The 57,671-nt window shown below is 38.3% G+C and carries 54 protein-coding genes (1 of these 54 running past the window's edge); 27 read left to right on the forward strand and 27 right to left on the reverse strand.

Annotated features, from left to right (window positions below; genetic code table 11):
- The first annotated feature begins 148 nt into the window (after positions 1-148).
- From ACFSR8_RS08250 to ACFSR8_RS08265, 4 genes are all read left to right on the forward strand, one after another.
- A complete protein-coding gene (locus ACFSR8_RS08250) occupies positions 149-1,027 on the forward strand; it encodes an alpha/beta hydrolase (RefSeq protein WP_380290916.1) in 879 nt (292 codons plus the stop codon).
- Positions 1,028-1,284: 257 nt separating this feature from the next.
- Positions 1,285-1,569, forward strand: coding sequence for a putative quinol monooxygenase (locus ACFSR8_RS08255; RefSeq protein WP_380290918.1), 285 nt, complete (start codon positions 1,285-1,287; stop codon positions 1,567-1,569).
- Positions 1,562-2,389: a helix-turn-helix domain-containing protein gene (locus ACFSR8_RS08260; protein WP_380290920.1), complete on the forward strand. Its 828-nt coding sequence runs from the start codon at positions 1,562-1,564 to the stop codon at positions 2,387-2,389. Before ACFSR8_RS08255 ends, ACFSR8_RS08260 begins: the two co-directional genes overlap by 8 nt.
- A gap of 590 nt (positions 2,390-2,979) precedes the next feature.
- Complete coding sequence (locus ACFSR8_RS08265) at positions 2,980-3,363, forward strand: hypothetical protein (protein ID WP_380290922.1); 384 nt, start codon at positions 2,980-2,982, stop codon at positions 3,361-3,363.
- A gap of 25 nt (positions 3,364-3,388) precedes the next feature.
- Here the strand turns inward: ACFSR8_RS08265 and ACFSR8_RS08270 are convergent, their stop codons facing one another.
- The 5 genes from ACFSR8_RS08270 to nirB form a co-directional block, all read right to left on the reverse strand.
- Positions 3,389-3,772: a RidA family protein gene (locus tag ACFSR8_RS08270; RefSeq protein ID WP_380290924.1), complete on the reverse strand. Its 384-nt coding sequence runs from the start codon at positions 3,770-3,772 to the stop codon at positions 3,389-3,391.
- 2 nt (positions 3,773-3,774) lie between these two features.
- Positions 3,775-5,595 carry a sensor histidine kinase gene (locus ACFSR8_RS08275; protein WP_380290926.1) on the reverse strand — a complete coding sequence of 607 codons (1,821 nt, stop codon included), beginning with the start codon at positions 5,593-5,595 and terminating at the stop codon, positions 3,775-3,777.
- Between the two features lie 13 nt (positions 5,596-5,608).
- Complete coding sequence (locus ACFSR8_RS08280; protein ID WP_380290928.1) at positions 5,609-6,193, reverse strand: DUF4202 domain-containing protein; 585 nt, start codon at positions 6,191-6,193, stop codon at positions 5,609-5,611.
- A gap of 282 nt (positions 6,194-6,475) precedes the next feature.
- Positions 6,476-6,853 carry a nitrite reductase small subunit NirD gene (gene nirD / locus ACFSR8_RS08285; RefSeq protein WP_380290930.1) on the reverse strand — a complete coding sequence of 126 codons (378 nt, stop codon included), beginning with the start codon at positions 6,851-6,853 and terminating at the stop codon, positions 6,476-6,478.
- Positions 6,854-7,195: 342 nt separating this feature from the next.
- Complete coding sequence (gene nirB / locus ACFSR8_RS08290) at positions 7,196-9,712, reverse strand: nitrite reductase large subunit NirB (protein WP_380290932.1); 2,517 nt, start codon at positions 9,710-9,712, stop codon at positions 7,196-7,198.
- 235 nt (positions 9,713-9,947) lie between these two features.
- Here nirB and ACFSR8_RS08295 point away from each other — a divergent pair, with 235 nt between their 5' ends.
- Positions 9,948-10,181, forward strand: coding sequence for an addiction module protein (locus tag ACFSR8_RS08295; RefSeq protein WP_380290934.1), 234 nt, complete (start codon positions 9,948-9,950; stop codon positions 10,179-10,181).
- A complete protein-coding gene (locus ACFSR8_RS08300) occupies positions 10,171-10,452 on the forward strand; it encodes a type II toxin-antitoxin system RelE/ParE family toxin (RefSeq protein ID WP_380290936.1) in 282 nt (93 codons plus the stop codon). Before ACFSR8_RS08295 ends, ACFSR8_RS08300 begins: the two co-directional genes overlap by 11 nt.
- 3 nt (positions 10,453-10,455) lie before the next feature.
- On the opposite strand, the gene ACFSR8_RS08305 is transcribed toward ACFSR8_RS08300, so the two are convergent.
- Genes ACFSR8_RS08305 through ACFSR8_RS08325 form a run of 5 tightly spaced genes read right to left on the reverse strand, consistent with a single transcriptional unit; the run spans position 10,456 to position 17,108 of the window.
- Positions 10,456-12,750 carry an FdhF/YdeP family oxidoreductase gene (locus ACFSR8_RS08305; RefSeq protein ID WP_380290938.1) on the reverse strand — a complete coding sequence of 765 codons (2,295 nt, stop codon included), beginning with the start codon at positions 12,748-12,750 and terminating at the stop codon, positions 10,456-10,458.
- 31 nt (positions 12,751-12,781) lie between these two features.
- Positions 12,782-13,393: a nucleotidyltransferase family protein gene (locus tag ACFSR8_RS08310; RefSeq protein WP_380290940.1), complete on the reverse strand. Its 612-nt coding sequence runs from the start codon at positions 13,391-13,393 to the stop codon at positions 12,782-12,784.
- A gap of 2 nt (positions 13,394-13,395) precedes the next feature.
- Complete coding sequence (locus tag ACFSR8_RS08315; protein WP_380290942.1) at positions 13,396-14,412, reverse strand: XdhC family protein; 1,017 nt, start codon at positions 14,410-14,412, stop codon at positions 13,396-13,398.
- Between the two features lie 30 nt (positions 14,413-14,442).
- Positions 14,443-16,641 (reverse strand): molybdopterin cofactor-binding domain-containing protein, encoded by a 2,199-nt coding sequence (locus ACFSR8_RS08320; RefSeq protein WP_380290944.1) that lies wholly within the window; start codon positions 16,639-16,641, stop codon positions 14,443-14,445.
- A gap of 11 nt (positions 16,642-16,652) precedes the next feature.
- The gene (locus tag ACFSR8_RS08325) at positions 16,653-17,108 is read right to left on the reverse strand and encodes a (2Fe-2S)-binding protein (RefSeq protein WP_380290946.1); all 456 of its coding nucleotides are present in this window, start codon (positions 17,106-17,108) and stop codon (positions 16,653-16,655) included.
- Between the two features lie 203 nt (positions 17,109-17,311).
- Here ACFSR8_RS08325 and ACFSR8_RS08330 point away from each other — a divergent pair, with 203 nt between their 5' ends.
- On the forward strand, positions 17,312-18,781 hold the full coding sequence (locus tag ACFSR8_RS08330; RefSeq protein WP_380290948.1) for an SLC13 family permease: 1,470 nt from the start codon (positions 17,312-17,314) through the stop codon (positions 18,779-18,781).
- Positions 18,782-18,970: 189 nt separating this feature from the next.
- Here ACFSR8_RS08330 and ade read toward each other — a convergent pair whose 3' ends face one another.
- Together ade and tilS are read right to left on the reverse strand one after the other, a co-directional pair.
- The gene (gene ade / locus ACFSR8_RS08335; protein ID WP_380290950.1) at positions 18,971-20,590 is read right to left on the reverse strand and encodes an adenine deaminase; all 1,620 of its coding nucleotides are present in this window, start codon (positions 20,588-20,590) and stop codon (positions 18,971-18,973) included.
- Positions 20,591-20,623: 33 nt separating this feature from the next.
- A complete protein-coding gene (gene tilS, locus ACFSR8_RS08340) occupies positions 20,624-21,937 on the reverse strand; it encodes a tRNA lysidine(34) synthetase TilS (RefSeq protein ID WP_380291450.1) in 1,314 nt (437 codons plus the stop codon).
- A gap of 123 nt (positions 21,938-22,060) precedes the next feature.
- On the opposite strand from tilS, the gene ACFSR8_RS08345 reads away from it, so the two are divergent.
- Positions 22,061-22,753 (forward strand): hypothetical protein, encoded by a 693-nt coding sequence (locus tag ACFSR8_RS08345; RefSeq protein ID WP_380290952.1) that lies wholly within the window; start codon positions 22,061-22,063, stop codon positions 22,751-22,753.
- On the opposite strand, the gene ACFSR8_RS08350 is transcribed toward ACFSR8_RS08345, so the two are convergent.
- Positions 22,750-24,051, reverse strand: coding sequence for an anthranilate synthase component I family protein (locus ACFSR8_RS08350; protein ID WP_380291452.1), 1,302 nt, complete (start codon positions 24,049-24,051; stop codon positions 22,750-22,752). The two genes, ACFSR8_RS08345 and ACFSR8_RS08350, sit on opposite strands and share 4 nt — an antisense overlap.
- A gap of 77 nt (positions 24,052-24,128) precedes the next feature.
- Between ACFSR8_RS08350 and ACFSR8_RS08355 the strand changes: the two genes are divergently transcribed.
- Together ACFSR8_RS08355 and ACFSR8_RS08360 are read left to right on the forward strand one after the other, a co-directional pair.
- The gene (locus ACFSR8_RS08355; protein ID WP_380290954.1) at positions 24,129-25,016 is read left to right on the forward strand and encodes an aldose 1-epimerase family protein; all 888 of its coding nucleotides are present in this window, start codon (positions 24,129-24,131) and stop codon (positions 25,014-25,016) included.
- Positions 25,017-25,057: 41 nt separating this feature from the next.
- Positions 25,058-26,410, forward strand: a complete 1,353-nt coding sequence (locus ACFSR8_RS08360; protein ID WP_380290956.1) for a DEAD/DEAH box helicase — start codon at positions 25,058-25,060, stop codon at positions 26,408-26,410.
- A gap of 108 nt (positions 26,411-26,518) precedes the next feature.
- On the opposite strand, the gene ACFSR8_RS08365 is transcribed toward ACFSR8_RS08360, so the two are convergent.
- On the reverse strand, positions 26,519-26,923 hold the full coding sequence (locus ACFSR8_RS08365; RefSeq protein WP_380290958.1) for a MotA/TolQ/ExbB proton channel family protein: 405 nt from the start codon (positions 26,921-26,923) through the stop codon (positions 26,519-26,521).
- A 10-nt stretch (positions 26,924-26,933) separates the two neighbouring features.
- On the reverse strand, positions 26,934-28,262 hold the full coding sequence (locus tag ACFSR8_RS08370) for a serine hydrolase domain-containing protein (protein WP_380290960.1): 1,329 nt from the start codon (positions 28,260-28,262) through the stop codon (positions 26,934-26,936).
- A gap of 190 nt (positions 28,263-28,452) precedes the next feature.
- Here ACFSR8_RS08370 and ACFSR8_RS08375 point away from each other — a divergent pair, with 190 nt between their 5' ends.
- Together ACFSR8_RS08375 and ACFSR8_RS08380 are read left to right on the forward strand one after the other, a co-directional pair.
- Positions 28,453-29,505, forward strand: a complete 1,053-nt coding sequence (locus ACFSR8_RS08375) for a sensor histidine kinase (RefSeq protein ID WP_380290962.1) — start codon at positions 28,453-28,455, stop codon at positions 29,503-29,505.
- 3 nt (positions 29,506-29,508) lie between these two features.
- Positions 29,509-30,225 (forward strand): LytR/AlgR family response regulator transcription factor, encoded by a 717-nt coding sequence (locus ACFSR8_RS08380; protein ID WP_380290964.1) that lies wholly within the window; start codon positions 29,509-29,511, stop codon positions 30,223-30,225.
- A gap of 87 nt (positions 30,226-30,312) precedes the next feature.
- Here the strand turns inward: ACFSR8_RS08380 and ACFSR8_RS08385 are convergent, their stop codons facing one another.
- The 4 genes from ACFSR8_RS08385 to ACFSR8_RS08400 form a co-directional block, all read right to left on the reverse strand.
- The gene (locus ACFSR8_RS08385; RefSeq protein ID WP_380290966.1) at positions 30,313-31,014 is read right to left on the reverse strand and encodes a hypothetical protein; all 702 of its coding nucleotides are present in this window, start codon (positions 31,012-31,014) and stop codon (positions 30,313-30,315) included.
- 134 nt (positions 31,015-31,148) lie between these two features.
- Positions 31,149-31,976: a mechanosensitive ion channel family protein gene (locus ACFSR8_RS08390; protein WP_380290968.1), complete on the reverse strand. Its 828-nt coding sequence runs from the start codon at positions 31,974-31,976 to the stop codon at positions 31,149-31,151.
- Positions 31,977-31,992: 16 nt separating this feature from the next.
- The gene (locus ACFSR8_RS08395) at positions 31,993-32,187 is read right to left on the reverse strand and encodes a hypothetical protein (RefSeq protein ID WP_380290970.1); all 195 of its coding nucleotides are present in this window, start codon (positions 32,185-32,187) and stop codon (positions 31,993-31,995) included.
- Complete coding sequence (locus ACFSR8_RS08400) at positions 32,187-32,759, reverse strand: RNA polymerase sigma factor (protein WP_380290972.1); 573 nt, start codon at positions 32,757-32,759, stop codon at positions 32,187-32,189. Before ACFSR8_RS08400 ends, ACFSR8_RS08395 begins: the two co-directional genes overlap by 1 nt.
- Before the next feature lie 227 nt (positions 32,760-32,986).
- Here ACFSR8_RS08400 and ACFSR8_RS08405 point away from each other — a divergent pair, with 227 nt between their 5' ends.
- The gene (locus tag ACFSR8_RS08405; protein ID WP_380290974.1) at positions 32,987-34,696 is read left to right on the forward strand and encodes a tetratricopeptide repeat protein; all 1,710 of its coding nucleotides are present in this window, start codon (positions 32,987-32,989) and stop codon (positions 34,694-34,696) included.
- A 5-nt stretch (positions 34,697-34,701) separates the two neighbouring features.
- On the opposite strand, the gene ACFSR8_RS08410 is transcribed toward ACFSR8_RS08405, so the two are convergent.
- From ACFSR8_RS08410 to lpdA, 5 genes are all read right to left on the reverse strand, one after another.
- The gene (locus ACFSR8_RS08410; protein ID WP_380290976.1) at positions 34,702-35,544 is read right to left on the reverse strand and encodes a DUF4249 domain-containing protein; all 843 of its coding nucleotides are present in this window, start codon (positions 35,542-35,544) and stop codon (positions 34,702-34,704) included.
- 3 nt (positions 35,545-35,547) lie between these two features.
- Positions 35,548-37,926, reverse strand: coding sequence for a TonB-dependent receptor (locus ACFSR8_RS08415; RefSeq protein WP_380290978.1), 2,379 nt, complete (start codon positions 37,924-37,926; stop codon positions 35,548-35,550).
- Positions 37,927-38,003: 77 nt separating this feature from the next.
- Positions 38,004-38,996, reverse strand: coding sequence for a hypothetical protein (locus ACFSR8_RS08420; protein ID WP_380290980.1), 993 nt, complete (start codon positions 38,994-38,996; stop codon positions 38,004-38,006).
- Between the two features lie 97 nt (positions 38,997-39,093).
- A complete protein-coding gene (locus ACFSR8_RS08425) occupies positions 39,094-40,353 on the reverse strand; it encodes a vWA domain-containing protein (protein ID WP_380290982.1) in 1,260 nt (419 codons plus the stop codon).
- A 200-nt stretch (positions 40,354-40,553) separates the two neighbouring features.
- A complete protein-coding gene (gene lpdA, locus ACFSR8_RS08430; protein WP_380290984.1) occupies positions 40,554-41,954 on the reverse strand; it encodes a dihydrolipoyl dehydrogenase in 1,401 nt (466 codons plus the stop codon).
- A 136-nt stretch (positions 41,955-42,090) separates the two neighbouring features.
- Here lpdA and ACFSR8_RS08435 point away from each other — a divergent pair, with 136 nt between their 5' ends.
- From ACFSR8_RS08435 to ACFSR8_RS08450, 4 genes are all read left to right on the forward strand, one after another.
- Entirely contained in the window at positions 42,091-42,297 is a 207-nt protein-coding gene (locus ACFSR8_RS08435) for a dodecin (protein ID WP_186563937.1), read from the forward strand.
- Positions 42,298-42,334: 37 nt separating this feature from the next.
- The gene (smpB, locus tag ACFSR8_RS08440) at positions 42,335-42,793 is read left to right on the forward strand and encodes an SsrA-binding protein SmpB (protein ID WP_380290987.1); all 459 of its coding nucleotides are present in this window, start codon (positions 42,335-42,337) and stop codon (positions 42,791-42,793) included.
- Positions 42,794-43,044: 251 nt separating this feature from the next.
- Entirely contained in the window at positions 43,045-43,602 is a 558-nt protein-coding gene (locus tag ACFSR8_RS08445) for a hypothetical protein (protein WP_380290989.1), read from the forward strand.
- A 7-nt stretch (positions 43,603-43,609) separates the two neighbouring features.
- On the forward strand, positions 43,610-44,158 hold the full coding sequence (locus ACFSR8_RS08450) for a pyridoxamine 5'-phosphate oxidase family protein (protein ID WP_380290991.1): 549 nt from the start codon (positions 43,610-43,612) through the stop codon (positions 44,156-44,158).
- 51 nt (positions 44,159-44,209) lie between these two features.
- Here ACFSR8_RS08450 and ACFSR8_RS08455 read toward each other — a convergent pair whose 3' ends face one another.
- A complete protein-coding gene (locus tag ACFSR8_RS08455; RefSeq protein WP_380290993.1) occupies positions 44,210-44,854 on the reverse strand; it encodes a protein-L-isoaspartate(D-aspartate) O-methyltransferase in 645 nt (214 codons plus the stop codon).
- 345 nt (positions 44,855-45,199) lie between these two features.
- On the opposite strand from ACFSR8_RS08455, the gene ACFSR8_RS08460 reads away from it, so the two are divergent.
- The 9 genes from ACFSR8_RS08460 to argE all read left to right on the forward strand — a co-directional run bounded on the left by ACFSR8_RS08460 (position 45,200) and on the right by argE (position 55,457).
- Complete coding sequence (locus ACFSR8_RS08460) at positions 45,200-46,159, forward strand: Gfo/Idh/MocA family protein (RefSeq protein ID WP_380290995.1); 960 nt, start codon at positions 45,200-45,202, stop codon at positions 46,157-46,159.
- A gap of 104 nt (positions 46,160-46,263) precedes the next feature.
- Positions 46,264-47,160, forward strand: a complete 897-nt coding sequence (locus ACFSR8_RS08465; protein ID WP_380290997.1) for a 3-hydroxyacyl-CoA dehydrogenase family protein — start codon at positions 46,264-46,266, stop codon at positions 47,158-47,160.
- Between the two features lie 38 nt (positions 47,161-47,198).
- Complete coding sequence (locus ACFSR8_RS08470) at positions 47,199-48,437, forward strand: DUF1015 domain-containing protein (protein WP_380290999.1); 1,239 nt, start codon at positions 47,199-47,201, stop codon at positions 48,435-48,437.
- Positions 48,438-48,445: 8 nt separating this feature from the next.
- Entirely contained in the window at positions 48,446-49,114 is a 669-nt protein-coding gene (locus tag ACFSR8_RS08475) for a YggS family pyridoxal phosphate-dependent enzyme (RefSeq protein ID WP_380291001.1), read from the forward strand.
- A gap of 56 nt (positions 49,115-49,170) precedes the next feature.
- Complete coding sequence (locus ACFSR8_RS08480; RefSeq protein WP_380291454.1) at positions 49,171-50,532, forward strand: exonuclease domain-containing protein; 1,362 nt, start codon at positions 49,171-49,173, stop codon at positions 50,530-50,532.
- Between the two features lie 5 nt (positions 50,533-50,537).
- A complete protein-coding gene (locus ACFSR8_RS08485) occupies positions 50,538-52,505 on the forward strand; it encodes a DUF3857 domain-containing protein (protein ID WP_380291003.1) in 1,968 nt (655 codons plus the stop codon).
- A 21-nt stretch (positions 52,506-52,526) separates the two neighbouring features.
- A complete protein-coding gene (locus tag ACFSR8_RS08490; RefSeq protein ID WP_380291005.1) occupies positions 52,527-53,381 on the forward strand; it encodes an ion transporter in 855 nt (284 codons plus the stop codon).
- A gap of 1 nt (position 53,382) precedes the next feature.
- Positions 53,383-54,288, forward strand: coding sequence for a tRNA (adenosine(37)-N6)-dimethylallyltransferase MiaA (miaA, locus tag ACFSR8_RS08495; RefSeq protein WP_380291007.1), 906 nt, complete (start codon positions 53,383-53,385; stop codon positions 54,286-54,288).
- Positions 54,285-55,457 (forward strand): acetylornithine deacetylase, encoded by a 1,173-nt coding sequence (gene argE, locus ACFSR8_RS08500; RefSeq protein ID WP_380291009.1) that lies wholly within the window; start codon positions 54,285-54,287, stop codon positions 55,455-55,457. Before miaA ends, argE begins: the two co-directional genes overlap by 4 nt.
- Before the next feature lie 26 nt (positions 55,458-55,483).
- Here argE and ACFSR8_RS08505 read toward each other — a convergent pair whose 3' ends face one another.
- On the reverse strand, positions 55,484-56,233 hold the full coding sequence (locus tag ACFSR8_RS08505) for an endonuclease/exonuclease/phosphatase family protein (RefSeq protein WP_380291011.1): 750 nt from the start codon (positions 56,231-56,233) through the stop codon (positions 55,484-55,486).
- A 37-nt stretch (positions 56,234-56,270) separates the two neighbouring features.
- Here ACFSR8_RS08505 and ACFSR8_RS08510 point away from each other — a divergent pair, with 37 nt between their 5' ends.
- Positions 56,271-56,483: a hypothetical protein gene (locus ACFSR8_RS08510; protein ID WP_380291013.1), complete on the forward strand. Its 213-nt coding sequence runs from the start codon at positions 56,271-56,273 to the stop codon at positions 56,481-56,483.
- A gap of 43 nt (positions 56,484-56,526) precedes the next feature.
- Here the strand turns inward: ACFSR8_RS08510 and ACFSR8_RS08515 are convergent, their stop codons facing one another.
- On the reverse strand, positions 56,527-57,671 hold the 3' end of the coding sequence (locus ACFSR8_RS08515) for a DNA gyrase/topoisomerase IV subunit A (protein WP_380291015.1). 1,519 nt of this gene lie beyond the right edge of the window; 1,145 of the gene's 2,664 nt are visible here — the last part of the coding sequence; the start codon falls outside the window, past its right edge; its stop codon occupies positions 56,527-56,529.

The raw sequence follows: 57,671 nt of genomic DNA on the forward strand, positions 1-57,671 counted from the left end.
TGTTCTTTATCAAAGAACGAATTCTTATATTGTATCCTTGAACAGCGCAGGACACACAACGAAAGCACAACAAGGTATATGAAATCATAGCCGCCTATCGGCAGGCTACGCTTCATATACTAAACGCTGTACATTATTAAATCTCGATATGAATCAAAAATACCTTTTGATAGTTTTCACCCTTTTTATAAATATCTCAATTTTTGGACAAAATGGAGAAGTTCTTGAAAATCAAATTCTTCAAAGTAAAGTTTTAAATAAAGAAGTTAAATACAATATATACTTACCTCCCAACTATGACACTATAAAAGCATATCCTACAATTTATTTCTTGCATGGATTTGGTGGAAATAATAATAGTCCTCGTACCAAAGCTATCATCAAACAAATTGATTCTTTAATTATAAATGGTAGTTTTCCAGAAACAATTATTATTTGCCCAAATGCAGGAAAATCTTGGTATATCGATGACTATGCAGGTAAAGAGAAATACGCAACAATGTTTATTTCCGAGTTTATGCCGGAATTGAAAAAGCGATACGCCTTGACAAAATCTTCACAAAAAACCGTTGTTATGGGGACGTCAATGGGAGGTTTTGGAGCATTACGATTTACCATGTTAAATCCTGAAGAGTTTGGAATTTGCGTAAGTTTCATGGGAGCAATAAGCACCAAAAAGCAAATGGTAGAAGACTTAGAAAAATATTATCAACGCTTTCATGCGCATTTATACGGAGAAAACTTAAGTCCAAAAGAAAGAACGAATGAAGTTTATGTCAATAATAACGCTCTGTATATTGCCGAAAAGGTAGATGTAGAAATTCTTAAAAGTAAAAAGTGGTATATCCAAACCTGTGATGACGATTTCCATTCGCTTCCGAATGCCGCATTGCATATATTATTTCATCAAAAGAATATTGAACATGAATTTAGAGTTACAAACGGAAAACACAACAAAACATGCGTTGATAGTTCAATTCCAGATGCATTAGAGTTCATAAAAAACAATTTAACAGAAGAAAAATAGTGGGTTTAAAAAAAACGAATACTCACCGGTGGCTTTAAGTAATTGCTGGTTCTTGCCTGCTTCTAAAAATATTCTTGGATTTCCGATTTAGTATTGATTTACCCGCTTGCTGAGCCGAGTACCAACTCACGAAACCTCCCCTATACTCACCGTTAACATCAAGCTGATAAAAACTGAACACCTAATTTGTTAAAGTCGTTTTTTTACAATTCTGGTAGATTCTTCTTTTTCATTTTTGCCGTATAAAACATATCGAAATGAAAATAGTAGTAGTAATTCAAGTAAGTATAAAAAAAGTGGAAACTGAAAATTTTTCGAAATTAGCAAAATCTATGGCTGATGAAAGTTTTTCTGAAAAAGGATGTTTAACTTATAAAATATCTAAAAGTTTGCTTGAGGAAAATGAATTCCTTTTCTATGAAAAATACGAAAACGCAGAAGCTCTAGAAAAACATAATTCCTCAGTACATTTTAAAAAATTTATAAATTCCATAACACCGATGTTAACCCAGGAACCCATTATAGAGAAATTTGATGCTTAAAAATAAGTCTTATAAGCCAACGCCCTTTCTGTCAAAGTACGTAGACAGGTTCTATACTTTTGAAAAACAAAGTTCTGCTTATTTTGAACTTCCTGCTGTTTTACCGGGAACAGGACTAGAACTCTTATTTCATCTGGATAAACCGCTTTCTATAAATAATGATAGACTTCCAAGGGCACATACTGTTTGTCCTAGGAAAATGTTCAAATTTGACAAAGATAAAAGCGTATCATTCTTGTCTGTGCGTTTTAAAAGTGGTGCTTTTAGACACTTCTGTTCAGTCCCGTTTTCCGAACTTAATGACACATATTATTCTGTTCAGAATTTATGGCAAGAAAAAGGCAGGGAATTATTAAATAAGCTTGATAAAAACCCAAATATTGAGCTTAAAATTAAGGAGGTTGATTTGTTTTTAAGAAGTACGTTTAAAGAACATCACGAAGAAGACAATGATAAATGGGATTCTATAATTGAAGAATTATATTATAATTTTAAGAGTAATACGATCCAAAAAATTTCCAAGAGTTCTTGTTTAAGTCTTCGACAGTTTGAAAGAGGATTTAAAAAACAATTTGGGATAACGGCCAAAGAATTTCAAAAAATAACTCGATTTCAAGAAGTAATTAAAAGTTTACTTCTCAACAAAAATCCAGACTATTTAGATACTGTTCTGGAAAATGGATATTTTGACCAAAGTCATTTCATAAGGGAATTTAAATCTTTGACTCAACAGACACCCCTGGAATACCTTACGAGTAACAATTTCACAAGTCATTTTTACCATAAATCAATTAATGCAAGTTACCAACAACGCACATAATTCATTGCTATTGCTTGCCTAATTGCACAAAATTCCTCAGGAATTTTCTATTTGTATTTGCTGACATGATTGCTGAAACAGGCAACTAGGCATAGTCTAACCGTTAGCATGAATTAATAAAGACTACATGATTTTTAATACTTTTTATCTCATATTCTTGGCGGTCCAATTGTAATTCGGGTAGTTTATAACTTCATTATATTTAGAATTATAGACTACAGAAATATTTTTATTTGAATTGCATTCGTTATTTACCTCAAAGTTGGTTGATTTGGCGGATTATCATAACGGGATATTGGCGTTCCCGCTATTGCCGACAACCATTTACTGAGCAAAATAAGCTTTAATGCTACCTTTAAAAACGGAAGCAGAAAGCATATGGGGAAACTACATTTTTTGAAGTAAACGATGGTAAAATTGTAAACGACTAGTTTTTTTATACCATAAGGCACAAAAAAATTGACTTTTAAAGACTTTAGTTCCATAAAATTAAGTCTTTTTTATGCTTTTCTAAAGCAGAAAAACATTATTTCTGATTTTGAATATTAAAAATCCTTATCTTTATAATAGCCAACCAAAACCATAATATCATGAGAAAACTGTTCATCATACTGTTTTACTCATTCTCCCTAACTACTTTTGGTCAAGAGGCACAGTGCTCCAACTTTAAAACTGGAAGTTTTAAGTATACGAGCCCTTTGTACGCAGATTGGAGTATCTCAAGAACTGATTCTACGCAAATCGAAACTAACAGCAGAACTGGATTGGTGATTCACAGTCGGGTCCGATGGCTTTCGGATTGCTCCTTTACGCTAACATGCCTCAAAGTATCACAAAAGCATTTACAGCATGCGGTTGGTAAAATATTTCAGATAAACATTACCGAAACTTCAGAACGCGCCTATACCTGTATCTCAAAACGCAATGAAGTTCAAAAGGAGGATCTGGAGTTGCAGGTTTTAAAAGTGGATTAAGCCTTTTTGTTTAATAACCTCTTTTCTATTTACCTTTTAGAGCCGTTACCTGAATCTCAATTTTCATCTTTTCATCTGCAAGTACCGCTGAAAACATGGTGGCCGCAGGTTTAATATCTCCAAAGTATTTTCTTAATATAGGCCAACACCTTTTAAATTTACTGGCATCTGGCAAAATATAGGTAACTCGAACAACATCGGATAGGCTTGCATTAGCTTTCTCCAATGTATTTTCAATGTTTATTAAGCATTGCTCGGTTTGTACTACAATATCATCACTAATCGTCATAGTATCGTAATCGTAACCTGTGGTTCCTGAAACGAATATCCAATCGCCTTGAACCACTGCTCTTGAATAACCAATTTCCTCTTCAAAGGATGAGCCTGTACTGATAAGTTCTCTCTTCATTGTTAATTATTATTTAAAGGAATATTCAAAGTCACCCGCGTACCCTTGCCCTCTTCCGAAGTCAAAAACATACGGCCGTCGATATACTTTATGCGCTCTTTCATAAAAGTCATCCCCATGCCTCCATCACCTGTTTTTACACGCTTTATTTTACTGGGGTCGAAACCTTTACCGTTATCGTCAATCACAATACTTAGCATTTTCTTGCTATGTGAAAGCGACACTAAAATATGCGTGGACTCTGCATACTTAATAGCATTATTGATAGCCTCCTGCGTGATGCGGTAAATATTGATTTCAGCCAATGAATCCATCCGTTGGTTAAAATCCGATTTATTGAATAGCACTATTTCCTTGCCTGTTAATCGTGCCAATTCTTGCGTCAATTTGGTCAGGGCAGGCACAATTCCATGGTCGGCAAGTTCAGGAGGGGTTAAATTGAACGTTGCCGTTCGTACCCCTTTAATAATGTTTGATGTGAGTTCTTTTAAGTGCTCTACTTTGGCCGAAGCCTTTTTGACATCTTTGGTATCTATACTTTCTAAATTGAACTTTAAACCAGTAAGCATCTGTCCGATACCATCGTGTACATCCTTGGCAATGCGGTTCTGCTCTTTTTCTTGATTCTCGATAATTTTGCTGGAAATGATTTTCTGCTGGCTCATTTTTTCCTCAAAGCTCCTGGTGGTCAACCTATCAATTTCCAACTGTGCTACCTTGCGTTCCGTAATTTCTGAAGCAATAATCAATAGCTCTGATTTTTCTTCATAGGGGCTAAAGGGAATTACAGCCATCTCTAGCCAAATATCAGTACCATCTTTGGAAGTGGCCTTTACCTCCCCTTGCCAGCCCTTCTTTTTATGATTGGTTATGATAGTTTCAATGGTTTCCTGTTCGCCTTCTATGGAAGACAACAAATTCCAAAACAGCACATTATCATTGAATTTTGAAAATTGAAATAATTTGGAAAACTTGCTTCCCATATGAACCAATTTGCCATTGGGCAAAATCCTTGCAAAAAGCAGGGTGCTATCCATGGCTCTTGTCAGGGCACTAAGCTCCTGGATATAGCTTTCTTTAGCTTTGCTCAATTCACCGGCATCCCGCGCCATTTTTTTTGCCTGCCGTTCAGCACTCAGCAATTCTGCCAAAGTCACTCTCACAGATTTGGCTGCCGGCCAAAATATATAAATAAACTCTCCCAAAAGTATCAGCAGCGTCAGGGCCATAAGCCACAATTCCAATTGTCCGAGCCATTCTACTTTTTCTTCTGCTTCAGCATCATATTGGTTTACAATAGCGTCCATTTGTGTCAAAAAATCACCTTCGTAGGCCTGAACTGTTTCAATATCCTTAGAATAAGTACTTAAGGGGAGTGACGGAATGTTCTCAATTTTGGAAATAATCGATTTTGAGGCCTCGGCAATAGTATCAAAAATGGGATTTAATTTTGAAAACTTAAGTACAATTTCCTTACTGTTTTTCTTGGGCAAACCTAGACTGTCGCTCCCATTTTGAAGCGAATGATGCGAAAACTCCCAAAGCGATAAGGTTTGTTTTAAATCGTTTTTGATAAATACCTTTTCCTCCTGGCTTGAAGTTGCAGAAAGCGACACAACATCCTTTGCCAGTTTCTGGCTCAACATACGCTGTCGTCCCGCAATATTAATCACGGTAGAATCGCTTTCCTGACCTCGCAAATGATTACGAATCAAAATCTGGCTAAGAATTACCGAAAGTGCAATGGTGCTAAACCCAATAATGTATAAACGGCGTAGTTTATCAAAAGTCCTTTGATCTAATGAATTACCGTTTGATACCATCGTACTGAAGTTTTTAAGCTATAGCCTGCTTTACAAGCGCTAAACCTTTTTCTGAAAAGGGCAACTTAAGTGCTGCTTCATGTCCTTTATTTGACATCTTTTTCCATGTTTTTTGAAGAATATCTATAATCTTTTCATCAGGGTGTTTTTCAGCAAATTCCTCAAAATAATAATCCAAAAACACTAAACAGATCGTATCTTCCAAGGTTTGGGATTCTTCGTTTTTCTTAATCAATTTTTTTGAAATAATGGCTTTCACTCTATCCGTAAACTGATCGTCGTAACCCACTTGTTTTAAAATATCGCCAGTTAAATCAGCATGCATTCTTTTCAGGGTTTCGCGCCATTTTAGGTATCCCACACGATCCATTGGGTATTCATCCCTTGGTATTTTCCAACGGCAAATATGTTGGGCTCTTGCCGCGATTTGAAGTGCTTTTGAAGCATTGGGCTCAAACTGCAACAACTTTCGCGTCATACGTTGCGCATACAGCAATTCCTTTGGGTATTCCATCCCCGCAACCTGATAGGTATTAATATCTTCGGAGTTGGCTTTATCAATTAATGCAATTGCGGTTTCAAATCTGGTTGGCTTCATATGGTTTTCAGAGATTACGTTCTTTAAGAGCCAAGATACAGAATTACTCTTTTTACTTTGATAATATATGCGAGAATTTTACCTGTCTAGCAAAAGTTTGTACCTCATCATATTAAAGGCCTCAATCACCAAAGCCTTTGCGGCAACTTATAGAACATTTACAATTGTCTAAGTAAATTTTAATAACCTTTTAAGTTCCAGTTCTTAAATTACCGCATGCTTTGGCTTTACCATTAACTATAGCCATCATATGCATCTATCCATGAACTAATCCAATAGCTTTCATTCCTGAAACCCTACATAAACAAAACCTTCCTCTATCTTTACGGGGTAGGTAGCAATAGCATCCAAATCCCCATTGAGATTTTCCCCGTTTTCCAGCGAAAACGTCTTTTTGTGCAATGGACAGGCCACCTTTGGTATGCCTTTATCATCCCCTATCATTCCCCGGCTTAATACCATTTCCATTTTGTGCGGACACAAGTTTTGGCAAGCATACCACTTATTGAGCCGTTCAAAATTAAACACAGCAATTTGCTTGTTTTTATATTTAACGCAGGCACCGCCATCCTTGGGAAAATCCGCAACTTTTGCCGCTTTAAACCAAACCTTCACATCTTCCAGTTTAGTACCACTGTATTTATCCAGAATTTCAATCATTTTTGATGTATTATAAAAAACCGAAACAAGTTCAGTTCAATTTATTAGTTTTCAATAATTTGGGCGTTACCCACACCCTTCGAGTTCCTCAGGGCAAGTGGGTCGGGCTTTCCGCTATATCTTTCTACGAAGCAGTCCCGAACTTGTTTCGGGATCACAACCTCCAAATACCAATCCCTTTTAGCCGAAAATTTTGTCATCAATGGCTTCGCTAAAAAGGATGCCGCTTCAATCCCTAACGCGGGTCTATCCGCTAACTTATATCCAAAACCAACATCGCAATATCTGTGCTTTAGATCGTTGGCTTCAAATCGAAATTCGTTACTCGTAACTCATAACTCGCTACACCCAAGGCTCAGGCATTTTTTGGTCCCGCATAGGCACAAAAACAATGTTATCATCTTCTTCCTCACTATTCACGAAGTGATTAAAACGCTTCATCATTTCGGGGTCGTTCACCGCTTGGGTCCATTCGCATTCAAACCTGTTCACCAAAGTCTGCATCTCTTTTTCCAAATCTTCAGCAATACCTAATTTATCGTCAATAATCACTTCTTTTAGATACTCCAATCCACCTTCCAGTTTTTCTTGCCATGCTGCAGTACGCTGTAAAGGCTTAGCTGTCCTCATGTAGAACATTAGATACCTATCCAAATATTTGATTACCGTTTCATTGTCAATTTGCTCGGCAAATAGCTCAGCATGACGGGGGTTTGCACCACCGTTACCACCAACATATAAATTCCATCCACCTTCCACAGCAATTAGACCAAAATCTTTACCGCGAGCTTCTGCGCATTCACGAATACATCCAGATACACCTCCTTTGATTTTATGGGGCGCACGAATACCACGGTAACGATTTTCCAATTCGATACCAAAGCTTACGCTTTCATCCATGCCGTAACGGCACCATGTGGAACCTACACAGGTTTTTACGGTTCTTAAAGATTTGCCATAGGCATGCCCGCTTTCAAAACCATGGCTTATCAACTCTTTCCAAATTAGTGGAAGCTGGTTTAGCGTGGCACCAAATAAATCAATACGGACACCACCGGTAATCTTCGTATAGAGATCGTATTTCTTCGCAATTTCACCAAGAGCAATTAATTTATCTGGAGTAATTTCCCCTCCGGGAACACGAGGCACTACTGAATAGGTTCCATTGCGTTGAATATTGGCCAAAAACCTGTCGTTAGAATCTTGAATGGCATATTCTTTATTCGCAGTATCCGCATGAATCGTTGCCATCAATGATGCAACTACGGGCTTACATATTTCACAGCCGTGTCCTCCATTACCGTGATTGTCCAACACTTCATTAAATTTGGTATAACCTTTTACTTGAATGATTTTATACAAATCTTGTCTATTAAAATCGAAGTGTTCACAAATTGAATCCTTAACTTCAATTCCTAAAGACTTTAGTGTAGCATTGGTCAAATCTGCCACCATTGGCTTACAACCACCGCAACCTGTACCTGCTTTTGTACAGCTTACAACGTCTCCCACATCAGTGGCCTCCCCACTTTCAATCACGCCACAAATTTGCCCTTTGGTCACGCTTTCGCAAGAACACACTTGTGCTTCATCCGGTAGGTCCATAACATCCCCAAGTATTGCACCACCCTCGCTGGCCGGCAATATCAACTGAGAAGGATCTTCTGGAATGGCCATCCCGTTTAAATAGATTTGATGCAACATACTATAGTCATTGGCATCTCCCACCAAGATACCTCCCAATAGTTTTTTACCGTCAAGACTTACATTAATCCTTTTATACAGATGTTGCGTTTTATTTTCAAAAATTATGGAATGTCCTTTTGAAGCAGGCATAAAGGGCTCCCCAAAACTAGCTACGTCCACACCAATCAATTTCAATTTTGTAGACATATCGATATCCTGAGGCATCATTGCATCGGTTTTACCTAAAATCTGCTCTACAGCAATAGCCGCCATGTCATAACCTGGGGCCACCAAACCGTAAATCATTTGGTTGTACAAGGCAATCTCACCGATGGCATAAATGCTATCATCCGAAGTTTTCATGGTATTGTCCACCACTACTCCACCGCGGACGCCGACCTCCAAACCGCAGGCTCTCGCTAATTCATCCCTTGGTCTAATTCCCGCAGAAACTACGAGCATATCTACATCCAGCATATCATCCTCGCCAAACTCCATACCTGTAATTGAACCATTTCCTAAAATTTGATTGGTCGCCTTGCTCAAATGTATATTAAGCCCCATGGACTCTAGTTTCAGTTTTAAAACCTGGCTACTTCTAGAATCCAACTGTCTTGGCATCAATTTAGGTGCGAACTCCACAATATGTGGTTCCAAGCCCATATCCATAACGGCTTTACCGGCTTCCAAACCTAACAATCCCCCACCCAGAACAGCTGCCCTGGCATTAGGTTTTTCCGCCTTAAGTTTAGCTGCATACTGCAGCATACCTTCTAAATCCTCTATGGTTCTGTAAACAAATACGCCTTCCTTTTCTACGCCCTTGATTGGTGGCACGAACGGAGAAGATCCCGTTGCCAATACCAAATAGTCATAGGAAAACTCCCGATCCTTTGCCGTTGTAATTGTTTTTGAAGTTCGGTTGATATCCGCAACACGCTCATCTACAACCAAGTCAATATCATGCTCTGCATACCATTCGGCAGGTGCCATTTCCAAAGCCTTGGCATCTTGATTTTCGAAAAATTCACTTAAATGCACTCGATCATAAGCTGGTCTGGGTTCCTCTCCAAACACAGTGATTTTATAATCTCCACTTTCGGCTTTCTCTACAAATTTCTCGCAAAACTTATAGCCAACCATACCATTTCCAACAACAATAATGCGCTTCATAATTACGTATTTGTATACAAAACTAAGTATTTATACGTATTTTTAAACATCACAATGCCTAAAATTTACGTAGAAAACACATTATTGTCAATTTCTCAAATTGGGATATGAATAATTGTTTAATGAGAAAATTAACGGATTGCTTTTTATTGAAATCTTAAAAACAAATACTACTTCGTTTTTACCAAAAACACCTATTAAATCCTAATTTCGCTATATTTGTTACACGATGGGTATGAAATCCAAAAAATACAAGATAATAGAGAAACTGATGAAAGTGTCGGACGAAGATACCTTATACAGAATTGAAGAAATTCTTGAATCGGAGGCATCCAATGATAATTTTGTTTTATCCCAAAACGAAAAAGATATTTTAGATAAACGTATGGATTCCCATAAATCTGCGCCTAAATCAGGGAAAAGTTGGGAGGATATCAAAATAGGTTTGTCTGATAAATATGCCTCATAAACTTATTATAAAACCTGAAGCCGAAATTGAATTAATAGAAGCTTTGGAATGGTACGAAAAGAAACAAACTGGATTGGGGCGTAAGCTTTATTTAGAGTTTGATACCATTTTTGAAGATATTGCTACACGACCTGAACATTTCCAAAAAAGATACCGAGACATAAGGGTTAGATTCACCCGAACATTTAATTTTGGCATTCACTACACCTTTGAAAACGACACCATGTTTGTTCATGCTATTTGGCACACAAGTAGAAAGCCTCTCAAATAATCTCTAGACCTTTTCAACCGTTACCCTCACACTTTTTGATGCGGGCGTTTTTGCAGTATGCGCGAAACTATCCAATGGCACCAATACGTTAGTTTCAGGGAAATACGTGGCACAACAATTTTTTGGAATGTCATAGCCAACTACTTTAAAATTATTGGCCTCTCGAATTACGCCATTATATTCGGATTTAAGGTTGACCACATCGTATTCTTTCAAACTACGTAGTTTCATATCCTCACGGTTCATAAAGATGACGCGTCGTTCATTAAAAACACCGCGATAGCGATCGTCCATTCCGTAAATGGTGGTATTAAACTGATCATGACTACGGATGGTCATCATGATTAATTCGGCCTCCTTCAATTTCCAATTCGGGAGTTTGTTAATTGTGAAATTTGCCTTTCCCGTTTTTGTTTTAAACTTGCGGATCCGAGCGCCATTCGGCAAATAAAACCCTGAGGGTTGTTGCAGTTTGGTATTATAGTTTTCAAAACCGTTAACCACCTCGGCAATATCATCACGAACCAAATTATAATCATCTTTATAAGCCAACCAATTTATTTTTGATTGCGCTTTTAAAGTGGCATTGGCGATTTCACAAACCACAGCTACCTCACTCATTAAAGCATCGGAACAGGGTTCTAAAACACCTGTTGTGGAGGACACCACTCCCATAGAATTCTCAACACTTTGGGTTTGCACTCCTGTTTTCTGAAAGTCTTTTTCAGCTCTACCCAAACAGGGCAAAATCAATGCTTCTTTTCCCGTGACCAAATGAGACCGGTTGAGTTTTGTACTTACGTGGACGGTTAAATTGCAGTTGGCCAAAGCCTGTGCAGAATAGGCGGTATCAGGAACCGCCGAAATAAAATTGCCTCCTAAACCAAAAAACACTTTTGCCTTCTTTTCATACATCGCTTTTATGGCATCGATAACGCTGTAACCGTGTTTAGTGGAAGGTTTAAAACCATATTTTGCCTCTATTTTATCCAAAAAAGCCTGTGGTGCGGACTCCCAAATACCAACCGTCCTATCACCTTGCACATTGGAATGGCCTCGCACTGGGCAGGTCCCAGCACCTTCTTTTCCGATACTTCCTTTTAAAAGCAACAAATTGACCAACTCTCGGATATTATCCACGGCATTCTCGTGTTGGGTCAACCCCATAGCCCAACAAATAATGATCTTTTTTTTGTTGAAAACCAGTTCAAACACTTTCTCAAAAATTTCTTTTGAAACTCCCGATACTTCCAAACAGTCTTGAAAATCAAAGGTTTTTAAATCTGCAATAAAATCATCATATCCGTTAGTATATTCTTTAATAAATGTTTTATCAAAAACACCTCCCTTTTCTTCTTCCCTCTCCAGTAATTTCAATAATAAAGCTTTAAAAAAGGCAACATCCCCATTGATGGTTATCGGCACAAACACATCCGATAATTTTGTACCACCAGTAAGCATTTTTACTGGGTTTTGAGGATCCGTAAACTTCATTAACCCAGCCTCGGGCAAAGGATTTATAGCCACAATCTTACCGCCGTTTTTCTTTGTTTTTTCCAGTGCAGAAAGCATCCTGGGGTGGTTGGTAGCTGGATTTTGCCCAATGACCATTACCAGTTCAGCTTTGTACAAATCCTCTAAAGTCACAGAGCCCTTACCGATCCCTAAAGTTTCGGACAAGGCACTTCCACTGGCTTCATGGCACATATTGGAGCAATCCGGTAAATTTGAGGTCCCGAATTCCCTAACAAATAGTTGGTATAAAAAAGCGGCCTCATTAGTGGTTCTGCCAGATGTGTAGAACACCGCTTCATCAGGGTGCGATAGGCTATTTAAATGATTCCCAACTTTAGCAAATGCACCTTCCCACGAAATGGGTTGATAGTGCGTTGCGCCCTTTGGCAAATACATGGGTTCTGCCAAGCGTCCGGATTTGCCGATTTCAAAATCAGACCATTCGGATAATTCGTCCACCGAGTTCTCTGCAAAAAATTCCCTGCCAATTACTGTTTTTTGCATTTCCTCCGCCATGGCTTTCAACCCATTTTCACAATACTCGCCGAGAGCCGAGCGGTCATCGTCTGGGTCAGGCCAAGCGCATCCGGGGCAATCAAAACCGCCTTTTTGGTTAATATTCTGTGTGATTTTTAGAATATTGCCGGGCTTGATGTACTTTACCGCATGGGATGTTGCCGCCTTTAAACCCCTAAACCCCGCAGTATTGGATGGCGGGGTTTTTACTTTTAAATTTTGAAATGCTTCAGGTGTTAAGGCTTTATCGATGGATGATTTGCTCATGCTCTAAATATAGCAAATAAAGAAAAGAAGATTAATTATCACTTGATTTATGAAGCATTTTATAGTCGGCTTGGGTGTCGATATCCATGTTCTTAAAATTTGGGGCAATTACCTTTACTGAATCTTTATGTTTGTTGATAATGGATTTTGCGCCATCGTCGCCAGATAGCAGCGATAATTCCGCAAAATATGCTTGGTCAAATAATGTAGGAACCCCAATTTTTTCTTTAGAATATGAAGTCGCAATGATTTCTTTTTTATTTGGATTGAATGTTTTGATGATATCATCCAAGTAATCCGAAGTTACAAAAGGCTGATCTGCTAAAACAAACAAAAGACCATCAACGTTTTCTTTTGAATTTAAAACGAAATGAGCCGCACTGGCAATTGACTTCCCAAGACCTTGTTGCCATTCATTATTTACAATAAGGGTAACTGCTTCATTATTGATTTCAGAAGTTATAGCCTCTGAATTTGCACCCAAAACCACAATGACTTCCATAGCCAGTGTATTTTTTGATGTATGAATTGCATGTTGAATCAATGATTTTTCGCACCATTTTAAAAGCTGTTTCGGGCTTCCCATTCTTGTTGAAGCACCCGCCGCCAAAATGGCAATGGCAATATGTGAAGATTGAGACAAGATTAATGCTTGGAATGAATGCTTCCAGTTGTTTTACTTAGCGATATTGGGTTTCGTTTTCTTGTTACAGCCAAAATCTCAGAAATTATTGAAATTGCAATTTCTTGAGGTGTTTCAGAACCGATATTCAAACCTGCTGGCCCATGAATAGCTTCTAAAAAGGCATCAGAAACTTCAGGGCAATACTCCATAAATTGGGATAATAAATCCTCGCGCCGTTTTGTGGGGCCCAAAAGCCCAATGTAATTTGGATTGGTGTTTTTTAATGCTACCAAATACCGTAAATCGTAAGCAAAATTATGTGTCATCAAAACCACCGTGGTTTGGTTATCGATGTTATTGACATCCAAATTCTCTGGTGTCGTAGTGATTAAAGCCTTTGATCCAGGAAAATTCTGCATCGTCTTTGCTTCTGAAACACCTGCAACAATGGTAACCTCCCACCCCGTTAAAGACGCATATTGGCATAATTGAACCGCATCATGTTCCGCACCGATAATCATCAATTTGAAACATGGCGGCATCTCTTGGCGAAATACCAATCCCTCCGAATATTTTTCACTTTTAGTTGAAAGGGGAAAATAATCCTTTTCGATTTTGACATCTGAACCAATGCCATCAAAAACCCCTGCTTCCTTTTTATATTGTGATATGACTTCAAATGCTTCTCTATCATTTAAACATCTGAAAAAAGCCTGCTCAAATCTAGTATCTGTTTGAATTTCCTCCAATAAAATATACAGAACGCCTTCACATCCCAAACGGTATCTGCCGTCATAAGTCATCATTTTGGATTGCCCCGTTTTAAAAACCGATTGTGCTTGCAACAAGACTTCCTTTTCAACACAACCGCCACTTACCGCACCAATCATAGTGTCGTCTTCCAGAATTAGCATTCGAACACCGGGCCTGCGATAGGAGGAACCGTCTAAATCTACCACCGAAGCCAAAACAGACTTTAATCCGTTTTTCTTTGCTTTAATGGCCTCCTCAATAATTTGTTTAAATTCGTGTGTCATTCAATTGTAAGTACCCCAATTATTTAGTTTTCAAGCCAAGAATTCTTGTTCATACGTGAAGGGCTGATGATAATACCTTTTACCAGTAGCCTTATATAGTGCATTGGCCAGAGCTCCCACTGCAGGAGGTAGACCCGGTTCTCCTAATCCCGTGGGTGCAATTTCATTTTCAACAAAAAACACTTCAATTGCTTCTGGTGCTTGAGAATGACGAATAAGTTGATAAAGATCGAAATTCATTTGGTTAGGTGCCCCACCACTAAAGGTGAGTCTGCCGTACATAGCATGACCGATGCCATCAATAACACCTCCTTGAATCATGTTTTTAGCCGCATCGGGGTTTACAACAATCCCACAATCGACTGCACACCATACTTTTTTAATCTTAGGTTCATTGTTTTCTAAAACAATATCAACAACTTCGGCTACATACGAAAAATGACAATAATAGGCGGCTACACCTCTATAAACTCCAGGTTCAGACTTTCCCCAGTTTGATTTTTCTTTGACCAATTTTAGTACTCCCGCATAACGTTGAGGGTCGTAATCATTCTTTTCTCCAACAGGGTTATTAATGGCACGATCAAATAATTCCAATCTAAAATCTATTGGATCCTTTCCAGCAACTTCTGCTACTTCATCTAAAAAAGCCTGTTCTGCAGCTGCTGTAAAATGTGAGCGTGGTGCTCTCCAAGCCCCAGTTGTAATATTCGTTTTACCAGAAATCTTCTTCGCTAAATAGTTATCTACAGTTCCAGCTGGAAAACGATTTGGGAAAACGGGACCCTCAGATAATCCAGCACCTTTAACCGAAAATGCAACTAAATTGTTATCTGCATCCAGTCCAGCTTTATAAGTTGACATATAGGCCGGCCTATAAGTTCCTTGACTCATATCGTCTTCCCTTGAATAAATGAGTTTTACCGGTTTACCTATTTTTTTTGAAATTGCGGCGGCTTCCATTCCATAATGAGTGTATAATCTTCTACCAAAACCACCTCCAATCCTTGTCATATTTACAGTAATATTTTCTATAGGCATTTTCAAAAGTTTTGAAACACAATTTTCCAATGCTTTTGGTGTTTGAGTCGGTCCTGTTAATTCTACAGAGTTTTCCTTTACATTAGCAAAGAAATTCATTGGCTCTAGTGTATTATGAGGTAAAAAAGGAGAGCTGTAAGTCCGCTCAATTACTTTTGTAGCATTTTTAAAAGCTACGTCCGGGTTTCCATCCTTTCTACTTTCTTTGGCTGTACCTGAAACCAATGCTTCATGTAGTTGACCTATATGCATTTTAGAATTTTCTGGAGGTGATACAACATCCCAATTGGCTCTTATGGCTTTTTTCGCCTTCATTAGCTGCCATGTTGAATTGCCTACAATAGCTATAAGATGATTAAATCCATTCTTCTTATAACCCCAGGCCGGCTCTTCTAGTGTTATATCTACTATAAATGCATCAGATACCCCATCCATGGCTTTTATTTCTTCGGCATTAAAATCTTTAACCTTCATACCAAAAGCAGGTGGATGTTGAATCATGGCCAATTGCATTCCTTCTGCTTTGAAATCCAAACCAAACAAGGGCTTTCCGGTAACAATGTTTTTACCCTCAACATTCTTTTTGCTTTTACCGATAATTTGAAAATCGTCAATAGATTTAAGTTCTACCTCTTCCGGAACTTCAATACCTACTGCCTTAGATGCGATCTCCCCGTAACCTATAGTTCTTTCTCCATTTTTCTCTGAAATTATCCCCTTGCTCACAGTTACCTCTGAAACCAAAATACCCCATTCTTTAGCGGCAGCTTCCAAAAGCATTCTTCTTGCGGTAGCACCAGCCATACGTAACGGATCCCAACCTCTCCGAATAGATTGACTTCCTCCAGCGTACTGATCTGTGTAAAACCCCGTGTTTAATGGGGCTTGCTCCACCACAACACTACTCCAATCCACATCCAATTCTTCAGCAACTATCATGGGCATAGAAGTTTTAACGTTTTGCCCAATTTCAGGATTTGGAGAATATATAGTAACTAAACCTGTGTCCCCAATTTTAATGTAACCATTTATGTCATACCACTCATTTGGAATAGCTATTTGTTCCTGGATTTTTTTATCGGAAGTACAGCCCGTAAACCAACTAAATCCAACAAGCATCCCTCCACCAGCTGCTGCAGATATCTTCAAAAATGAACGACGATTATATTGTGTTTTAATTTTTGTCATAATTCTACTTTTTAAAGTTTAGATGCTTTTTTTATAGCTTCTTTAATTCTAATATATGTACCACATCTGCAAATATTACCATACATTTCTGCACTAATTTCTTCATCTGTTGGGTTTGGGTTTCTCTCAAGCAAAGCCGCCGCCGTCATTATTTGCCCTGCTTGACAATAACCGCATTGTGCTACATCCAATTCTATCCATGCTTGCTGCACGGGATGGTCTCCATTTGCAGAAAGCCCTTCTATGGTTATAATATTCATTCCTTGTAAACTGGAAACCGGACGAGAACAGCTACGGGTAGCTATTCCGTTAACATGAACTGTACAAGCACCGCACTGAGCAATGCCACAGCCATATTTTGTTCCTACCAGGTTCAGTTTGTCCCTTAATACCCAAAGTAATGGCGTATCAGAATCGGCCTCGAAAGTATGCGATTCATTATTAATCTTTAAAGTGAATTTTGGCATAATGGTTTAATTTGGTAATAAGGTATTAAAAATTGCTATTAAAAAGGCCCTAAAATATCATTTTAACATAGGCTTATATTGTAAAAAATTACCTTACCGTTTTCTAATTTTACCCTTAACAGATTTTTAATACATTTTGTTATCCACATTTATGCTGTAAAAAAATAAACTATTTTTAAGCATTAAATTTTCAAAACGAATCCATGAAAACCTCAAAGCGTATCGGCTTGGTTTTAGGACCTCTTCTATTTATATTGATTCGGTTGTTTTTTGCTCCCGAAGGCCTATCGGACGAGGCCAATGGCGTTTTGGCTTCCACCGCTTGGATTGCCGTTTGGTGGATCACAGAAGCCATTCCAATTGCGGCTACCGCTCTGTTGCCTATTGCCCTGTTTCCTTTATCTGGTAGCTTAGACATTGGCACCACCACTGCTTCATTTGGACATAAATTTGTGTTTTTATATTTGGGCGGTTTTATTATTGCTATTGCTATTGAAAAGTGGAATTTGCACAAACGCATCGCCCTCAATATTATCAATATTATTGGCTCCAACGTTCAAAAAATCATTTTGGGGTTTATGGTAGCCACGGCATTTCTTTCGATGTGGATTTCAAATACGGCAACATCCGTGATGATGCTTCCCATTGGCATTGCCATCATTAAACAATTAAAGGACAATCCTAAAACAGACGAAGACGAAAATTTGATTTTTGGAAAAGCCCTGATGCTTGCCATTGCCTATAGTGCGTCCATTGGAGGAATTGCTACCTTAATTGGCACACCGCCCAATTTAGTTTTAGCCGGCGTGGTTTCCGAAACCTACGGTTATGAAATTACATTTTCGCAATGGTTTATTTTTGGATTTCCTATTTCGGTAATTCTTTTAGCAATTTGCTGGAAATATTTAACATCGTTTGCCTTCACTTTTAATCAAAATGAATTTCCCGGAGGCAAACAGGAAATAAAGCGACTATTGCAGTCATTAGGAAAAATGGCTTATGAGGAAAAAATAGTCGCCATAGTTTTTGCCACCACCGCCTTTTGTTGGATAACGCGTTCCTTTTTACTGAAAAAGATATTGCCCAATATGGATGACACGATCATTGCTATTGTATTTGCGCTGGTACTATTTTTAATTCCATCGAAAACGAAACACAAAAATATCATGTCCTGGAAAGATACCCGCGATTTACCTTGGGGCATTATCCTTTTATTCGGTGGCGGTATGGCATTGGCCAAGGGTTTTGAAACTAGTGGCCTCGCCCTTTGGATCGGTAATCAAATGACCACCTTGGTTGGCGTAAGCACTATTGTTTTGATTTTATTGTTGATTGCCTCGGTTAACTTTTTAACGGAAATCACCTCTAATTTAGCAACTACTGCCATGCTATTACCCGTATTAGCCCCAATGGCCTTAACTATTGATATGCATCCTTTCGTTTTAATGGTCGGTGCAGCAGTGGCAGCTTCCTGTGCATTTATGCTTCCCGTTGCCACACCGCCAAATGCCGTAGTTTTTGGTTCAGGTTATTTAAGAATTCCGGATATGGTAAGCAAGGGTATAGTGATGAATGTGATTTCGATTATCATTTTAACGCTTTTTGTTGTGTTTGTGCTTCCAGAATTATGGGGTATTGTGATTGAACAATTTCCTGAAGCGTTGAAAAAATAGAACAGAATAGCTATGAGTCAGGGAAATGTGATAGCTCTCACAATGCCTTGGGTTCAACATAACTAAAGCTTCAATAATTAATTGCAGTCATTTCGACTGAAAGGAGAAATCGCATCCCAATCTGGTTTGATGTAAGTTTTGGACTAAGCCCTCTGTGATGTCCCTCTTCAGTCGATATGACAAAAAGCATCAACATTCAACTGAGGTGAATTCAAATCTATTTCCATTGAAAAGGCCTTTATCGCTTAATTTTAATGCTGGTATTACCAACAGTGCCATAAAGGACAACGTCATGAATGGCGCGTTCAATTTGCTCCCTAATGCCTTTGCAAATGCATCCAACTCGGCATAAGCCTTCCCAATGGTTTCGGCATCCATATCGCTCATAATTCCTGCCACAGGAAGTGAAATCACTTTTTCTTCTGAATCTGAAATGGCGCAAATACCACCTTTGTTTTCGATAATGAGATTCACAGCTCTACAAATTGCTTCATCCGAAACGCCAACAGCAATAATGTTATGGGAATCGTGACCGACGGAGGAAGCAATAGCCCCTTCCTTTAGCCCAAAGTTTTTTATGAATGCTATTGCCAGTTTTTGATCCTGATAACGATTGACGACCACAATTTTCAGAACATCATTTTCAATATCGGAAATCAAATTTCCTTTGGAAATCAAAGCATCTTGATAAATTTCGTTAGTAACCAACTGCCCTTCCAACGCTTCGATGACACGGATTTTTTTGGTGGAAGATTCCAATCCAAAATCTGAAACCGTTTTCTTTTTACAGTTAAAATTGTTTAGGGTTTCAAAAGAAGCTTTAGGAATTAACGATATGCCCTTATCAAAAACCAAAGTTCCATTTATGTACGTTTGAAGTGTTTTGAATTCTTTTAAATCCTCAACAATTATAAAATCTGCCACATCCCCAACTTGCAACAATCCAACATCCAATTTATAATGTTTAACTGGATTGATGCACGCCACTTGCAACACTTTAAACACATCCATCCCTTTTGAAACCGCCCTTTCGCACAATTGATTGATATGCCCCTCTAGTAAATCGTCAGGATGCTTATCATCGCTACAAAACATCATGTTTTCAAAATGCTCTGGTAGCAAATCGATTAAGGCTTCAAAATTTTTGGCTGCACTCCCCTCCCGAATCAAAATCTTCATCCCCTTTTGAAGCTTTTCAAGCGCTTCATCATAAGCAAAGCATTCATGGTCAGTAGAAATCCCTGTATTGATATATTTTGTGATATCCTCGCCTTTCACACCGGGGGCATGGCCATCAATTGGCTTCCCAAAATGTTTGGCCCAGGCGATTTTTTTCATTACCTCATCATCATCAAATAAGACTCCGGGATAGTTCATCATTTCTGCCAAATACTTGATATCAGGGTCTTGAAGCAATTGTTTAATCCCTTCGGAATCAATACTGGCTCCCGCCGATTCATAATTAGTAGCAGGCACGCAGGACGGCGCACCAAAGTTAAATTTGAACGGCACTTGTTTTCCATTGTCTATCATAAACTGCACCCCTTTTATGCCGAGTACATTAGCAATTTCATGTGGGTCGGAAGCGGTGGCTACTGTGCCATGTTTCACCGCAATTCTCGCAAATTCCGATGGTACCAACATGGAGCTCTCAATGTGGATGTGGGCATCGATAAAACCAGGGAGAATATAATGGTTGGCATCGTGCTCTTTTTCAACAATAGAAACGATTATACCATCTTCAAAAGTGATTTCACCTTTGAAGATGCGATTGTTTTGGATGTCAACTATGTGGCCTTGTAATTTCATTTTTAAGATGCTTCGACTGCGCTCAGCATGACATTACTTCTTTAAAGTGATTTTAAGAATATGCTTTGTATTATTTGACACTTTAAACCGCTCGTCCGCTCGATAATTTACCACCCAAACGATCTCGTCTCCCGAGCACAATAACCAGGTGTTCTCCTTATCCAAAAGCGAAAATTTTTCATCCTTAAAATATTTGCTCAATTTTTTTTTGCCTTTCATTCCTATCGGATAAAATATATCGCCTTGCTGTTTTTTTCTGAGCTTTAACGGGTATTCCAGCTTGTCTTTATCAACATAAATAGTATTGGATTCATGCTTTAAAATAGCATCAGCTTCATCGAAAAATAAAATACCAATAGGTGTTTCTTTTTTTCTTTCTTCTTCTGAAATTATAATATCCTCATGATCTTCAGATTGGATCGCACTTAGCAATAAGTACTCGCGGTTTTTTATCAATCGATGGGTATTTGAAAACACTTGCTTTCCAGTTTCAGCATCTAATAAATTCAACACATCATTCCATTCAGTAAAACCAAATTCTTTTAGTGATTCAAATAAATACGGCTTAGGGTTTGCCAAATTTTTAAATTCAGCAATTTTAAATCTCACTTGGTTATCGCTTATGTTTTCGATGGCTTTATTTAAAAAAACATCTATGCTTTCTTTTATTATTGCTGAGGAATCATTTAAATTACCTAAAGTAGTTTGAAAACTCTGCAACAAACTTGGGTTGATCTCCTTTAAAATTGGTACCACTTCATGGCGCAATTTATTTCGAAGGTATTTTACTGAAGCGTTACTACAATCCTCTCGCCACTTGATGTTATTCTCTTTGGCATACTTTAAAATAGCTTCACTTGAAAAAGGTAACAACGGACGCACAAATTTGTTATTTACTTCAGGGATTCCTGTTAAGCCCTCAAGTCCCGTACCTCGGGTAAAATTGATTAAAAATGTTTCTAGGTTATCATCGGCATGATGAGCCGTCAAAATATAATCGAACTGCATTTGTTCGGCCAATTCCGTAAACCATTGATACCGCAACTCGCGCGCCGCCATTTGAATGGACCGTTTATTATCTTCAGCATATGCCTGAGTATCAAATCGCTGTACAAACACCTCTAAATCGAAATCTTCGCCCAACTCTAAAACAAAGTCTTCATCGGCATCGCTGTCCTTTCCACGTAAATTGAAATTGCAATGGGCCAAGGCAATATTTAAATTCGATTTGTGGCATAAATGAGTTAAAACTACGCTGTCCACACCTCCGGAAATAGCGACCAAAATCTTAGCTTCCTTTAGAAAATTCAATTGAGACTTTATGTGCTTCTTAAACCGTTCCAGCATAGCTTCAAATATACGACTTTGCATAGGATATAAGTATTATAAATCGATTTTCATATGACAAAAATCATACGCTCGTTTTGGTGCTTTCGTACCTTTAAACAGGCAATTAAAAACATTGAAATTATGTGCACAATAGACCAATTAAACGATAGATCCACTAAAATTGAATTCGACAAAAAAGTGGTTTCGGTTACCCATCATTTACAGGCTTATGTGAAACACCGGTTGTATGTTGCTGAATCGACCAAAATTGTTCCTAGGAACATGTACAGATCCAACGATATCATAGATGAAGGCATTGCAAAATTTTATGAAAAAGGCTATAATATTGATGCAGAAACACCTGAAATAAAAATTGAACTTTTTAAAATCGTAGATGCCGATTTGGATGAACTGTTTCAGAAGGAAGCTTTTCACCAAAATACGATGAGCACTACTGGTATTTTGGAAGACGAGTTGGACGGTTTGGATGAGCAATTTACTGTTGATGAGGATTTTGATTTCGTGATGCACGAAGAACTTAGTGATATTTCCTATCATCAGAACGACAGGGAAAAACATGTTTTTGTTTATGATGATAATAATGTACAAATTCAAAATGCGTTCGATATCTCTGATATTTCCACTAGGCGCACCAAACATCTTTTGGGAAAATTCTATACTTGGCTTCCATTGAGGGTGTCGGATATCGTAGATTTATTTGTATTCGGAAAATTGAGTTTTGAGGAGATCTCTAAAATCAAAAATATAGAAATAAAGCGGGTAGAACGTATTTTAGAACTGGCGATAGAAGACTTTAAGGAGCACCTAAATTAGTTTTCCAAAACCTCACGCATCGCTTTAGCTTTAATCAGGCACTCTTCGTATTCTTTCAATGGATCACTTTTCGCGGTAATGGCTCCTCCAACGGAATACGAAATGTATTCTTTTGATTCATTATAAAGAATGCTACGAATTACCACATTAAAATCAAAATTGCCTTCAGGATCAAAATAACCAATAGCCCCTGAATACAAGCCACGCTTGGTCTCCTCTAGGGATTCGATAATTTTCATGGCCGAAATTTTTGGTGCTCCAGTCATACTACCCATGGGGAAGGTACTTTTGATAACATCAACCGGATGCGTTTTGCTATGCACTTTCGAGGTTACCGTGGATATCATCTGGTGAACCTGGTCAAAAGTGTAAACCTTGCATAATTCTTCGACTTTTACTGTTCCCTTTAATGCTGTTTTTGAAAGGTCGTTGCGCACCAAATCGGTAATCATAATATTCTCGCTTTGCTCTTTTTCATCCATTTGCAAAGCGGTCCTTAATTGCAAATCTTCCTCTGGATTTTCGGCACGTTTTGCAGTACCTTTTATCGGTTGAGAAATGATGGTATCATTTTCTCTTTTAATATATCGTTCAGGCGAAGCGCATAATGCATATTTATCATAAACCTTAACGAAGGAAGCAAAGGGCGGATTAGAAATGGTATTCAAATGTTGATAGGTTTCTAAAGGATAGATGCAGGTATCTTCAGCATAAAATTCTTGACAAAAATTGACCTCGTAAATATCACCACGGTGGATGTGTTCGAGTATTCTATTCACTTTGTTGAAATACTCATCCTTGTGGATTTTGAGTTTGATTTTTATATCACTACAGAGATTGCCACGTCGTGCCTCCTCGCAATGACAAATGGCTTCGAAATCACCATTAAGCTCATCATCTACTCCTTTTAAATATTGAATTTCAAGCTGATTGCCTTTTAGAAGAAATAATTTTTTAGGTTGAAAAAAATACAAATCCGGGAAACCTAAACTATCGTCGTTTTTTGAAACTAAGTCCTCCACATCATTTTTTAAATCATAGGTAAGATACCCGAAAAGCCAATCCATAGTGGTGCTTTGATACTCCTTTAGCTTTTCAAAACCATCCGAAAAATCGGTTTGAATACTTGTAAAAGCATCCACCGCCAAAATAGCATCGTAGCTTCCATAGTTTTGGGCCATGTTCCTCCCGGAATTGGAATCCAGCCAAACCACATCATCAAATTGCTGTGCCCAGACCAGCAGTCGATTTTTAAAGTTTTCGATATCCTCAATATGATGAATACGGGTTGTTCTCAATTCCGAAAATAAAAAGGCAAAGGTACTTAGAATACTCAAATATTTAAGATTTTTGTATTTTGCTTCAAACGAAAAGGATGCACACTTTAAAGAACGACTTACTAACAATTGCCGTGAAGGAGTGCGGGGCAGAGCTTTGCGACATATCTTCTGCAAAACACAGTACCAAATTTATGTGGAATGCAGACCCCGCAGTTTGGGGAAGCTATGCGCCCAATCTGTTTCCTATTGTTGGTAGACTAAAGGACAATACCTATCTATTTGAGGGCAAAACGTATCAACTGCCACGACATGGTTTTTTTAGGCATAGCGAAGCGGTTAAACTATTGGAACAAACTGAAAATAGTTTGACCTTTGGATTGACCTATAACGACGATACCCTAAAAGTTTATCCGTTTAAGTTTGAATTTCAGATTACATTCACATTGAAGGACAATACCGTTAAGTTATTACATACCATCAAAAATTTAGATGACAAACCCCTTTACTTCTCCTTGGGCGGGCATCCCGCCTTTAAATGTCTCGTTTTTCAAAATGAAGATTATGAGGATTATTATTTAGAGTTTGAACATTCCGAAACCTCAAAAATACATCTTTTGAACAGTGCCGGACTGTTTTCATCGGAAACCAGACCGATGCTGGAAAACACCAAGAAATTACCTTTAACCCACAACTTGTTTAATGACGATGCCCTGATTTTTAAGGATTTGAAATCTAAAAAAGTGGCTTTAAAGAGTCAAAATCAAGGCGAAATATTATCGGTGAGCTATCACGATTTTGATTATTTGGGGATATGGGCAAAACCCAATGGGGATTATGTTTGCATTGAACCTTGGCTGGGCATTGCCGATTCAGAAAACACCGATCAAAACTTTACCACCAAGGAAGGCATCCTTCAATTGAACGCGGATGATACTTTTGGGGCTACGTACCATATCGAAATTAATGAAGCCCTTTTGGTCTAACCCGTTTATTACCCTTAACTTTGTTGGCTAAACAGTTTGATTTGAACTTTCAAGACCTCAATCTAAACACACCGCTTTACAACGCCTTGGATGATTTGGGCTTTGCCAAACCTACCCCTATTCAGGCAGAAGCCTTTAATGTTGTAGCCTCGGGCAGGGATGTCGTGGGCATTGCTCAAACGGGCACGGGTAAAACTTTCGCCTACATGTTGCCTATTTTGAGGCACCTAAAATATTCAACCCAGCATAATCCAAGGGTTTTGGTTTTGGTTCCGACACGGGAATTGGTGGTGCAAGTAGTTGAGGAAATTCAAAAACTTTCAAAATATATTAATAACCGTGTTTTAGGGGTGTACGGTGGCACAAATATCAATACCCAAAAACAGGCAGTTGCCCAAGGTTTGGATATTATTGTGGCTACTCCTGGACGATTGTATGACCTGGCCGTAAGTCGAGTTTTACAGTTGAAATCCATTCAAAAATTGGTGATTGACGAGGTGGATGTGATGCTGGATCTGGGGTTTCGGCATCAGTTGGTCAATATTTTTGACATCCTGCCCGAACGCAGACAAAACATCATGTTTTCGGCTACAATGACCCAAGACGTAGATACCTTAATTTCTGATTTTTTTAAAAGCCCTATTCGCATTTCCATTGCAGTTTCTGGAACACCCTTGGAAAATATTTCCCAACATCGCTACAAAGTGCCCAACTTTTATACTAAGATGAATTTGCTGGTTCATTTGTTAAATAATGAAGATGAATTCAACAAAGTGTTGATTTTTGTAGCTTATAAAAGGATGGCGGATCGCTTATTTGAAAAACTGGAGACACATTTTAAGAACGACATCTGTGTGATTCATTCCAATAAAACACAAAATTACCGCTTGCGAAGCATTGAAGCTTTTGGTTCAGGTGAGCATCGTATTTTAATTGCTACGGATGTGATGGCGAGAGGTTTGGATATCGGTAACATTTCGCATGTCATCAATTTTGACACACCGGAGTACCCTGAAAATTACATGCACCGTATTGGAAGAACCGGCCGAGCCGAACGTAAAGGTGAAGCATTGGTATTCTCTACTGAAAAAGAACAGGAAGCGATTGAGAAGATTGAGGGGTTGATGCAAATGGAAATTTCAGTTTTGGAAATACCAGAAGCCGTTGAAATTTCCACCGAATTAATCGACGAAGAACGTCCACAACTCAAAGAGCGCAACAACCCAACAAAACGACGGGACGAAGAAGCCCCCGGTCCTGCCTTCCATGAAAAGAAGGACAAAAACAAGAAGGTGAATCTTGGGGGTTCCTATCGTCGGGAAATAGCTAAAAAATATAAAAAGCCAAAAACCCGAGGAGATAAAAATGCTAATCGGAAACGGAAAAGGAAGTAGCCTTTGTTGAATTCCGAATGGAAAAGAGCTTCAAGTTAAGGCGCTTTCATTTTTTTGACTTCAATCGAAATTTGTTGTTATCCATCCTTGCACCAATAAATTAAAGCATCACCCCTTTTGCAAACTCTTTAATATGATAATCCCAATTCTTGGAAGAACAAAGGTAATGCAACCAAAGAGGGATGTTAAAAATGCTACCTTAAGTCCACCTGCCATCATCTGTTGACTTATATTGCCCAAAGCCTCTATAGCATCAAAAGCTTCAATCATGCCAATTATGGATCCCATAAATCCCAATACTAAGCCAAGTAAGCTAGCATCTGAAGCCAAAAGTGTCATTTTTTTAGACCTATTGATGTTCTTTTTTAAGTTTAGGAATCCCAAACACAGAAAGAACAGTGCCAGTAATAAGCTAATTAAAATCAGAAACATAAAGAAGGGACCGCCTTCTTGGAATCGTTTTGACAACTCTGAGGACAAACTTTGAACTAATGGTGAAATAGTATTAATCATACTTATACATTTATTGTTTTTTTGTGAAAACCTTGGGAGCCGAAGTTTGATCATTGAAGAGCACCGTATTATTTTCTAGATCAAACTTTAAAGTCACTCCCATTGATTCAAATGAAAATTCATCCTTCTTTGTTGCAACCAAGTTATTCAACTGTTCAGCATTCGGCCCTGCTCGTAAAGTTTTTCCTTTAGCCACAAAAAATAAATCGAAAGGAAATTCACTATTTTCATAAATACCTTCGTAGCGTTTTACCTCTTCTTCTGACAATTCAATTCTATTAAAATTGGGCATTTGAAAAGTCTTACCTTCGGAAGCATCTAAAGCATGAAAAACCATAGCTTGAGTAGCATATTTAGTGGCATTCGAGGTGACTGCTACCGCAGTCTTAGTCTCAGGAGCATAAAGTAAAAAGGCCTGAAAACCATCAATAGCCCCTCCATGTCCATAAATGGTCTGTTCTCCTTTTTTCATGAACATTATACCACTACAATAAGGATCTTTAGACAATCCTGTCATAGCCTCAAAACTATTTGGGCTTATTAATTCATCATTAAAAAGTGCATTTATAAAAATTACCATATCGGTTGTATTGGAAACAATGGCTCCTGCTCCTGCTGGATTACTTATATGTGTTTCCCTTGCCTGTTTTAGTTTTCCCTTTTTAATATAATAAGACTGACATTCTCCACTTTCAATATCTATCGCGCCTCCATAATAAGTGTTTTCTAAATTTAACTTATCCGCTATTTTATCTTTTAGAATATCCCCATATAATTTACCTTCAATGCTTTCAAGAATATATCCCAAAAGTATATAATTAGTATTGCTATAAGCATTTTTTTCACCTGATTCAAAATTCACTTTATGACTTTTTATTCTATCTAACATTTTTTCTTGTGATGATGGCCTAACCATCCATTCATGAAAATCAGGCTCTTCTGCTACATTAAACAACCCACTGCTATGATTTAGAAGATTCGCTATTGATATTTTAGAAGCATTTGGAATTTCAGGATAAAATTTAGACAACTTATCATTTAAAAATAATTTATTTTCATCAATCAATTGAAAAATCATGGTTGCCGTAAAAATTTTTGTAACAGACCCTATTCTATACTTTGATGTTTCGGTAGCTTCTTTTTGCCCATTTTCAGTTTTAAACTGAAAACCTATAGCATTTGTATACTCCATTTTTCCGTTTTCCATTACTGCAATACTTCCCATAGTCTTATTTTTAGATTCTAATATGCTAAAAAGAGAATCTAACTGGTTATACTTTTCTTGTTGAGAAAAGCATGCCGTACTCAAAACAAGCAAAAGGATTAAGAATTTTTTCATTTGTTTATATTTTATGTTAGATGTGAAACAAACTTAGCACACATGCTAACTTTAAAAACAGAAATGCGATAGATTACAGATTTAAGGCACTAAATAGCCTAATGCAGAAACCCGTTCTAAACCCGTTACTCGTCTACAAAAATGATAGTGACTTAACAAAATATGGTATTATTGTAGCTTCATATAAGTCATGAAACACGTTAAACTCGCTTTAAAAAAAATAGCTCAGATTGTTTTGCACATACTTTTTTGGTCTGGTGTGCTCCTGTTCTATACCTATTTTTTTGGGTTTGACAGTGAGGACTTCAGCTATATCCTCTCCTTTTCACTTTTTTTAATGCCCATAACTATTGCTACCACATACGTGTCGATATACAAATTAATTCCCGATTATCTTTTCACTAAACAATATATTCGCTTTGCATTTTACAGTTTCAGTACATTCATAATTTCTGCTTATCTCATTGTTATTTCAGTTATTTATGGGTTAGTATACCTATCAAATTTTGAGTCTTCAGAGATGGCTCCAATAAGCCGTAGTTTGCTTTTTGTGGCCATAGCAGTTTATATGGTCGTTATTATTGCCAGTGGCTATAAACTTCTGAAACTGAACATAAAGCACTCACAAACAACCAGTAAACTGGAAAAGAAGATTTTAGAGGCCCAACTAAAACTCAAAGAACAGGAATTGAACTATTTAAAGATGCAAATCCATCCTCATTTCCTGTTCAATACGTTGAACACCATGTATGGTTTCGCACTAAAAAAGGCCAACGAAACCCCAGAAATGATTCTGAAACTTTCTAACTTGTTAGATTATTTATTGTACAAAGTGGATAAACCTTTTGTATTGTTAACCGAAGACATAGAGCATATTAAGGACTACATTGAGCTGGAAAAAATGCGGTTCAATAAAACCTTGAATATTAATTTTACGACGAACAATATTTCTGAAGACATCAAAATAGCGCCTATGCTACTCCTCCCTTTTATTGAAAATAGTTTTAAGCACGGCGCCATTAAAAATGGAACCCTTGATATCACTTCTAATATTAATTGCAAAAATGGAGCTATTCATTTTTGCATCGAAAACACAACTTCTGAAGAGGAAATAGTAAAAAAAGGTATTGGATTGACCAACATTAAAAAACGCTTAGACTTGCTATATAAAGATAATTACGACCTAAAAATTGTTCACAAAAATGGTATTTTTAAGGTGAATCTCATACTTCAAAACATCTAATATTTGAGACAAAATAAAAACATATCGTGTTTAATTATTGATGACGAAGCCATTGCACAAGAAATCATTGCTTCGCACCTTTCTAAAATTCCCAACATAAAAACGGTTGAAAGTTGCAACAATGCTATTGAAGGTTTTAGCTACTTAAGGGACAACCCTGTGGATTTGGTTTTCTTGGACATCAATATGCCTGAAATATCAGGGATTTCCTTTGCCAAATCCATAAGTAAAGACATTAAAATAATTTTTACTACAGCCTATAGGGATTACGCTGTGGAGGGTTTTGAACTTCAGGCTGTTGATTATCTTTTAAAACCCATATCCTTTGAAAGGTTATTGAAAGCAGTGAACAATTATTTTGACATTTACAGTGAGTCCAATTCAGATGTTTCTCAGGAATCAAATATGAATGATTTTATGTTCGTAAGGGCGGACAGACGAATGATAAAGGTGGATTTTGATGATATTATTTATGTTGAAAGTTACAGTGATTATATCAAGATTCATTTGGCCAAAGAAACCATCGTTACCCGAGAGACCATAAGTACCATGGAAGCCAAATTACCAAATAAAGCTTTTTTGAGAATCCACCGTTCTTATATCATTGCCCTGAAACATATTTCGTCATTTACCCACGAAGAAATCACGATACACAAAACGGCATTAACCATTAGCCGAAGCTATAAAAAACATGTTCTGCAAGTTCTGGAAAAATTTTAAAATTAGTCATTAGAGGTCGGATAGGTTTAGGAAACCTATTTTGGTCTTCAAACTCGAATAACTCCTTGCGCATCAATACGATTAATCCTAGTTAAAAAATCCACTCTTTTCCTTTAAAACCTCAGGTGCCCAAACTTTAATATCATCAAATTTCCCTGTGTCATCAAAAGAGCCAAAACCTAAATAACCTGATTTAAAATGAGTGTCATTAGCTATCATGATGGGTACACTCATATCATCAAAATAAACTTCAATGATTCCCTGTTTTACTTTTCTAACTACTCTGGCCGTATGCCACGAATCTTGCGTTCCCCATGATGTACCCTCTGTGCGTTCAAGAGCAATGCTTTTTCTGGGTTCATCATTTACTATAAAAATAGAATTGGCATAGGCATCCGCCTTTGTAGCAATGTGCGTGTAATAAAAATTAGATGCATTATTTAGCCCAAAAAACAAACACATGTCCCGATGCCCATACTCTCGCCCATTTTGATTTAGTTTGATTTCAAAAATAAAATCACCAACCAATACTTTCTTTATAACAGCAATATTAAAGGGCGACCTCACTTCCGGTTGATAGCTACTTTTACCAAAAAGTTCTACACATTCCCCAAAATCTCCTTTTGAAATGCGCCACACGCTATCATCTGTCATTTCAAGATCAGAAACGGCCTGTGGTTGATCAAAATTCTGAGCATAAACCAATTTGTAATTATCTGGAATATCAGCCTGGGATTGTACCCCTATACCTACGCCTAATGTGAAAATATAAAAGAAAAACGACCTCATGGAAACATATTTAGAATCTCGAAATTATCATAAAAAAAATCCCTTTCCAAATTATTGGAAAGGGATGATAAGATGTAGAGAGCCGTTTCGGCACCCAGAAAAGTAACCAACCAAATTTTAACCCTAACTTAAAGTTAATCCTGAATACTTACTTGACTCTCTACAATATCTTTAATGGGCACGACTAATTTGCCCTGTCTTGTTTTTAAGGTGACGCTTATTCCATCGATGGATTCCACTTCACCTTTTATATCATTGAACTCTATTTTTTGACCGATTTCATAAGTTTTCCGGGCATAAAAGGTTTTTAGCAAATCAGCTACCACTTTTTGCGCCCCAAAACCAAAGGCCAATGCAAAGGCCAATAAAAAGGCCGCCAAAATCATGGTAATGTTGCTCGTGATGATTTCAGTATCCACACCCGCTTGGTTAAGCGCAGTTATGGACACAAAAGTCAATATGATAAAGAACACCACTTGGCTGATGATTTTTGCCCCCGATAAATCCATGGATTCAAAAAATGAACGGATGCCTTTTTTTATCAAATTCGCTAATATCAGACCGACCGTAAAAATCACAAGGGCTGTGAACAACTGCGGTAAATACCCAAGTAGTTCACTTATTCTTTCAGAAATCATGGTAAGATCCATAACGTCCAAGGCCATAATCAGCAACATGATATACATGACCCATTTCACAAATTTTGAGACAATTTTTACCGTATCAAACTGTAATTTTTTGCCTTCGACAATTTCTATTTCGTTTATCTTATCGTCCAGTTTATCGGCTTTCGCCAGTTTTAGTGCCTTTTTAACAATGCGAACGATAAACTTTGTTAAAAGCCAGCCCACAAATAGTAATACAAAGACTGCCAAAAGATTTAGCAATACCTGAGCCACATCGGGCCACAAGGTGGTCAATGATTCTAAGGCTTTATCTTTCCATGATGTAATTTTATCCATGATGTTTAAAAAAAATTTAAGTTAGGTTTTGGTTATTTTTTTTATTCCTGTTTTTTACAACAGTTTCAATAATATCACCGATATTATATGAGAACAATGCGGCAAGCTCCATGATCAACTTAGCCATAGCAATATCGCTCATTACCTTGGACTTCAGTTCTGGCGGAACTTCCTTGATGGGTTGGTTTATATGTTTAAATGGATTCTCCATTAATTAAAGCTCTCGTTATATACTGTTACTAGCTTATCCTTTGCGCGTTTAATTCTCATTTTAACGGCACTTTCTCCAATACCTAAAACACTTTCAATTTCCTTTATTGTAAGGAAATCTTGGTATTTCAACAACAAAATCATTTTCTCTTCTGGAGAAATCAGTTCCAAAGCGACTTTCAATTGATCCACCCTCATATCCACAAAACTATTGTCATCTTCCTCTTCTGAAAGGTTTTCGATGTCCTTGTAGTCCACCGACTGCTTTTCAAACTTTTTAGCTGTATTTCGGGTAACGTAATTTACACAATGATTATACGTAAACGCATATAACCATGTTGAAAATTTAGATTTCCCTTTAAAACTGGCCAGCTTGACAAAGAGCTTCAAAAATACGTCTTGGGTCAAATCCTTGGCCTCGTCGGCATCCTTTGCAAACCCATAACATTTATTGTAAACCAACGAGGCATATCTATCATACAACACCTCGAAAAGCAATGTGTCATTCGTCTGTACAATTGCCTTTACCAGATCCTCGTCCGATTGTTTATTAATGTCGTTTAGGGTTTCCAATTATAGCGTTTCGCTAGTTGATTAGTTTTAAGACACAGTGGTTTTGAAAAAGTCACTTCCAAACTGCAAAAAAAGTAAAATTATATGATTATGTAATAAAAAACTGCTAATATGATACGCATTCCATACTCAAATTTCAGCTTTTACATTTTTATCATAAGTGCAGAATCCTAAAATTTTAGTAACTTACAACTCATTAAAAGCTTAACAATCAAATCCTTACACAAGTGAAACATCTAACCTTAGTTTTAGCCACACTAATTCTAATTTGTTCATGTAAAAAGAACAAAGAAAACCAAGAAATTACTGAACCGAAAACAACCATCAGTTCCAGATACGCATGCGTGCCTCAAATTACGGATGCTGAATGGTATAAGGGGAACAATGTTGCTCCTTTATTGGATGGGTATGATGTGATTGACTACCCTATTAGTACAAAAAACAATTTGGTACAGCAATATTTTAATCAAGGTATGGCTTTGGCCTATGCCTTTAACCATGCCGAAGCGGCACGATCGTTTTATTACGCCTCAAAATTGGATCCAGAGTGCGCTATGGCCCAATGGGGTTTTGCATATGTTTTGGGGCCAAATTACAACGCGGGCATGGAACCCGATAATTATGAACGCGCTTATGAGGCGATTCAAAAAGCAAAAGCCCTTTCATCCAACGCAACGGAAAAAGAAAAAGCATTTATTGAAGCCATGGCGTTGCGCTATGCCCCCGAAGCTCCTGAGGACAGAAGCCAATTGGATATTGATTATTCCATGGCCATGAAAAAACTATTCGAAAAATATCCCAATGATACCGAAATCAGTTCGTTATATGCCGAATCCATTATGAATTTGCACCCATGGGATTTGTATGATGAAATAGGCAAACCAAAACCTTGGACCCCAGAAATCGTAACCCTTTTAGAAAAACTGATAGCACAAAATCCGGGGCATCCAGGGGCTCATCATTTTTATATCCATGCTGTTGAAGCGTCAAATACGCCTGAGCGCTCTTACCCATCTGCAAAGGCTTTTGATGATGGTTTAGTTTCTGGGTCTGGACATCTTTTGCACATGCCCTCCCATACCTATATTCGAACTGGGGACTACCACAAAGGTACGCTATCCAATATCGCGGCCGTAAAAGCAGATAGTGCTTATGTTACAACCTGTCACGCCCAAGGCGCCTACCCTTTAGCTTATTATCCCCATAATTATCATTTTATGGCTGCTACGGCAACATTGGAGGGCAATAGCCATTGGGCCATGATTGGAGCCAATAAAGTATCAGAACATGTGCACCCCGAAATTATGGCAGCACCTGGTTGGGGCACCTTGCAACATTACTATACTATTCCGTATTACGTAGCCGTGAAATTCGAAAAATGGGATGACATTCTAAATATGAAGTTGGAAACATACAACCTTAAATACCCCAAGGCTATTCGACATTATGCAGAAGGCATGGCCTATTTAGGGAAGGGTGAAATTGAAAGGGCAAAATTAGAGCTTTCGGCTTTGGGAACTTTGGCCAAAGATGAATCCATCAGTGAAATAACGGTTTGGGACATTAATTCTGTATATGAGTTAGTGCAAATAGCCGAAAAGGTTTTAACGGCTGAAATTCTCGCACACGAAAAAGATTATAAGGCCAGCATTGTTTTATTAAAAAAGGCAGTGGCAATGGAGGATGCCTTAAATTACAACGAACCACCAGATTGGTTTTTCTCCATCCGACACCACCTAGGAAAAGTTTTAATGCTGAATGGGCAACACCGATTGGCTATTGAAACCTATCTTGAGGATTTGAAGCGGTTACCGAAAAACGGTTGGGCATACCACGGTATTAAAATGGCGTATGAAAACTTGAAGGATGGAACCAACACTGCGAAATATCAAAAACTATTTGATGAAAGCTGGCAACATGCTGATTTTAAGCTCTAACTTATTTATTGAAACGTATAGCTGGCATACACCACTTGTACCAATCTGAAATACCCAAAAGCATAATTATCGGGGTTTGTGGTATTAATCACATTCCCTTTTAAACGAGCAGGAACGGTACCAAAGGGATTTTCGGCGTTTTCATACTGGTCAATCAGCAAATCAATGTAGTTGAAATATTGTTTAGATACTCCATAAAAACTAATGAACGCGGTATCCCCGGGTTCAAATTCTTCTTCTCCCGAGTCCTCATCGTCCTCTTTTTCAAAAAAGACCTTCATTCTATTACCATCGGTAAATTCATCAGGAATCGCTAATAATTCGGGAAGCAAATCTCCTTGCTCCTCAAATCGAAACAAATAGAAATTTTCTTCATTTGGCGGGTCATTAAAATAGATATCTACTTCCAATGCATCTCCATCAAATCCGCCTTCCCTCGCTTGGCTTACTTCATCAATATCTACCACTGGTGTCATGGTCTCCTGTGCCGTATAGGTTTCGCCATTATGAATAATCTCAAGCGTGTAGGACTGATTCAATTGTGGCACAAATTCAAATGTGCTATAGATTCCATCACCTTGATGGGATAAAATAAATTCCTGATTGGAAGTGTCATTGGTAATCTTGACACTAGCGTCGGTAACGGCTGTATCAGTCAAATTCTCGAAAAAAGGAGTAGACATACTTAGTTTTACAGTTTGAACGGCCCCTGAGGTACTTTTCTCCCAATCTATAGAAGCTTCCACCACCAATCTTGGCGGTGCTTCAGGTACATCCACATCAATCACATCCGTACATGCGGTAAATAGAAAACTAGCAACGATATATTTTAAAATGTGATGCTTCATAACTTAAAACTTAAAATTATAGGATAGTGCAGGCACAATCCCAAAAATAGCTGTCCTTGTGGCTTCTTTGGCTCCCGTTTCCCTGTTTTGCCCAAAGGCAATGGAGGCTGCATTTTTGCGATTGTAAATATTATAAATACCGAATACCCACTCTCCTTTCCAACGCCTATCCGGCTTTCGGTTGGGCACCCAAGTCGCCGAAACATCAATACGATGGTAATTTGGAAGTCGACTGGAGTTTCTATCGGAAAAATTTGCAATGTTCAAGCCTTCATAGGTGTACTGCCCATCGGGATAAGTTACCGGCCTTCCGGTTTGATAAATTGCATTGGCTCCAAAAGTCCATTTATCATTCAACTTATAGCTTGCGGTGACGGACACATCATGGGTGCGGTCATGCGGTGCATAATACCAATTGCCGTTATTAATACCCGGGCCACCTGAGGCACCTCCCGGTGTACGCTGTTCTGCCTTAGAAATCGTGTAAGCCAGCCATCCCGTGAAATCCCCTTTATTCTTTCTCAGTAAAAACTCCAAACCGTAAGCCCTTAATTCGCCATTTAAAATTTCAGTTTCAATGGTATTCTGACCAATTAAATCTGAGCCATCTACATAATCGATACGATTGTCCACGGTTTTGTAGTAAGCTTCCACTTCCAAGGAATATGCTTCATCCTTAAAGTTTTTAAAATAGCCGAGAGAATACTGGTCAGACAATTGCGGTTTGATGAATTTACCACTGGGCGTCCAAACGTCCAATGGGGTCACCGAAAGCGTATTGGACAATAAATGAATATACTGCGCCGTGTGGCTGTAGCCCGCCTTTATGGAGGTATTATCATTTAATTGGTAAGAAACTGCCAATCGGGGCTCCAAATTACCGTAGGTTTTGATAGTTTCATCCTTATCGTAAACCCGTTCTCCCAAGATATTACCTTCTTCATAGATGCCCAAAGTAGGATTATAGACCACAGCCAGGCCATTTTGATACTCATTTAAAGGTTGACCTCCTCTTCTGATGAAATAGCTGTAGCGTAATCCATAAGCTGCCGTCAATTTATCGCTGATTTTATGCTCTGCACTAATGTATAATCCGTTTTCAAATGCCCTTTTTTGATCTAGCAACAATGGGTTAATCGGCGAAGTATCGGATGTGGGATTGATTTCACCTGGATTGAAATCATACAAAATGGCATTCAGTCCAAAATCTATCTGCAATTTTTCATTTTTGAAATAACTCAAATCATATTTGATGTTATAGTTTTCTATTTCAGAAATCCAATCAAATTCAAAGGATTTAAAATCCAAGAGATAATCATATTTGCTATAAATTAGGGATAAATTTGAAAACAAACGGTCGTTAAAAACGTGGTTCCATCTTAAGTTGCCCGAGGCATTTCCGTAACCACTATCGAAATTTGTGCCGAAATTGAAGTCGTCCCTGCCGAAGTAACCCGACAAATACAACTTGTTATTCCCATCTATATTATAATTGGTTTTCAGATTTAAGTCATAAAATTTGGCGCTGTTCTCCAAATCCGAAGCCTCCAAAAACAAGTGGGCATATGAGCCCCGTCCAGCCACCAAAAATGAACCCTTTTGGTTGAATAAAGGCCCTTCGGCAGACAATCGGCTTGAAATGAGCCCCAGTCCTCCGTTCAGTTCAAATCTCTTGCTGTTACCATCCTTTTGGCGCACATCCAACACCGAAGACACCCGTCCTCCAAACCTCGCTGGGATTCCTCCACGATACAACTTGATATCTTTGATAGCATCGGTATTAAAAACCGAGAACAATCCAAACAAATGAGACGTGTTGTAGATAATAGCTTCATCGAGCAACACCAAATTTTGATCGGCTGCCCCTCCGCGCACATTAAACCCCGTTGAGGCCTCGGCAACGCTAGTAACCCCCGGTAACAATTGAATGGATTTGATAATATCCGTTTCGCCCAATACCACCGGCATCTTTTCAATGGTGCCCATTTTTAGCTTGGTAACACTCATTTGCGGACTTTTGATATTTAGTCTGTCCGATTCCTCGGCAATCACTACAACCTCATCCAACTCTGTAGAAGCTTCGGCTATTTCAAAGTCTATTTTTTGATTAGAATTTAGGTTCACCTGTTTTACAGAAGTGGAGTATCCCACATATGACACCACCAACTTATAGTCGCCTTCATCAGCGGTAATAGAATAAAATCCGTATTCATTGGTAATAGCTCCAACAGTAGTGCCTTCAAAAAACACTGAAGCCCCAAAAACTGTTTCCCCGTTAGACGCGTCGGTAACCGTACCGCTAATTGTAAATTTTTCCTGAGCGGAAACAAAAATAGATGTGCATAATAATGTTAGAAAACACAATAGTTTTGGGCAATTCATAAACCAAGTTTCAGAACTGCAAAAATAATGAATTTAGATTGCTTTGTTTAAACAAAATGTTAAATTATTAAACAATTCTAACTCAACAAGTTATACCTAATTAGAACCCCCCCATCTTTTGTCCATTGTATCCACCCTTTACCAACAGTATCAAAACCATCGTTAATTAGCTCAACATGCATCCAGTTTCTGGTTATCCTAACCGGCTTCATAAAACTATGCGGTATGGACACTTTTCCAGCATGTTCCAAGGGCTTTACATAAACAGTCTGTGTTTGGGGATTTCTAAATTCCACGCTATGCACACCCAGCAAAAACTCGGGCCAATAGGCAATCTTGCCTTGATATTTATCAACAAAAGACGTTTTGTTGGTGACGTTGTTTACACGAACTTCAACAAAATCCTGAGAAACCGATTTCACCTTAAAATACAGCATATCGTAATCTAACTTAAGATGATCGGGCACTAACCACGGCGGGGCAGTAGCAATTTCAAAACCGCCGTATTCCCTTTTTTTAAAGGTGATGCTGTCAATAGGTGCATGTTCCAATCTGGATTTTTGAAAATTAGGGTTGCCGTAGAAATACAAAGCTTTACTTTCTGAAATATTTGGAGCAAACATACCCAAACCTGCATCTTTTTTATCTTGTTCAGACCCATTAACCAACATCGCCATAGGTTTCGATTTTACATTAGAATCCACAGGTGAGGTTGGTGTCGTGGGCTTTGGTTTTCTTTTTTCGAATTGCTCCCGTTCCAATTCCTTCGCCTTTTGTTTTTCTTTATATTTTAAATGGGCATTTACCCAAAATCCTAAAATGCAAATCCCCAAAACAATATTGCCCCAAAAAATAAGTTTTCTTTTGGATTTATAAACGATTAATATCGCCAAAACCAGACCGATTAGCCCAGCAACCACACCATAACTCAACACAATAGCCCCACCGGCCAAACCTTGATTTTTCCCAGCTTCTACCATCCCGGCATAGTACAGCCCGATAAAAAATGAGAAAATGCTCATCAAAAAGTAAAACAGAATACTATAGCCTTTAAATACGTGATGTGCCATGATTAAAAGTTTATGATTTCAGTTATGGTTTCCCTAGCCTTCACTTCAATGGTAAAGGTTATATTATGCCCTTTATGTTTTCCCAGAGTAGTCATTTTTAATTTTCAGAAGTGTAAGTCCTACTACTTGCTACATTCTTATTAGAAGTTTTTTCTATGACCTTTACCACGGCATCCACAAGTTCACCACCACTTTTTGCACCAATCATTGCTATTCCCGATTCGAAATTGTGCACCACATCAATGGTTTTGCCCGGCTCAACTTTAACATTTTCGATGATATATTTGGTTTCGAGACCTTTGATCTGCAACGCTTGAACCTCAATATTATATACATCAGCATTTACTTCCAAAACCCTTGCTTTTCCATAAGTCCTACTTCCTGTAACAAACGCACCATCTTGGACATATACCCTACAGGTGCTGTCCCAGCCTTCACCATTGTTAGTCGTAGTAACGCTAACTTTCCCACCGTCAAAACTTATGGTTTGATGCCCCATTTCACCTTCTTTACTTTCTACATTGATGGTAGTCCCTTTAATTTTTGAGTTTTCCAATGGACGGGCATTTAATGTATATTTTCCAGGAGGTAAATACAAAAATGCCGTATCACGATACGTTCTTACCGCATCAATTTCTTTTTCAGTACCTGCCTCAATAGCCTTAACCCAAGCATCCACCGGCTCACCATTTTTAGTGGCGTATACTGAAAAATTCCCTTCGGGGTCATCCACGGTTTCTGATGTGGCTTCAATCAGCACATCTCCCAAACCATTGGCGTTATTGGCATCATAATAATTTCCGTCGCCGGCAGTGGCAGCGCACTTTAGCTGTTCCTTTTCGCCTTCTTTCAGTCCAAATCCGACAATATGCAATTTGAAATCGATACCCTCTAATTTGGCCTTAGAAACGATATCGCAAATATCGCCATCACAGGATTCAATCCCATCGGTTATCAAAATGATAGTGGCCTTGGTTTTGGATTTCCTAAGGGAATTTATGGCCATGTTTGCAGAGCGCGCCAAAAGCGTTTTCCCTAGAGCATTAAGGCCTTTTACGGTACTTGTCACCTTTTCTTTTGAATTGTTGGACAAATCCACTAAATATTCAATATCGTTACAATCGCCTTTTCGGTTATGGCCATACACCAATAAACCTATATTTTGATTTTCTGGCAAATTGTTAACGGTGGTAGTCAATACCTCAGAAGCAATCTGTTTTTTAGTGCTATTCTGAAGCTGACCCCACATAGAGCCACTGGCATCATAAATAAAAAGAATGGGGGACAACTCTTTTTGTTGGGCGTTAATTTGAAAAGAAATGCACAAGGCAATGAGGAATAAGAATAGTTTTTTCATGAGGAAAGGATTAATAATTAGGATAATAGCTTATTCACCTCTAAAGATACTAAAGAAAACCTTGCATAAAAAAGCGAACCAAATTAACCTTTGATTCGCTTTTAATATTCTTTTAAGTCCATTTATATCCCGCCGATAATGGCGGGATTTAGTTCAGCCATCAAAACCTAATGCGCTTCGCTTTTAGGTTTTGGGTTTCACTAAATATGCAATGCCCTATCGTCAGTAGCCGCCAATGCCGCCTCTTTTATAGCCTCCGTAAATGTTGGGTGTGCATGCGACATTCTTGAAATATCCTCAGCCGAAGCACGATACTCCATCGCCACTACAGCCTCGGCAATCATATCGGCAGCTCTAGCTCCAATCATATGTACGCCCAAAATTTCATCTGTAGTTTTATCCGCTAGGATTTTCACAAAACCGTCAATATCCATACTTGCTCTAGCTCTACCTAAAGCTCTCATTGGGAACTGTCCCGATTTATAATCCACTCCTGCTTCTTTTAACTCCTCTTCAGTTTTACCAACAGCAGCTACTTCTGGCCAAGTATATACTACACCTGGTATTAAATTATAGTCGATATGCGGTTTCTGCCCTGCCATGGTTTCGGCAACAAACACGCCTTCTTCCTCGGCTTTGTGAGCCAACATCGCTCCTTTTACCACATCTCCAATCGCATAAATATTTGAGGCTGAAGTTTGCAAATGGCCATTCACTTCTACCCTGCCTCTGTCATCCAATTTTACGCCAGCTGCTTCTGCATTTAAGCCATCAGTGTATGGGCGACGACCAACGGATACCAAACAATAATCACCTTTAAATCCTACTTCCTCACCTTTTTTATTGTCGGCCTTTACAATGACCTCATCGCCTTTTCTTTCCACAGATTTTACTTTATGTGATACCTGCATCGAGAATTTTGCCTTTTTAAATACCTTGTTCAATTCCTTGGATAATCCACCATCCATTGTTGGGATAATGCGATCCATGTATTCGATAACAGTTACTTCAGAACCCAGTCTTCTATAGACCTGGCCTAATTCTAAACCGATAACTCCCCCACCGATAATAATCAAATGCTTGGGAATCTCTTTCAATTTTAAGGCTTCAGTTGAAGTAATAATACGTTCTTTGTCAATTTCAATGAACGGTAAAGTTGAAGGTTTACTTCCTGTGGCAATTATGGTCTTTTTAGCTTCAATTTCAACAGTTTCTTCTCCAGAAACTGTAATATGGGTATCATCCTTAAAACTTCCCATGCCATGAAACACTTCGATATTATTCTTCTTCATTAAGAAATCGATACCTCCGGTAGTCTGGTCAACAACAGCCTGTTTCCGGGCAATCATTTTTTCAAGATTTACCTTTACATCTCCAGGAATTTCAATGCCATGCTCCTCAAAATGTTTTATGGCATCTTCATAATGATGAGACGAATCCAAAAGCGCCTTACTTGGAATACAGCCTACATTCAAACAGGTGCCCCCAAGCGTATTATATTTTTCGATAATTGCGGTTTTCATGCCCAGTTGTGCACAGCGAATGGCTGCAACATATCCTCCAGGACCAGAACCAATAACGGCTACGTCAAATGACTTCATAAAATTGATTTGTTTTTGGAAACGATTTAAATCACTTCCGGTTTCTAAAAAGCAGATACAAAAATACAAATTTGATTTTCCCAAATCCTATTTTTCGTATCTTTTAAAGTTATAAATCAACTAAAATATTAGAATCATGGAAGATCACATTTACAAAAAAATCGAAATCGTCGGCACATCAGCAGTTTCAAGTGATGACGCCGTACAAAATGCCATTGCAAAAGCCTCAAAAACAATTGATAACCTCCGTTGGTTTGAAGTTATAGAATCTCGGGGTAATATAAAAAACGGAAAAGTAGAGCATTGGCAAGTCACCGTCAAACTCGGATTTACGATGAAATAAAAATTCAAACTTCATAATTTTATGTAGTTTTGCCGTCATGCAAAAATCGGTAAACATACAAAACAGAAAAGCCCGTTTCCAATACGAGATATTGGACAAATACACGGCTGGCATTGTGTTGACCGGTACCGAAATAAAATCCATCCGCAGTGGCAAGGCTTCCATTGCCGAGAGTTTTTGTGAGTTTAATGACCGCATGGAATTGTTTGTGGTAAACATGACCATTGAGGAATATGCTTTTGGCACCCATTACAACCACAAGCCCAAGGCCACAAGAAAACTATTGCTCAATAAAAAGGAGCTTAAAAAATTACAGAAGGAGGTCCAAAATACAGGGCTGACCATTATTCCATTGCGCTTATTTATCAACGATAAGGGCTTTGCAAAATTGGACATTGCCCTTGCCAGAGGTAAAAAACTCTACGATAAACGCGAAACCATCAAAGACCGCGATAATAAAAGGAACTTAGATCGGATTAAGAAAATCTACAAATAATATCAAATTCCAAAAGACAAAACCCGAACTTTAACTGAGTGCAGCTGTCATTCCTGCGAAAGCAGGAATCCACTAGGAATGGCTGTGGTGGATTCCGCATCAAGTGCGGAATGACAAATCAGAGTAAGAAGTTCTCTATACATCCCAACGAAACCTGTTGGGACACTCGAACTGACATTTTGGAATAATTTAAGAGGATATTAACCGTTATAGGGTTTCGATTTAGTAATTTGCTACCATAAATTTTTATAATGAAAAAACTAGTCCTCCTACTTTGTTTGTGCGCATTCTCGCTACCTTCAACTTCACAGAATATTTTTCAAAAAAAGAAGGAAGTCGAAGAAAAATTTAAGATTGACAGCTCCAAAGTTAAAACGCTAGACAAAACGATAAAAGGCCTATACAAAGTAATTTCAGGTGAAAAAGATGCAGAGCGGAATTGGAAGCAATTTAAGTTTTTGTTTTACCCGGGTGCCAAATTGATTCCCACAGGAAAAAACAGCGAAGACATTTACAAAGCTAAATTTATGAGCCCCTCGGAGTATATCAAAAGCTCGGATAAGTGGCTAAAATTGAATGGCTTTATCGAGAAGGAAATCCACCGAAAGGTAAATGCTTATGGCAATATCGCACACGTATTTAGTACCTATGAGTGCTATCATAGCAAGGATGATGAAAAACCTTTTATGCGAGGCATTAACAGCATTCAATTATTGAATGATGGCAAACGCTGGTGGATTATGAATATTTATTGGTCTCAAGAAACGGAAGACAACCCTATTCCGAAGGCGTATTTACCCAGAAAATGATAAAGCTATGGCGAAATTTTTTGATGAAATTACCCCTGAATTAAAAGAGTTTATAGAGGCCCAAAAGATATTTTTTGTGGCCACGGCTGCGGCCGATGGCAGAATCAATCTATCACCAAAAGGCTTGGCCGACACCTTTAAAGTAATGGATAATAAAAGTGTGCTTTGGTTGAATTTAACTGGAAGTGGCAATGAAACAGCAGCGCACTTATTGGAAAACAATCGGATGACCGTAATGTTTTGCTCCTTTGAAGGCAAGCCATTGATTTTAAGATTATACGGAACCGCTAAAGTTTATCACGAACGTGATACTGAATTTCAAGAAAACAAACATCTATTTCCAAAAATTCCGGGAACGAGACAGATTGTAGATATGACTATCGACAGTGTGCAAACTTCCTGTGGCTATGCCGTTCCTTTTATGGATTTTAAGGAAGAACGCAAACAACTCAACTCTTGGGCAGAAAAACAAGGCAGGGAACGCATTGAAAATTATTGGAAGGAAAAGAATACGAAGAGCATTGATGGGCTGGAAACGAAGATTCTGGGAGATTAAAATACAAGTCATCCCGAACAGCTAACAGCTAACAGCTAACAGCTAACAAAACTAATTCCTATCCTCCAACAAAGGCACAAAACGAAACTCTCCAAACTCGTGCTTTTCAAATTCCTTTGGGCCTTTTCGGATAAATAGGGTCATCACCTGCACATCATCACCCACCGGAATAACCAAACGCCCGCCATCTTCTTTAAGCTGACTTAACAACGGTTTTGGTACAAAAGGTGCTCCGGCGGTCACAATAATGCTATCAAAAGGTGCTTCTTCGGGCAGTCCTTTATAACCGTCACCGAAAATGAGTTTTTTAGCCCGATAGCCTATTTTGGGCAAAAACTTGCTCGTTTTTTTAAACAATTCCTGCTGGCGTTCAATACTGTAAACCTTTGCACCCAATTTGCACAGTACGGCAGTTTGGTACCCACTTCCCGTACCAATTTCCAACACTTTATCCCCCGGCGAAACTTTTAACAGCTCCGTTTGAAAAGCCACGGTATAGGGTTGCGAAATGGTCTGGTCTGCAGCAATCGGAAAGGCTTTGTCCTGATAGGCATGATCCAAAAATCCAGAGTCCATAAACAAATGTCTTGGAATATCGCCAATGGCTTTTAGCACCTTTTCATCCGTTATACCTTTGGCGGCTATGGTGTTAACCAATTGTTGTCTTAGTCCTTGATGTTTAAAAGTATCTTTCACTAGTTTCGGGAGGTTATTTATGCCAAAAATAAAAGAATTTCTTCAAAAGAACTACCGAATTGAGCGCTTAAAAATGCAATACTTCAGTCCAAAATTTTTAAGGAAACGAAATTCTTTTAATCAGATTCCCGATGTTTCGGGAATGACAATTTCAACGGAAACCTCCACACTAATGTCGAGGAGTTCTTCTTTGAAATACTCAAACATTTTTAAGCTAAAAACAATTTTTTCGGAATTTAAATTTAGTATCTTTAAGCGATGAAATCATGGCGTATTTTTCTTGAATTTTCGTCGATTTTTACATTAATATTTTAATAATCATACCTTCGATTTAAATATAAAACTATGCTAAAAGCTGGTGTTTTAGGTGCAGGTCACCTTGGAAAAATTCATCTGAGACTGCTCAATCAATCTGAAAAATATGAATTGGTCGGGTTTTACGACCCGGATGCCTCCAATGCGAAAAAAGTAGCGGACGAATTCGGTTATAAACCTTTTGATTCTATTGAAGATTTAATAGATGCCGTGGATGTTGTGGATATTGTGACCCCCACCTTGTCGCACCACGAATGTGCTATAAAAGCCATCACCAAAGGAAAGCATATTTTCATTGAAAAGCCGATTACAAATACACTGGCCGAGGCCGAGGATATTAGAGCTTTGGTAGCCCTTCACAAGGTAAAAGGCCAAGTGGGCCATGTGGAGCGTTTTAACCCAGCCTTCATTGCCGTGAAAGATGATATCAAATCGCCCATGTTTATTGAGACGCATCGCTTGGCGGAATTTAATCCAAGGGGTACGGATGTACCGGTTGTTTTAGATTTGATGATTCACGATATCGATGTTATCCTGAGCGTGGTAAAATCAGAGGTGAAACATATTTCAGCAAGTGGCGTGGCAGTTATCAGCGATACGCCGGACATCGCCAATGCCCGTATCGAGTTTAAAAATGGATGTGTTGCCAATCTAACGGCCAGTAGAATATCTTTAAAGAAAATGCGTAAAGCACGATTTTTCCAAAAGGATGCCTATATCTCTGTGGATTTTCTGACCAAAAAATGCGAGGTAGTTAAAATGAAGGATGCCCCAGAAAATCCTGGGGATTTCGATATGATTCTACAAAATGCTGAAGGGGTAAGGAAGCAAATCTATTTTGATAATCCTAAAATACCCGACAACAATTCCATTTTGGACGAACTGGAAACCTTTGCGGATGCTATCAACAATGACAACACCCCAGTGGTGACCTTGCATGATGGTACGGAAGCCCTTCGTGTGGCCAATATGATTATTAATCAGTTTTAGGCCCCTCCCAGCCTCTCCAAAGGGGAGGAATTTTACTCTTGCCCTTTAAATGTTATGGATTAAATGCATTGGAACCATTACTTTGAGTAATTAAACATTAAAATATGAAAAACGTTGCCGTAATTGGAGCTGGAACCATGGGAAATGGTATTGCTCATACTTTTGCCCAAAACGGATTTAAAGTTCAATTAATAGATATCAATAAAGAGGCCCTAAAAAAAGGCTTGCAAACCATTGCAAACAATTTGGACCGCATGGTGGCCAAAGAAAAAATCACGGTTCAACAAAAGCAGGATACGCTGGATAATGTTGCACCTTTTACTAATATTGAAAAAGGAGTTGATAATGCTACCTTGGTGATTGAGGCGGCCACTGAAAACTTGGATTTAAAACTGAAGATTTTCAAGAAATTGGACGAGGCTTGTTCCGGAACAACAATTCTTGCAACCAATACGTCCTCTATTTCGATTACCCAAATTGCGTCGGTGACTTCAAAACCAGAACGCGTTATTGGCATGCATTTTATGAATCCAGTGCCGATTATGCCTCTAGTCGAAATCATCAATGGCTATAATACCAACAAAGAGGTAACGAAAACCATAATGGATTTGTCTAAAACCTTGGGTAAAGTTCCTGTTGAAGTGAACGATTATCCTGGATTTGTGGCCAATCGTATTTTAATGCCAATGCTTAACGAGTCCATTGAAACGCTTTATAACGGAGTTGCCGGCGTAGAAGAAATTGATAACGTTATGAAACTAGGCATGGCACACCCAATGGGGCCTTTGCAATTGGCTGATTTTATAGGTTTGGATGTCTGTTTGTCTATCTTGAATGTGATGTACGAGGGATTTAAAAACCCTAAATATGCGCCCTGTCCTCTTTTGGTAAATATGGTTCGTGCTGGTAAACTGGGAGTAAAATCAGGTGAAGGATTTTATGATTATTCGGAAAGCAAAAAGGCCCAGAAAGTGTCTAAACAATTTGCAGGAGGCAACTAGCAATTACAGCAAGCAGTCTCACTGAACACTGAACAACAATGGCAAAAATACTCCCCTTTAGAGCAGTACGCCCTACAAGAGACAAAGTAGGGTTGGTGGCCTCGCGCTCCTATCAAAGCTACACCCAGCCAGAGCTTGAAGCCCGATTGGATTATAACCCTTTTTCGTTTTTGCATGTCATCAATCCTGGTTACAGATACCAGCAAGACATTAAAGGCGTGGAACGCTATGCTTTGGTTAGAAACCGATATCTAGAGTTTAAGGAAGATGGCATCTTTATGCAGGACGACCAGCCGTGTTTTTATATTTATAAAATAGTCAATAGAAATGGCGACACATTTTGTGGTATTGTAGCTGGCGCGAGTGCCGAAGATTATAAAAACGATGTGATAAAAAAGCACGAAGACACCATCGCCTATCGGGAAGAAATTTTTAAAGATTATTTAAAAACGGTCGGATTTAACGCGGAACCTGTTTTGTTGACGTATCCAGATAATGCTGAAATCACCAAAATCATTACCGAGGTGGAGAAAGAGCGGGCAGAATTTGAATTCACCACACATTTTAGGGATACCCACTATATGTGGCTTTTGAATAGCACCAAGCATATAGAAACCATCATAGGAATATTTCAGGATATTGGTACCATTTATATTGCTGATGGCCATCACCGTTCAGCATCTTCAAACTTACTAGCTGAGCAACTTAAATCAGAAAACGAAGCGCATACGGGAAATGAAGCTTACAACAACTTTATGGTGTATTTGATTCCTGAAACAGAACTTAAAATTTATGAATTTAATCGTCTGGTAAAAGATTTGAATGGGTTTTCCAAAGAGCGTTTTTTAATTAAACTGGACGCCATGTTCCGTATTGAAAACCGAGGAGCCCAACTATACAAACCCAACAAAAAGCATCATTTCAGTATGTATTTGGATGGTGAGTTTTATTCGCTTTATCTTAGAAAAGGTAATTATAAAATCAATTCGTCCTTGGATGCCTTGGACACCCAAATTCTCTATAAAACGATTTTGGAACCGATTATAGGGATTTCGGATTTGCGCAACGACAAGCGAATATCCTACTCCCATGGGCAAAATGATTTGGTGACCATAAAACAAAAGATAGATAGTGGTGAATTTGCTGTGGGCTTCGGTTTAGTTCCGATAACAGTTTCAGAATTGAAGGCCATTGCCGATGAGGGCCTCACAATGCCACCTAAAAGCACCTATATTGAACCCAAATTGAGAAGTGGTGTCACTATTTATGAATTTTAAAAAAAGAAATGAGTATAAAAACAAATCTTGATAGCATATCTTCAAAACTTCCATCGCACGTTACTTTGGTAGCCGTTTCCAAAACTAAACCTGTCGAGACCATTATGGAAGCCTATGATGCTGGACATAAAATCTTTGGTGAAAATAAGGTGCAGGAAATGGTTGAAAAATACGAGCAAATGCCTAAAGATATTGATTGGCATATGATTGGACATTTGCAACGGAATAAAGTAAAATATATGGCCAGCTTTGTGCGTTTAATCCATGGCGTTGATAATTTTAAATTGTTGAAAGAAATCAATAAGCAGGCAAAAAAACACGATCGAGTAATTGATTGTTTGTTTCAAATCAAGATTGCAGAAGAGGATTCAAAATTTGGTATGTCAGCCAAGGATGCCAAAGCAATTATTGCTTCTGATGCGTTTTCAGAACTAGAAAACATAAGAATAACAGGCGTAATGGGCATGGCAACTTTTACGAATGATGAGACTCAAATCAAACAGGAATTCAATGTTTTAAAACAAACTTTTGAGGACCTAAAGCGGCTAGAAACCAGAAATTTCAAACCTGAAACCATTAGTATGGGTATGAGCGGGGATTACCAATTAGCCATTGCATGTGGTAGCACAATGATTCGGGTTGGAAGTAGTATATTTGGGGCGAGGAATTATCAGTAGGCAGTCGCAGTGTTCAGTTTACAGCTTAACACCTTAACAACAAACAGCTTAACACCATTTACGCAATATTAGACATAGAAACCACTGGAGGCAAGTATAATGAGGAGGGCATAACCGAAATTGCCATCTACAAATATGACGGCCATCAGGTGGTGGATCAATTTATCAGCCTTATCAATCCTGAAAGGGAAATTCAACCGTTTGTAGTGAATCTTACAGGCATCAATAGCAGTATGTTGCGCAATGCTCCAAAGTTTTATGAGGTAGCAAAACGCATCGTAGAAATTACGTCAGACTGCATCTTAGTGGCGCATAATGCCCAATTCGATTATAGAATTCTCCGTACTGAATTTAGCCGATTGGGGTTTGAGTATGAGCGAAAATCCCTTTGTACCGTGCAACTGGCGAAACATTTAATTCCAGGGCAACCTTCTTATAGTTTAGGCAAATTGGTGCGTTCCCTCGGGATCCCCGTCGCAGACCGACATCGTGCATCCGGCGATGCCCAGGCTACTGTTAAACTATTCAAAATGCTTCTGGATAAGGACACAAAAAAAAATATTGTCCAAAACAGTGTCAGCCTTAATCCAAAACGTCAATTGGAACCAAAGCATATTGATATTATTGCTGAACTACCAACCATAACGGGAGTATACTACATCCACAAGGAAGACGGCGAAATTATCTATATCGGCAAGAGCAAGAATATCAAAAACCGTATCAACCAGCATTTTACAAGTACGAGTCCAAAATCCAAAAAACTTCAAGCTCTGGTAACGGCTGTAACGTATGAAGCAACAGGAAGTGAATTGGTGGCTCTTCTTAAGGAAAGCGAGGAAATCAAGAAAAATAAACCGATTTTAAACAGGGCACTAAGGCGCACGAGTTTCACCCATGGTTTGTTCAGCTACACAGATAATAATAATTACATTAATTTAAAGATTGAAGTGGTAAACGGCAAAAGCAAACCAATTACTACCTTTAGTAATAGGCAAAGTGGCAAAAGCTTTATGACTCGAGCCTTGGAGGATTATAACTTATGCCAGAAACTTATTGGACTTTACAATAGCCAATCAAGTTGTTTTAATTACGAAATAAAAGCCTGTGAAGGTGCTTGTTTGGGTATAGAGCCTCCCGATGATTACAACAAACGTGTGCTTTCCTTAATAGAGAAAAGCAGTTATGACAATAAAAATGTGGTACTTATTGACAAGGGGCGCGATATTGACGAGCGCAGTGCTATATTAATTAAAGACGGCGTATTCCAAGGTCTAGGCTTCTTCAATTTAAACTATCAAATTAATAACCTTGAGATTCTCGAATCCATCATTACCCCCATGCAAAACAATCGGGATACCCAACACATTATCCAAAGTTACTTAAGGCGCAATAAAAAAATAAAACAATTAATTTTTTGACAAAAATGTTAAAACAAATCCTACTGCTCCTCTCCATTGCCTGTAGTTCCATTTTAAATTCTCAACCATTAGAAAAAGATCCCGTTTTTAAGGTTTCATTGCCCGATATCAAGCTGAAATCATATGAAAAGGATTCAACGGCCAACGCTTTAGTACTCTATGAATATGGAAAAAGCTATGTTGATAGACAGGATTACGATCTAAGAACTAACATAATGCGCAAGATTAAAATTTTTAATAAAGAGGGTTTTGATAAAGCTAATGTTACTATTTATTTATACAAAGGCAATAATGGTAATTATGAAAGAGTGGATGATATTTTTGGCACCACCTATACTTTGGTAGATGGTACAGTAAAAACAACTGAATTAGACCCCAAGGATGTTTATCGTGAAGAATACAATGAGAATTATACAATAGTAAAATTTACATTACCTAATATTCAGGAGGGTTCTGTAATTACATACCGTTACACATTACGCTCGCCGTATATGCGAAAATATCATGGTTGGGAGTTTCAAGGTGACATCCCAAAGCAATATAGCGAATACAATACAAGCATACCTGGCAATTGGCTGTACCATATTAAACTCTCAGGAGGAAAAAAGTTAAGCACCAACGATATGAATATAGAAAAAAGGTGCTTAGAAATGTATAATGGTGCCTTTGCAGATTGTAGCATTGGAAAGTATGTGATGAAAGATATACCTGCTTTTATTGAAGAAGACTACATGACCGTAAAACAGGATTATCTCGCAAGAATTGATTACGAACTGGAGACCTTTAGAGGAATGGATGGCACGATAACACACTACACTAAAACATGGAAAGATGTTGATAAAGAACTACGTTCAGAAAAAGATATCGGAAGGCAAATAAAAAAATCGGTCGATATTGAAGAATTGCTGAATTTAGATATATTAAATGAAACAGACCAGTTAAAAAAAGCCAAAGGCATTTACAATTACGTGCAGAACAACTACACATGGGATGAATCTTTTCATATTTTCAAAGACGTATCTATACGAAATATCATAAAAGATAGATCTGGTAATGTTGGCGCAATTAATATTTTACTTCACAACTTACTTAGGGAGAGTGGCATTGATGTTAAACCCGTATTTTTATCAACTCGCGGCCACGGGCGAGCTACAAAATTATATCCGGTACTTACTGACTTTAACTACCTAATTGTTCAGGCAACAATTGATAACGATACTTATTTATTGGATGCCACAGACAAATTTTTATCCTTTGGCCAAATTCCCTTTAGGTGCCTTAATCAATTTGGCCGTTTGGTTGATTTTAAAAATGGTAGTACTTGGATAGATATTAAACCCAGAACTCAATCATCAACACTTTATAGTCTTAAACTTCACTTTGATGATGAAGAAAATCTGACAGGCACTGTAAATACCAGAACAACAGGTTACCACGCACTGGGTTCAAGAAAAGCCTATTTTCCAAATCCGGACAATTACGTATCCGAATTGGATGAAAGTAACGAGGATATTGTTATTTCCGATTTTTCTATTAAAAACTCCACAAAAACAAGCCCTCAATTTTCCGAAACATATAGGATTAACTACCAAGCTGAAGATATTTCCGAAACCATATACTTAAACCCATTTTTATTTCCATTTTTTAAGGAAAACCCATTCAAATTACAAGAGCGAACTTATCCGATAGATTTTGGGTATAAAGATAAATATGTGTATATGTTAAATTTAGACCTGGGTGATGTTTATGAAGTTATTGAGATGCCAAAAAAAACAAGATTGGCTTTACCCAATAAAACAGGAGATTTAAACTTCTCTGCACGTTTAATTGGCAATAAAATCAATCTGATATTTAACCTAAGTTTTAACGAGGCCATTTATCCTCCCGATTATTACCCCTATCTTAAGGAATTGATGAGTAGCGTCGTGAATACACAAACAAACTCATTAATAGTACTCAAAAAGAAATCATAAATCTTTATTACATTTGAAGTGATGGTCAAAACCAACTCTAAAAATAATTGGCGCACGAAACTTCATGACATTATTTATGAAGCCGATACTCCTTCAGGGAAGCTTTTTGATGTGATTCTTTTTATCGCCATCATCGCCAGTATCATTTTGGTGATGCTGGAGAGTATTAAAAGCTTTGATGAAAAATATCACGACTTTTTAAACATATCGGAGTGGGTCATCACCATATTATTCAGTATCGAATACATTGCAAGGATCATCACCGTAAAAAAGCCTTGGCGCTATGTATTTAGTTTTTATGGCATTGTAGATTTGCTGTCCACCATCCCAAAATATATTTCCTTGCTGTTCGGGGGCATACATGCTTTGGCAGCGCTTAGGGCGTTACGGTTATTGCGTATCTTCAGGATATTAAAATTGGCCAGATATTTAGGTGCTTCTAATTTGCTGATGTCGGCCATTCGTTCAAGTAGGGCAAAAATATCTGTATTCCTTTTCGCGGTACTTATTTTATGCATCATTTTTGGTACGCTAATGTACCTTATCGAAGGCGAGGAAAGTGGGTTTAGCAGTATTCCCGTTAGTGTGTATTGGTGTATTGTAACGCTTACAACAGTTGGTTTTGGAGACATTGCACCCGTTACTCCTTTAGGTCAGTTTATTGCTGCATTGATAATGATATTGGGTTATGGTATTATTGCCGTTCCCACGGGAATTGTCTCCGCCGAATATACCGCCCAGGGGAAAAAAATTAACCCTGGCCCAGATCCAAAAGTAGCCCTAAATTCCAAATCCTGTGAAAACTGCTTGGCCGAAAATCATCACGACAAAGCAGATTATTGTTATAATTGCGGGGAGCGGTTGTATGGTTCTTAAAATGAAAAAGCACCTCATCTCTGTTATCGGCCCAACTGCCATCGGCAAAACCGCGCTAAGTATTAAACTGGCGCAACATTTTGGTACTGAAATCATTTCTGCGGATTCCCGGCAGTTTTTTAAGGAAATGCATATCGGCACGGCCGCGCCAACCCCAGAAGAGTTACAACAAGCCAAACATCATTTTGTCCATCATAAATCCATCATGGAAGATTACAATGTCGGGGCTTTTGAAAGGGATGCCATCGACCGGCTAAATCAACTTTTTCAGAACTACGATGTGGTAATAATGGTTGGCGGGTCAGGTTTGTATGTTGATGCCGTCACCAAAGGTTTGGACGATTTTCCAAATGTGGACGCCTCTATTAGGGATACTTTAAATAAAGAATTTCAGGAAAAAGGGCTACCCTACTTACAGGACCGACTAAAGGATTTAGATCGTAAAAGCTATGACACCATTGCCATTGACAACCCCCATCGGGTCATTCGGGCATTGGAAGTTAGTATTGGTACTGGGAAAACCTACTCTTCGTTTTTGAATAGGGCGAAAAATGATAGGCCATTCGAAACCATTAGTATTGGCCTAATGGCAGAAAGACAGGTTATTTATGACCGCATTAACCAACGGGTGGACTTAATGATAAAAGATGGTCTGTTGGAAGAGGTGAAACAACTTTTACCTTATAAGGATTTGAACGCACTAAACACGGTAGGCTACAAAGAATTGTTCAACTACTTGGATGGGGAGTGGACGCTGGATTTTGCCATTTCGGAAATAAAAAAGAATACCAGACGTTTTGCAAAACGACAGCTAACATGGTTCAAAAAGAACGAAAACACCTGTTGGTTTGACTATACCGCCGACCTATCCCAAATTATTAAAGGTATTGAAGCCCAAATAAAATGACAACAGAACGGATTCTTTCAAAATTAGTAGCATTCCCAGTGTTAGGCGGGCAGAGCAATTTATCCATCATCCATTGGATAAAAGACTATATAGAATCCTTCGGTGTGGACTGTACTTTAGTGCCAAATCCAGAAGGCACCAAAGCTTCATTACATTGCAGAATTGGGCCTTCGGTAGAAGGCGGGATCATCCTTTCTGGACATACAGATGTTGTACCCGTTGAAGGCCAGGATTGGGATACGGATCCTTTTGCATTAACGGATAAAGGTGATGGCAAACTTTATGGGCGGGGCGCTTGCGATATGAAAGGTTTTATTGCTTGTTGTCTAAGCGTTTTGCCAAAAATGGTTAAAGCTGATTTAAAAAAGCCTATTTATTTCGCCTTGTCCTACGATGAGGAAATTGGCTGTCTTTCCGCGCCTGAACTAATTGAACATTTAAAACGGCACTATCCCGAAACCCCGAAGTACGCCATCATTGGGGAACCTTCTTTGTTGCAGCCCATTATCGGACACAAGGGCATTTGCCTATACACCACAAAAGTGAATGGATCGGCTGGGCATAGTAGCCGTATCCTTCAAGAAGTAAGTGCCGTGCATGAAGCGGCAAGACTCATTTTATGGTTGGAGGACAAAATGAACGAATTGGTGGCTTCTGGAAATACCGACGAACGTTTTACACCACCCCACTCCTCCTTGCATACGGGAGTAATCCATGGCGGTATTGCCCCAAATGTGATTGCCGATAAAGCCTATTTTTCCTGGGATGCAAGGGTGATTCCTAACGATAATTTAACTGAAATCGTGGAAGCATTTTATTCGCATTGCGACAAGCGCATGGCTGAACTCAAACACGTTTTTCCAGATTTTAAAATTGAAACTGAAGAAGTGCATCCGCCTGTGGCCAGTTTTGATAGTAAAACCGATAGCGACATTGTAAAGTTGTTTGGCAAAATAAATAGCAATACCAATTTTGATACCGTGGCCTACGCTTCTGAAGCGGGTCAGTACAATCTGGCTGGATTGCAAAGTATAATTTGTGGCCCTGGGTCCATTAAGCAGGCACATCGACAAAATGAGTTTATTGCCAAATCGGAATTGGAAAATTATGTAGCACTGCTCGAGAGGTTAATTTCTTTGTTTTCCTCTGAAACCATCTTAGAGTTTTAAAATTCATCGAACTCTCAAATCATACATCAATCCAATTTGAGATGGGTCAAAATCGGCTCATGGTCAGATAAATTTACCTTAAAATTTTTGTGAGAAACGACATCAATCGAAGGATCCACCAAAACAAAATCAATTCTAAAAGGGTAATTTGCAAATCTGTAAGTCGTCCCGATACCGCACCCAGCTTCAGTAAAAGTATCTTTTTTATCACCTCTCAACTTTCGATAGTTTTGTGAATAGGGATTACTATTGAAATCTCCCGCAATGATTACCCTACCATCAAATTTAACGGCATGCTCTAAAACGATTTTGACCTGTTCCTTTTGTTTTATCTGGCCATCTTTGATTTGCCCGAAAAATTTGCCGATATCCATCGTTTCATCAAAAATAAGCTGGTAGGATTGCAAATGGATATTGTAAATACGAACGATGGTTCCATCAATATCCACATCAGCATAAATTGTTTGGTTACGTGTATCAGGAAAGTCAATATAGCCTTTGTCTATAATAGGATATTTCGAATAAATCACCTGTAAGGTTTTTTCATAATTCGGCCTGTAACCCACGAAATAATGAGGATAATGCGAAAACCCTTCAAATTCAAATTTTGAAAATTCTTGAAAACAAACAATGTCCGGATTTTCACTTTTAACGAAATCAATTAACTTTTGAGCCTCGGGCACGTTTCTAAAATCTTCAGTAGAGGAAAAATTATTAGCGTTAAAACACATAAAACTAATAGCACCACTCTCCTCCGTTTCGTCAAAATAATTCAATTGCAAAGGGGATTTGAAAAACAAAAAAAATAGGGATATGGCAAAAAGATGCATCAAGGCATACTTGCCTCTTTTCATCAACCAAAATAACCCTATGAGTATATTCAATAGGAATAAAACTGGTAATGACAAGGAGAGCAAAAAAGAAAACGTACTCAACGTAAAATATGAAAAAATAATGGCTAAAATAAGAAGCAAGGCTAATACCATCGAAGCCCTTTTACAGATCTTGCTCCTACCAAATCCTTGAACAGAAGTCTTCATAGGTGTTAGAAACGACATCGAAACTTCACTTAAAATAAGGTAATCTGCCCTTCATCATCAATTTCATGGTCGGATTCACCTTTCCGAGGTGTTCCGGATGTATTATCGGTCGTCTCTGTTGGAGATTCACTGGAAACCTCCATTTCATCGACCACTTCTAAATCATCTGCATGCACTTCCTCGGGAGCTTCATAGGGCAAAGGCTCCAATAGATTGATTTGATTGATTTTATCCTTAGTGAGCTGATTCCCCATGGCCGAAATACCCTTGATATCGATGAACTCTTCAAGGTTAACCTCGAGATTATCCTTTCTATCTTTGCCTCTTTCTTTGGCAAAAACGACTTCCGCCATAGGTTTCCAATCCGTAGAAACGATTTCTAATTGCGAATTCGGATGGTCAGAAATAAAGGATTCCTCTCTGCCTTCGTTCTCAATCAAGAACCGCTTTACATAATACAATTCTTTTTCACCGTTGAAATATATAGCCGAAATGGGCTTTTTAGGCACCCATTTTTCAAGTACTATCATATCACTACCAAAATGCATAGTAACCTCGGGAGTAACAGTTTTCGCAACTCCTGACTGATTAATAATCAGTAACTTATCCTCTCCCCTGAATTCACCTATCAACTCTCCTCTTCCATCCACATTTATGCGTTGCACGGTATCATCAAACCAAATCTTTCTGGGTTTTAAAGTGGACACACCTTTTTCTTTCAATTCCACTCGTTTTACGGGGTATTTTGTGACCAAATTCCCTTTGGACGCACGGCCTTTAATCAAGATATCTGCAAAATCAATATCCCATTTTAGCTTTTTGATACTTCCGGCTTGGCGTAAATTTATGGCAACCACTTCGGCCTCACCGTTGGGGTTAGCTGAAAAATATAATACCAACGAACCTTTATTGCCATTGGTCAAATCATAATCCCTGTCCCTGGTGATACTGGTGACCGCAAAACGCTTGATATAAGATGGCCCTTTCCTCCCATCCCGATAAATCATATTGTAGATGGTGCGCTTGTCTTTCTTTTTGAATACCGCAACATGAATGATATCCTTGCCCACAAAGGTTTTGGAATCTACTTTGGTCACCATCATTTTACCTTCTTTAGTGAACACAATGATGTCGTCAATGTCACTGCAATCTCCCACATACTCATCCCTTCTCA

The sequence above is a fragment of the Hyunsoonleella rubra genome, from assembly GCF_042684665.1.
Lineage (GTDB): Bacteria > Bacteroidota > Bacteroidia > Flavobacteriales > Flavobacteriaceae > Jejuia > Jejuia rubra.

What these genes read in the sequence shown, in the direction of transcription:
- ACFSR8_RS08250 (WP_380290916.1), top strand. Translation starts at nt 149, where the DNA reads ATGAATCAAAAATACCTTTTGATAGTTTTCACCCTTTTTATAAATATC.
- ACFSR8_RS08255 (WP_380290918.1), top strand. Translation starts at nt 1,285, where the DNA reads ATGAAAATAGTAGTAGTAATTCAAGTAAGTATAAAAAAAGTGGAAACT.
- ACFSR8_RS08260 (WP_380290920.1), top strand. Translation starts at nt 1,562, where the DNA reads ATGCTTAAAAATAAGTCTTATAAGCCAACGCCCTTTCTGTCAAAGTAC.
- ACFSR8_RS08265 (WP_380290922.1), top strand. Translation starts at nt 2,980, where the DNA reads ATGAGAAAACTGTTCATCATACTGTTTTACTCATTCTCCCTAACTACT.
- ACFSR8_RS08270 (WP_380290924.1), bottom strand. Translation starts at nt 3,772, where the DNA reads ATGAAGAGAGAACTTATCAGTACAGGCTCATCCTTTGAAGAGGAAATT.
- ACFSR8_RS08275 (WP_380290926.1), bottom strand. Translation starts at nt 5,595, where the DNA reads ATGGTATCAAACGGTAATTCATTAGATCAAAGGACTTTTGATAAACTA.
- ACFSR8_RS08280 (WP_380290928.1), bottom strand. Translation starts at nt 6,193, where the DNA reads ATGAAGCCAACCAGATTTGAAACCGCAATTGCATTAATTGATAAAGCC.
- nirD (WP_380290930.1), bottom strand. Translation starts at nt 6,853, where the DNA reads ATGATTGAAATTCTGGATAAATACAGTGGTACTAAACTGGAAGATGTG.
- nirB (WP_380290932.1), bottom strand. Translation starts at nt 9,712, where the DNA reads ATGAAGCGCATTATTGTTGTTGGAAATGGTATGGTTGGCTATAAGTTT.
- ACFSR8_RS08295 (WP_380290934.1), top strand. Translation starts at nt 9,948, where the DNA reads ATGAAATCCAAAAAATACAAGATAATAGAGAAACTGATGAAAGTGTCG.
- ACFSR8_RS08300 (WP_380290936.1), top strand. Translation starts at nt 10,171, where the DNA reads ATGCCTCATAAACTTATTATAAAACCTGAAGCCGAAATTGAATTAATA.
- ACFSR8_RS08305 (WP_380290938.1), bottom strand. Translation starts at nt 12,750, where the DNA reads ATGAGCAAATCATCCATCGATAAAGCCTTAACACCTGAAGCATTTCAA.
- ACFSR8_RS08315 (WP_380290942.1), bottom strand. Translation starts at nt 14,412, where the DNA reads ATGACACACGAATTTAAACAAATTATTGAGGAGGCCATTAAAGCAAAG.
- ACFSR8_RS08320 (WP_380290944.1), bottom strand. Translation starts at nt 16,641, where the DNA reads ATGACAAAAATTAAAACACAATATAATCGTCGTTCATTTTTGAAGATA.
- ACFSR8_RS08325 (WP_380290946.1), bottom strand. Translation starts at nt 17,108, where the DNA reads ATGCCAAAATTCACTTTAAAGATTAATAATGAATCGCATACTTTCGAG.
- ACFSR8_RS08330 (WP_380290948.1), top strand. Translation starts at nt 17,312, where the DNA reads ATGAAAACCTCAAAGCGTATCGGCTTGGTTTTAGGACCTCTTCTATTT.
- ade (WP_380290950.1), bottom strand. Translation starts at nt 20,590, where the DNA reads ATGAAATTACAAGGCCACATAGTTGACATCCAAAACAATCGCATCTTC.
- tilS (WP_380291450.1), bottom strand. Translation starts at nt 21,937, where the DNA reads ATGCTGGAACGGTTTAAGAAGCACATAAAGTCTCAATTGAATTTTCTA.
- ACFSR8_RS08345 (WP_380290952.1), top strand. Translation starts at nt 22,061, where the DNA reads ATGTGCACAATAGACCAATTAAACGATAGATCCACTAAAATTGAATTC.
- ACFSR8_RS08355 (WP_380290954.1), top strand. Translation starts at nt 24,129, where the DNA reads ATGCACACTTTAAAGAACGACTTACTAACAATTGCCGTGAAGGAGTGC.
- ACFSR8_RS08365 (WP_380290958.1), bottom strand. Translation starts at nt 26,923, where the DNA reads ATGATTAATACTATTTCACCATTAGTTCAAAGTTTGTCCTCAGAGTTG.
- ACFSR8_RS08370 (WP_380290960.1), bottom strand. Translation starts at nt 28,262, where the DNA reads ATGAAAAAATTCTTAATCCTTTTGCTTGTTTTGAGTACGGCATGCTTT.
- ACFSR8_RS08375 (WP_380290962.1), top strand. Translation starts at nt 28,453, where the DNA reads ATGAAACACGTTAAACTCGCTTTAAAAAAAATAGCTCAGATTGTTTTG.
- ACFSR8_RS08385 (WP_380290966.1), bottom strand. Translation starts at nt 31,014, where the DNA reads ATGAGGTCGTTTTTCTTTTATATTTTCACATTAGGCGTAGGTATAGGG.
- ACFSR8_RS08390 (WP_380290968.1), bottom strand. Translation starts at nt 31,976, where the DNA reads ATGGATAAAATTACATCATGGAAAGATAAAGCCTTAGAATCATTGACC.
- ACFSR8_RS08395 (WP_380290970.1), bottom strand. Translation starts at nt 32,187, where the DNA reads ATGGAGAATCCATTTAAACATATAAACCAACCCATCAAGGAAGTTCCG.
- ACFSR8_RS08410 (WP_380290976.1), bottom strand. Translation starts at nt 35,544, where the DNA reads ATGAAGCATCACATTTTAAAATATATCGTTGCTAGTTTTCTATTTACC.
- ACFSR8_RS08415 (WP_380290978.1), bottom strand. Translation starts at nt 37,926, where the DNA reads ATGAATTGCCCAAAACTATTGTGTTTTCTAACATTATTATGCACATCT.
- ACFSR8_RS08420 (WP_380290980.1), bottom strand. Translation starts at nt 38,996, where the DNA reads ATGGCACATCACGTATTTAAAGGCTATAGTATTCTGTTTTACTTTTTG.
- ACFSR8_RS08425 (WP_380290982.1), bottom strand. Translation starts at nt 40,353, where the DNA reads ATGAAAAAACTATTCTTATTCCTCATTGCCTTGTGCATTTCTTTTCAA.
- lpdA (WP_380290984.1), bottom strand. Translation starts at nt 41,954, where the DNA reads ATGAAGTCATTTGACGTAGCCGTTATTGGTTCTGGTCCTGGAGGATAT.
- ACFSR8_RS08435 (WP_186563937.1), top strand. Translation starts at nt 42,091, where the DNA reads ATGGAAGATCACATTTACAAAAAAATCGAAATCGTCGGCACATCAGCA.
- smpB (WP_380290987.1), top strand. Translation starts at nt 42,335, where the DNA reads ATGCAAAAATCGGTAAACATACAAAACAGAAAAGCCCGTTTCCAATAC.
- ACFSR8_RS08445 (WP_380290989.1), top strand. Translation starts at nt 43,045, where the DNA reads ATGAAAAAACTAGTCCTCCTACTTTGTTTGTGCGCATTCTCGCTACCT.
- ACFSR8_RS08450 (WP_380290991.1), top strand. Translation starts at nt 43,610, where the DNA reads ATGGCGAAATTTTTTGATGAAATTACCCCTGAATTAAAAGAGTTTATA.
- ACFSR8_RS08460 (WP_380290995.1), top strand. Translation starts at nt 45,200, where the DNA reads ATGCTAAAAGCTGGTGTTTTAGGTGCAGGTCACCTTGGAAAAATTCAT.
- ACFSR8_RS08465 (WP_380290997.1), top strand. Translation starts at nt 46,264, where the DNA reads ATGAAAAACGTTGCCGTAATTGGAGCTGGAACCATGGGAAATGGTATT.
- ACFSR8_RS08470 (WP_380290999.1), top strand. Translation starts at nt 47,199, where the DNA reads ATGGCAAAAATACTCCCCTTTAGAGCAGTACGCCCTACAAGAGACAAA.
- ACFSR8_RS08475 (WP_380291001.1), top strand. Translation starts at nt 48,446, where the DNA reads ATGAGTATAAAAACAAATCTTGATAGCATATCTTCAAAACTTCCATCG.
- ACFSR8_RS08485 (WP_380291003.1), top strand. Translation starts at nt 50,538, where the DNA reads ATGTTAAAACAAATCCTACTGCTCCTCTCCATTGCCTGTAGTTCCATT.
- ACFSR8_RS08490 (WP_380291005.1), top strand. Translation starts at nt 52,527, where the DNA reads ATGGTCAAAACCAACTCTAAAAATAATTGGCGCACGAAACTTCATGAC.
- miaA (WP_380291007.1), top strand. Translation starts at nt 53,383, where the DNA reads ATGAAAAAGCACCTCATCTCTGTTATCGGCCCAACTGCCATCGGCAAA.
- argE (WP_380291009.1), top strand. Translation starts at nt 54,285, where the DNA reads ATGACAACAGAACGGATTCTTTCAAAATTAGTAGCATTCCCAGTGTTA.
- ACFSR8_RS08510 (WP_380291013.1), top strand. Translation starts at nt 56,271, where the DNA reads ATGGCAAAAAGATGCATCAAGGCATACTTGCCTCTTTTCATCAACCAA.